Raw genomic sequence first — 57,671 nt, 5'->3', positions numbered from 1 at the left:
CAGACCCAATGCGATCGCGACCGCCAGGCCGATCCCGGCTCCTCCCAGCTGCGCCCAGCGAAGACGTCGAAAGATCGGCAAGAAGGTCGTATCGTCAGGGTAGATCAGCGCCAACGACCAGCCAGAAATGGTCGCTTCTCCAATCACCACCGTGTTGGAGTTCCCGTTTGCATCGGTAATCGAACTGCGGTCTTCCAGTTGCGATGAAGGGGACTTGAGGTTCCCGGCGATCACGTTTGCGTCGGAATCAATCAACAACAATTTCGCTTGATGAGAGACATTCGCATTTTCGATGTACTGAACCAAATGCCTTTCCAGGATGGTCAAACCGACGGCGCCAATTTGCTTTCCGGCGAAATCAAAAGTCGGTACTAACACGAGCACGATGTTTTCGCCCGATCCGCGACTTTGCAGCAGTCGCGAGATCACGGTTTCGCCTGACAAGACGCGCTCAAAATATTCGCGATCACTAACGTTAAACTGGGCGCCGTCGACTCCATAAACGTCGCCGTTCAGCTCGTCATAGTACATCCCTTCGATCTGATCTCCCAGCGACTTCCGCTGCTCGATCAGGTACGGCAAGATCTCTTGGCGGTTTCCCCCTTGAATTTCCTTAGCGGCGGCGATCGCTTCCAATCTTGCGACGTAATTTTGAAAGAACCCTTCCATGCGGGCGATTTGGAGTTGGAGCTCGGTTTGCTGGACCTGCTGAATCTCTTCCAGAACTAAGCTCCGGGTCATCATGTAATTGAGCAGCATCGTCAGCCCCACTGCGACAAGCGCAGGGACAATCCCCAGCAAAAGATATTTACGAAGCAGCGGCATGCTTACGTGCGGAAAAGAGGTTGAACGACAGGAGTTGGAATACGAGTTGCTCGGATTATCGGCTAAATGGAGACAATCGTCAAAATCTCCTCGCGGCCCTGTTTCCGCGTAATCGTACCGTCGTCTATCGACGACGACTCACTCCACCCGAAGTGGGCGAAATCCCCCATTCGGCAGAGTTCGTGCAACCCGGTGCAAGACGCTCGAAATCTCTCCCAACGATGGCGCAACGGCTTCCCTTCGCCTGGCAACGCGCCGTCGTGTGGTAGATGAGTTGGTCTGGCCGGTTATTTGTGGGGCGGTTGGGCGGTTCTCCACTTGGCGGCGAAGCTCGCCTTTGCAACGGAAAGACGTCATGCGCCAAATCTGCACATCGGTGGGCCTGTTGATTCTTCGCTTGACGTTCGGCTTATCAATGCTGCTGTTGCATGGGGTGGGGAAATATCAACGCTACGACGCATTGACCGATAATTTCTACGATCCGCTCGGCGTCGGCGTCAACAATAGCTTGAACTTAACCATTTTCATTGAAATCGTGTTTCCGATATTTCTGCTGATCGGGTTCGCGACGCGGCTCGCTTCGTTGCAACTGGTTTTCACGATGCTGGTCGCGCTGCTCTTGGTGCATCACGCCGATACTTGGAAAGAAAGCGAGCGGGCCCTTATTTATATGGGCGCTTTTGCGACCCTCCTCTTCACGGGGCCAGGCCTCTTTTCGATCGATGCGATCCTGCGGCGCAAGTTTTGGCCCACCCTGGAAGAGCGAGCCGCCGCTTGATTCATGCGCGGCGAATTTGCGTTGCATCTGGTATCTTAAGTCGCAGTCAGCCTATTCCACCTCTCCGGCGACTGGGACCCTATGTTTGACTTGTTCGTTCGTGACACGCAATCGAATCGCCGCGTACGTCGTTCCCTGGAAGTCGGCCGATCCTTTTTGATTGGCCGCAAAACGGAGCCGTTTGCGGCGCCGTGGGATGGAAAGATCTCGTCGCAACATGCCGAAGCGACCTGGGATGGACGCGTGCTTCATATCCGCCGTCTGGCGACGGCGGCCAATCCGATCTTTTTTGAAGGGCGCGTGACCGAATCGGTGAACGTCGCGCCGCGGCAATACTTCGTGATTGGGCGAACCGAATTTCATGTCGTGCCCCATGAAGTCGACGCGACGATCGACTCTCCGCGGCCGCAAGCGGAAGTCACTTTGGCGCCTGCCCGTTTGCAAGCGGCCCCTTTTCGCGTCGCCGGAGAACGGATTGACGCGATCTCAAAATTAGCGAGCGAAGTTTCGGCCGCGTCCAGTGACGAGCAGTTGGCGGCGCGCACGCTGGAAGTAGTTCTCAAAGGGATCCCGCATGCCAAAGGGGCGGCGATCTTTGAAAAGCGGGGGGATCCGATCATCACGGCGGCGATCCATCTGCGTGACGACAACGTGCCGATGACGCCCAGCGCAAAGTTGATCTTGCAGACGCTCAAGAGTCGCGAGTGCACGATTCATGTCTGGGAAAAAGGGGAAGAGCAAGCGGAAGGGATCACCGTCGATCCCCATGCCGAGTGGGCGCTGGGCGCTCCGATTGGAGCGCTTCCCGCCGTCTTGTACGTCTCGGGCGTCAGTCCGCGCTTGACCGGTCAAGCGACCGAAGTCGCGACGTTGCAAGACGACCTGAAGTTCACCCTCTTGGCGGCGGCTACCTATGGAAACTTGCTCAACGCGCGCGAATTGCAAAAACGGCAGACTTCGTTCGCCCAGTTCTTTTCGCCCAGTTTGCAGCAGTTGCTAGCGCAGGATGATTGGGAGAGTTTGCTGCAGCCGCGAATCGCTGATGTCACGGTCTTGTTTTGCGATCTGCGTGGTTTTAGTCGGCGCACCGAGCTTCAACGTGATCGTCTCTTGCAACTGTTGGACGAAGTGAGCGACGCGATCGGCATGATGACCGCAGCGATCCTGGATCACGGCGGCGTGATCGGCGACTTTCATGGGGACGCCGTGATGGGGTTTTGGGGTTGGCCGGTCGCGAAAGAGGATGACGCGGCGGCCGCGTGTCGCGCGGCGCTGCAAATTCTCGATGCGGCCGATCGTGATGGTCGCTATCGCGTGGGGATCGGAATCGCTTCGGGCAGCGCCGTCGCCGGCAAGATCGGCAGCCAGGATCAAGTGAAGGTGACGACGTTGGGCCCACCGGTGAATCTGGCCTCGCGGCTGGAGAGTCTCAGTAAGCAGTTCGCATCTCCGGTGCTGGTCGATGAAGCGACCGCTCTCGCTGCCGGTTGCGCAGACCTCCGTTTCGAACGCTTGCTGAAAGTGCAGCCGGCGGGAATGGAGCAAGCGACGACAGTTTATGCGCTTTCCTCCTCTGATTCTCCCGCCAAATTTGCCGAACTAGAGCCGGCGCTCAAAGCGTTTAATCGGGGAGATTGGACATCTTCGCTCGAAGCGTTTCGTCGCACCGGCGCAGGACACCCGCTACGGCAATTGATCGAAGCCTACATCGCCCAAATCGGCGAGTCCCCCGGCGAAGCATGGAACGGCGCGCTGCCGATCGAGCGCAAGTAACCAAGCTCGACTTGGAAACGAGAGCGTTGCGCCCATTTTGAAGTTGCGCTATGTACATGGTTGGCCGCGATAGCTCCGCTATCGGGGCGGCGCAGCCGTAAGCAGCATTGGTTCCCGGTAAGCAGCTCAGGGATTCTTCGCCATCTTAAACGGTGGAGCTGCCCCCGTAGTAAGTCCGACCGCAGGCCGATGCTTCCTACCGGCTTCGTCGGCCCAGATAGCGGAGCTATCTGGGCCAGCCCGACTCCATCTGGCTAAATAGTGCAATTTCAATACTTGCGCTGCGGGCTACGAAGAGGAAGTGAGCTTCTCCTACTGCGACTTCGCTTGCAACAAACTGGTGATAAATCCCAGCATGTCGTTGCGGTTCTGACAAAATGCGGCCAGTTTTTCGTAGTCGCCTGACGCGTTGGAGAGCTCGACCAACGTCGGGGCGATTCCCATCGTATGGACTCCTTCCGGAATCATCCGCAGCGCCGCATCCAGCGCTTCGCTCGCTTTGCCGGTGCGGGCCAACAGCGAGATGTAGGTTTCGATCGCCAACGAACCTTCGCGGCGAATGTCGCTCGCTTCCGCTTTTTCGCGAAAGTGCTTCAGCGCCTCGTCGTAGTTTTCGCCCAGCAACGCCTGAAAGAAAAGCGCGTTATGCGGGTAGGTGCTAGTGAACGGAACCGGCTGTTCATACTGCAGCTGCGGATCGAGACGTTCTCCGTAAGCAGTGAGATCAAGCGCCAACCGCAACAGTTCGGGGTCATCCAACACGCGGGCAAAGCGGACGGTCGCCGCTAGATGGCTCGCGTCAATGTGATAGCCGCCGGTGCTAAACAGCCAATCGCGCGGCGCGATCATCTCGGCCAATGTCGCTTCGGTCGGATCGGATCCCTCTTGATGCGCGATGTCCGCTTTCAGGGTCGCGCTCAGTTCGTCGTGCAAATGTTTCAGCAACTTCGCCGCGAGCGGTTGCTGTCGCGCCGGAGGGAGCCCGGCGAACTGTTGTTCGTACGTGGTGATCGCATTGCAGGTGCCGTGATGCTCTAGCAGCAAACCAAAGCCCAACTCGGGGGCGATCCCTTCGTGCAGCGCAACTTCGATCACGTCGTCGAGCGTATCTTCTTCGTCAAAGTCGGCATCGCGGATGGCGCGCAGGACCGGCTCTTTGTCTCCGACCGGTCGCAGATAGTACCAACCTTCGCGAATTCTGCCTTCGTCCAGCAGCAGCGTACCGACCTCGCGGCAGATCTCGATCAACGCATCTTCCAGCGCGTCCCGCTTTTCTTCGGACAGGTCTTCCCCGGCGTCGGCGTACAGCAGCGGCAGCCCGAGTCGTAACCGCGCAAGCATTTTGAGCGATTCGAATAGCTCGTAGTGCTTCTTCTCTTTGCGGAACTCGTCCGAAAGTCGCTGGAGCGCCGCCTCGGCGCCTTGCTGATCGAGGGCGCTCCGAATTTCATCGTAAGGGCTGGCGGACAAAGCGAGATCTCCTGAAGGCGGGCCGAATGGGAACAAAGCGGATCGTTCTATCGTATCAAGCCGGGCCGCGCGAGTGAAGAAAGCCGCAGGTTTCGATCGTAGCGATTCTAGCGACCAGAAAAACTGCGCTCGACTTGCGGGCCGCATCAGGGCGATGCTAGGCGTTATTGACAACGGCACGATTTCTCCTCTCGGCGGAGCGGCGATGGCTGGCGGAAAATACTACGACTGCGTGATAATCGGCGGCGGACACAATGGTCTGGTCACGGCCGCCTATTTGGCCAAAGCCGGCAAAAAAGTCTGCGTGCTGGAGCGTCGGCACGTTCTGGGCGGATGCAGCACCACCGAAGAGCTGTGGCCCGGCTTTAAGGTGTCGACCGCCGCCTACGTGATTAGTCTCTTTCTGCCGGAGATCATCCGCGACCTGCAACTCAAATCGCACGGTCTGGCGATCTTGCCGCGCGATCCGTCGTCGTTTACCCCCACGCCTGACGGTCAGTCGCTGCTGCTGCGTCATGACGAGTTAGCGACGCAAAAAGAAATCAGCAAATTCAGTCAACGCGACGCCGAGCGTTATCCGCAATACAACGCGCTGCTGGAGCGGGTCGCGAAAGTGATTGAACCGCTCTTGTCACGTACGGCGCCCGATCCGCTGCCGATGCCCAAAAGTTGGCGAAAAATTGGGGTCAGCAAGCGACTGCGCGACGCGAGCCGTTTGTGGGATATGTATAGCGAGCTGGGCAAGTTGGGAACCGATATGCCGGCCGCGCTGGAACTGTTGACCGGCGCCGCGCGGCCGATTGTCGAACGTTGGTTTGAAAGCGAACCGCTCCGCGCCACGTTAGCGACCGACGCGATCATCGGCGCTTTTGCGTCGATCTCGGCGCCGGGAACCGCCTACGTGCTGATGCATCATGTGATGGGAGAAGCCGGCGGCAAACGAGGCGTTTGGGGTTACGTGCGCGGCGGCATGGGCGGTCTGGCGACGGCGCTCGAAAAAGCGTGCCAACAATACCGCGTTGACATTCGCCGCGAAACGTCGGTCTCGCGCATCTTGGTCGACAAGGGGAAAGTCCACGGAGTTCAACTGGCCGGCGGAGAAACGATCGAAGCCGAATTTGTCGGTTCCAGCATCGACGCACATTGGACGTTTGAAAAATTCCTCGATCCCGATCAACTGCCGCCAGAGTTTCTAACGGCGATCCAAAATATCGACTACGCATCGGCGTCAGCCAAGATCAATCTGGCTCTCTCAGAGCCGCCAAACTTTACCGCTGTCCCTTCGACCGGCGTCGCCGAGCATCATCACGGGACGATGCACATTTCGCCCGACATCGACTATCTTGAGCTGGCCTACGACGACGCCAAGTATGGACGACCAAGCGCCAATCCGATCTTGGAAATGACGATGCCGACGTCGGTCGATGATTCGATCGCGCCCGAGGGTCAGCATATCCTGTCGATGTTTGTGCAGTACGCTCCGTACAAACTGCGCGAAGGATCGTGGGACGACATCAAAGAAAAGTTCGCTGATCGCTGCGTCGAGGTTCTGGCGCAGTACGCGCCGAATGTTCCCGGTTCGGTCTTGCATCGTCAGGTTCTCTCGCCGCTGGATCTCGAACGAACGTTTGGCATCACCGGCGGAAATATCATGCAAGGCGCGATGAACTTTAATCAGCTCTTTGTCACGCGGCCCGTCCCCGGCTGGGCCGATCATCGCACGCCGATCGCCGGGCTCTATTTGTGCGGCGCCGCCAGCCATCCCGGCGGAGGGGTCATGGGCGCCGCCGGCAAGAACGCGGCGACCGAAATGCTGCGAGATTACTAGGAGATCGGCAAGAATTCGTAGTCTGGGATGAAGCGGCGGCGTTTTTCGACAATAATACAAGCTCTCGGCGCATCCATGCGTCAACCTGAGATATCCGTGCCCCCGGAGCTTGACCCATGTTGCGACATCTTGCCTGCGCCGCCCTATTGCTGCCGCTCTGGCTGAATCTAACCTCCGCCGCTGATCCGCCGAACGTGTTGTTTATCGCCGTCGACGATTTGAATGACTGGGTCGGCTGCTTGGGAGGGCATCCGCAAACTCGTTCGCCGAACATTGATCGCCTGGCGGCGCAAGGGGTTTTGTTCGAGCGGGCTTATTGCTCGGCGCCGGCCTGCAATCCGTCGCGGGCTTCGCTGCTGACCGGCATTGCGCCGTCGACATCCGGCGTCTATCACAACAATCAGCCCTGGCGCCCAGCGATGCCGGATGCGGTGACGCTGCCGCAGTTCTATCAACAAAACGGCTATGACGTCCTTGGGTGCGGTAAGATCTTCCATGGTTCGTATCGCGAAGACAGTGGGTGGGACGAGTATCTGAAACAGACCGGCGATCCCAAACCGCAACAACTGCCGGCCAACGGCATCCCCAAGACGTCACACTTTGACTGGGGCCCGGTCGACGCCCAAGACGCCGAGATGAGCGACTATCAAATGGTCGATTGGGCGATCGATCAGCTGGGACAGAAGCACGATAAGCCCCTCTTTTTGGCCTGCGGGATCTACCGCCCTCACCTGCCCTGGTTTGTGCCGCAAGAATACTTCGAGCACTTCCCGCTCGATCAAATTCAACTGCCGCAAATCAAAGCGGACGATCTGGCCGATGTGCCGGAGGCAGGCGTCAAGATCGCCAAGCCGAACGGCGATCACAAGAAGGTGACGTCGACCGACAATTACGCGAAAGCGGTGCAAGGCTATCTGGCCAGCATTGAGTTCGCCGACGCCCAAGTCGGGCGCTTGATCGCAGCGCTCGAAGCGAGTCCCTACGCCGACAACACGATCATCGTTCTGTGGGGAGATCATGGTTGGCACTTGGGCGAGAAGCAGCACTGGCGCAAGTTTTCGCTTTGGGAAGAAGCGGATCGCGTGCCGCTATTGATCATTGCCCCCGGCATGACGAAGCCCAATCAGCATTGCGAGCGCACGGTCACGCTGTTGGATCTCTATCCGACGCTGGCCGAACTATGCGGGCTGACCGCGCCGAAAGTTGTGGAAGGCCAAAGTCTGGCGCCGCTTTTGAAAGATCCCGCCGCCGCATGGGATCGGCCGGCGATTACCACGCACGGCAAAAACAATCACGCGGTCCGCGACGAGCGCTGGCGCTACATTCGTTACGCCGATGGAAGTGAAGAGCTGTACGACCATCAAGAGGATCCGCAGGAATGGACCAACGTTGCCGAAGTGCCGAAAAACGACGCCGTGAAAAAACGTCTGGCCAAGTGGTTGCCGATGGTGAACGCGAAAGATGCCGAGAAGGAACCGGCCAAGACCGCCAAGAAGCCGAAACTGAATTCAACAAGCGGAACGGTGACGCTGAAAGGCCAGCCCTTGGCTGGCGCCACAATTACTTTCTATGGTGGCAAAGGGGGAACCCGAGCAACCGGCGTTACCGACGAAAATGGAAAGTACGAGATGTCGACGCCGGACAATCGCGACGGATCGCCGACCGGCGATTTCAGGGTGACGATCAGCAGTCCGAAACTTCCTTCCCGCTATACCAATCTCCAGCAGACATTTTTGATGGTGAAGATCGTCAAGGGAGACAACGTCTTGGACTTTAGCTTGACGTTGCCGTAGTTGTCACCACGAAGCGTCCAACTCTCCACGTAGTACGGTGACCGCTGCGCCGCGCAACTTGGCTCGATCACCATCTAACGTCACCTCCAACTCTCCACCGCGCTGCGAGCATTGAAACGCTCGCAGCGTTTGTTTTTTCCACTTCGGCGCCCAGTAGGTCACCAGCGCACAGTGGGCCGAGCCGGTCACCGGATCTTCGTCGATCCCGCAAGCCGGCGCGAAGAATCGCGAGAGGAATTCGTAGTTCTCGCCGTCGCCGCGGCAGGTGACGATCACGCCGCGTGCGCGAATTTCGGCCAAGCGGCGAAAGTCGGGGGCAACGCTGCGCAGCTCCGCTTCGCTCGCCACTTCCACCAACACATCGCGGCGATTACGGCCGGTCGCGATCGGCTTGCAGCCCAAAGCGGCGATCAAGCCCGTCGGCGGATCGCCAGCTTCGATTTCGTCGATCGGAAAGTCAAGCTCGATGCGGTCGTTAATTCGCACCGCGGTTAGCACCCCGCTGCGCGTGTTGAACTCGATCGTCGCATCGGTCGCCGCTTTGCCGGTTTCCCACAAGAAGTGAGCCGCCGCTAGTGTTGCGTGCCCGCACAGATCGACTTCGACGGCCGGAGTGAACCAGCGCAAACGAAAACGGCTTTCCTCTTGCCAGAGAAAAGCCGTTTCCGAAAGATTCATTTCGGCCGCTACTGCTTGCAGCCAGCGATCTTCGCACGATTGCTCTAGCCAACAGACCGCGGCTGGATTACCGGCGAGCGGCCGCGCCGTAAATGCGTCGATTTGATAGAGTGTCTGCGGCATAGGACGTCTCGTGAGTCTGGGCGCGGGGAACTGCTGTAGGGGAGTGACAAGTCGACTCGGTAGTGGGTTCGCCTTCCTAGCGGTCGACGAGCGATCCGATTCTAATAGAGGCACGTCATCGCATGTCGCACTTTGCCTGCTAGATTCATGAAACCAAAAATCGCCGTTACGATGGGGGATCCGGCTGGAGTTGGCCCCGAGATCGCCCTGCGTCTGCTGGCCCATCCCGAAGTCGCCGCTTACTGCACGCCAATCGTTTTTGGCGACGCGCTACTACTGCGCCGGGTCGCGACCCAACTGAACCTGCCGATGTGCGCAACGATTATCGACGCCCGGCGCGGCGCTGACTCGCTGCGTGCGCTGACCGAACCGGCGATTTATGATCTGCAAGCGATCGAAGCGGACGCCGTTACGCCGGGACAGATTTCGGCCGCGTGTGGTCAGGCCTGCTACGACTATATCTTGGCGGCGATTCGCGCCGCCGAAGCAGGCCATGTCGACGCGATCAGCACCGGACCGATCAACAAAGAGGCGCTGCGCGCCGCCGGCGTCCACTATCCAGGGCACACCGAGATCTTCGCCGACGAGACCGACTCGGCCCGCATCTGCATGATGCTGACCTCCGCAGAGATCACTTGCGGCTTTGTGACGACGCATGTCGGCTACGCCGAAGTTCCGGCGCTGCTGACGCGTGAGCGAATTGTCGAAGTTATTCAACTGAGTCATGAGGCGATGCTCCGGATTCGCGGCCGAGCGCCAAAAATGCTGGTCTGCGGGCTCAATCCCCACGCCGGCGAGCACGGATTGTTCGGCAATTCGGAAGAAGAGCGGATCATCGCTCCGGCGGTCGCGGCGGCGCAGGCCATAGGAATTGATATCGCGGGGCCGTTTCCGCCTGATACGGTTTTCTTGCGCGAGCGTCGCGCGACGACGGATTGCGTGATCTGCATGTACCACGATCAGGGACACATCCCGCTGAAGGCGCTGGCGTTTGATGTGGCGGTCAATATCACGCTGGGGTTGCCGATTATCCGCACTTCGGTCGATCACGGTACGGCGTTTGATATCGCATGGCAAGGGAAAGCCGGAGTGACCAGCTTGATCGAAGCGGTCCGTCTGGCGTCGCGACTAGCGACCGAACCGGCGGAATCGTGTTCCCCCGAATTGGGCGGATTGGCCTGATTTCGCTGGAAATCGGCACGTGGAAAGGGGCGCCGGAGGAAGCTAGAATAGCTGCGTACCCAATTCTCCGCCGTTTCAACCACACGAGTCGCATCCATGCCGCTTCGCCGAACGCTTTCGCTGTTTGTTCTGTTGGTCTTATCCATCGCTACGCTGCGAGCCGAAGAGGCGCCGCCGGTCGCCTTCTCGGAAACGCCGCTCGACACCGTCGAGATGGTCCGCACGTTCAAGAACCTGCGCATCCGTCGACCGTTGATCATCACCAACGCCGCCGACGGCAGCGGGCGCTTGTTCATCGCCGAGCAACAAGGGGTGATTCACATCATGCCCAAGGATGAAGTGGAAGGAGAAACGACCGAGGTCTTTCTCGACATCGAGAAAAATGTCCACTTCAACCCGCGTCAAAACGAAGAAGGCTTTCTCGGCTTCGCGTTTCATCCTGACTACAAATCGAACGGCAAGTTCTATGTTTACTACACGACCGAGAAAGAAAAACAACTCTCGGTGATTTCGGAGTTCTCCGTTTCGAAGGACGATCCGAACAAGGCCGATCCGGCTTCCGAAAAAGTGTTGATGACGATCAAGCAGCCGTTTTGGAATCATAACGGCGGGACGATCAAGTTTGGTCCAGACGGCTATCTGTACATTGGCCTGGGCGATGGCGGCAGCGGCGGCGATCCGACCGGAAATGGTCAAAACCTGTCGACGCTGCTCGGTTCGCTCTTGCGAATCGACGTCGATCATCAAGCCGATGGCAAGAACTATGCGATTCCGGCCGACAATCCGTTTGTCGGCGTGAAAGACGCTCAGCCGGAGATCTACGCCTACGGTTTGCGGAACATCTGGCGTTTCAGCTTTGACCATAAGACCGGCGTCCTGTGGTGCGGCGAAGTTGGCCAAGACATCTGGGAAGAGATCGACCTGATCGTCAAAGGCGGAAATTACGGTTGGAACAAACGAGAAGGTTTCCACGAGTTCAAGAACAGCGGCGTCGCAGCGAATGACAAGATGATCGAACCGATCTGGGAATACAATCACGACGTCGGCAAGTCGATCACCGGCGGCCTGGTCTATCGCGGTACGGCGGTTCCCGAGTTGGTCGGAAAATACTTGTACGCCGACTACGTGACGGGTAAAGTTTGGGCGCTGGACTACGACCTGGAGGCAAAAAAGGTGCGCGCCAATTATCGCATCGCCAACCCGTCGAATCCGCCGGTCGTCACCTTTGGCGAAGATGAGTCAGGCGACGTGATCGTCAGCGCGATCTTCGGCGAATATGGCACGCTGTATCGATTTCAATCGAAGAAGTAAGTAGCGAACTCCACAGGGAAAAGAGCTTGAAAGTCGCAATTATCGGCGCCGGAATGTCGGGCTTGATTTGTGCCCGAGAGCTCTCTTCTCAACATGACGTCCACTTGTTCGACAAGGCCCGCGGCCCGGCGGGCCGCATGTCGACGCGCCGCGTCGAAGATCTTCACTTCGATCACGGCGCCCAGTATTTCACCGCGCGCGATCCACGCTTCCAGCGACAAGTCGAAGCGTGGGTCGCTGCCGGCGTGATCGCTCCCTGGAAGGGGGCGATCGGCGTTCTTCAAAGCGGCGAAGTCTCGACGCCTGAGACCAACCCCGTCCGTTATGTCGGCGTCCCGGCGATGAATGCGCCGGCCAAGCGGCTCGCCGCTGGATTGAATGTCCAACTCTCACGGCGCGTGCAAACTGTCGCGCGATCTGGCGCTGGTTGGTCGCTGACCGACGAAAGCGGCGAAACGTTGGGTCCGTTTGACGCTTTGGTCTGCACCGTTCCCCCAGCGCAAGCGGCGGATCTGCTGTGCGACGTAGCGCCAACCTACGCGGCGCAAGTAGAGCAAGTCACGCTGAACCCCTGCTGGGCGACGCTTGTCCAATTTGAGCAGCGGTTGCCGTTGCCGTTGGATGGCGCGTTTGTGCATGATTCGCCGTTGTCGTGGATTGCCCGCAACAGCAGCAAGCCGCAGCGTGATGCTTCGCGCGATTGCTGGGTGCTGCATGCTTCGCAGTCGTGGAGCACGCAGTGTTTGGAACAATCGCCTGAGGAGATCGCGCCGCAGATGTTAGCAGCGCTCGCGGCGGCGACCGGTTTGTCGCTGCCCCGCGTCGCCTATCAAACAGCCCATCGCTGGCGTTATTCGATCCCGCCAGAGCCGCTGAGCGTCGGCTGTTTGGCGGACAGAGAAGTCCGTTTGGCGATCGGCGGCGATTGGTGTCAGCAAGCGAAAGTGGAAGGCGCCTATTTAAGCGGTCTCGCGCTGGCCGAAGCAGTCACCCAGTGGGAGACCTGACGCAGTTGTAAAGCTCTTTTCCTCTGAAGAAAGGAATGGAATGAACGATTCGTGGAGCATGATCGTTTTTCGTCTGGTGGAACTTCCTGCTCGTCTTCAGTTGCGCCGCCGGCGCGAAGGTCGCATTTCTCAGCGCCATCGCTGGCGCGACGCGAATGGACATCGTCGTTACGACCGGCATGATTCGCACGACAGTCGGCCGCTGCGTATGCTACCATTTCTAAGACGCACCCCGGCAAGTCGTACGGCGCAGTCCTCTCCTCTTCTGTAGAAACGCTGGTTCGATGAACAAACGCTCCAAGTCGAAAGCACATCCTGACAAACACGCCGCGTATGACTTCGACGCCGAGCGTGATCCGAAAGATCGTTTGAAGAAGAAGCATTACGAAAAAGCGTTGGAGAAGCTGCAGGTCGAGCTGGTCAAAGCGCAGGAATGGGTGAAGCTTCAAGGGACGCGACTGGTCGTCTTGTTTGAAGGCCGCGACGGCGCCGGCAAAGGCAGCACGATCAAACGGATCTCGGAGCGACTCAATCCGCGCGGCTGCCGGATCGTCGCGCTCAACAAGCCGTCAGACACCGAACAGACGCAGTGGTACTTTCAGCGCTACGTCGCCCACTTGCCGTCGGCCGGCGAGATCGTGTTGATGGACCGGAGCTGGTACAACCGCGCCGGCGTCGAGCGGGTCATGGGTTTCTGCACGGACGAGCAATACCATGAGTTTCTCCGCAGCGCACCGGAGTTTGAGCGGATGTTGATCCGTAGCGGCATCCATCTGTTGAAGTACTGGTTTTCGGTCAGCTACGAAGAGCAAGGACGCCGCTTCGAGAAACGGCTCAAGCAACGGGACAAACGTTGGAAGTTTAGCCCGATGGATATCGAAGCCCGCAAGCATTGGTTCGACTATTCCAAGGCGCGCGATGCGATGATGGCCGCGACCGACATTCCAGAAGCGCCGTGGTACGTCGTCTCTTCCGATGACAAACGTCGCGCCCATCTCAACTGCATCTCGCACTTGCTCAGCGTGGGAGACTACCAGGAAGTGCCGCACAAGAAAATTAAGCTGCCGGAGCGAGACGACAAAGAAACGTATGTCAATAACCTGCGGGGCGAACGCCGTTTTATTCCCGAGCCCTATTAGAAGCAGTTCTTGGGCGCGAAGAGCTGTTTTAGAACGCGCGTCTTTTCGGCCACCGCGTCGGCGATCGCCGCTTCGATCTCTTCGCGCTCGGCGTCGTCAGTCGCCGCTTCGAGACAAACCTGCAGTTCCTCGACCACCGCTTGATGGGCTTCTTCAATCGCTCGCTGGGCGTTCTCAGGGCCGGCGGAACAAAAGCCGCTAAAGTCTTCTTTCATGAGGAATGCGCCCAACCGCGGGTAAATTGTTATCGTTTGCGAGTAACCTTCATCGCTGAGAGTATCATAGCAAGGTAAGCTCGGCTCTGCTTCACAATCCCTCGTCTTGAGCTCTCGTCATGCGATCCATGCGGCTGCTTTTCTTCGTGATAATGTCCATTTGTGCTGCGCTCAAGCTATCAGCCGCCGAATTGCCATCCAGTTTGCCGGCGCCGCCCGGCCAGGCCCGACTCGTCTTCTCGGAAGATTGGCAAGCCGGCGCGATCGACCCGATGAAGTGGTACGTGCTGCGTAAGAAGTGGGGCAACGGCAATCATGGGGTTGTCCCCGAAAATGTCGCTATCGAGCAGGACCTGATCGACGGAGAGCAAAAAAACGTCCTGGTCTGCACCGCTCACGGTGATCAATACGCCGGCGACGTGATCGGCATGTGGGGGCGCAAAGATCGGGTCGGCGGCGTGATCGTCAGCAAGCCGTTCTTCGCCTCGGGGCGGATTGAGATCGTCGCTAAAGTGGGCGACGACAAGCCGCACGACGGCGGTCCCAAAAATCCGCGCGAGCCGCGCGGCGCCATCCCGGCGATGTGGACCTATGGCTATCGCTGGGTGCATGCCAGCGACGAGCCGCTCGCAGAGTTTCAGCCCGACAAGCCGATGTACAACCCGCACATGAAAGCGTACGGACTGGGCGCCAACGAGTATTGGTCGGAACTCGATTTTCCGGAGTTCGGCAAAGGGGGCGACTTCTCGCAAGCGATGTACAACACCTTCTGTCAAAATCGGCATGAGCCGCTATTGTTTGACGTGTCGCATGTTATCGATGGAAAATATCATACGTATGTCACCGAGTGGCGCACCAAACTGCAAGAGCTGCCCAGCGTGACCGACAAGATGGTCGCCGAGCAGGATGGTTTCTTCTGGATTCAGGACAAGAGCATTCCGTTTGATGACTACCTAGGAAACCCGCTCAAGCGTCTTGGCCCTGATCGCTACGCTCTCTACACCGGCGACTATGCGGTCCATTATCTCGACGGCCAGAAGATCGCCGAGAACCATCGCTTTGTTCCGGCCATGGCCGCGCAGTTGAACTTGGGCGTCTGGTTGCCCGATTGGGCGGGGCCGGCGCCTTGGAAAACTGCGGCGATCAAGTTCGCCTCGGTCAAGGTTTGGCAGTACGACGATCCCGGCGACGTCCGCGGCGTCATCGTCGACGATCTAAAAAACAACATGGATGAGCAAGGCCGCGAGATTCGCTGAGCTTTCCTACTTCAGTCCCGTCGTCGCGATCCCTTTCAAGAATGTTCGCTGCGTCAGAAAGAACAGGATCACGATCGGCAACGTGAATAACGTCGCCGCCGCCAACAGCAGATGCGTTTGATCGCTGTAGGAACTGACGAACTGTTCGAGCCCATACGCCAGCGGAAAGTTCCGCTTGTCGCTCAACAGCAGCAGCGGACCGCTAAAGTCGTTCCAAGCGGCGATAAACTGAAACAGCGCCACGGTTGCGACCGCCGGCTTCGACAGCGGCAAAATGATTCGCCAGAAGATTCCCCATTCACCCAATCCGTCTATGCGGGCCGCTTCGCTCAGATCTTCGGGAATCGTGCGAAAGAACTGCCGCAGCAAAAAGATCGAAAATGCGTCTCCCAAAAAAGTAGGCACGATCAGTGCGCCCAATGTGTTGTAGAGCCCGACTTCGCGGAGCAGCAAAAACCGCGGGATCATCGTCACGTGCCACGGCAGCAGCATCGTGCCGATCAAGACGCCGAACAGCAGATTGCGGCCGGGCCATTGAAGTTTTGAGAATGCGTACGCCGCCATCGAGCAAGAGATGACCGTCCCGATCACCGAGCCCAAGCAGATCAACAGCGTGTTTCGCAGGTACAAAAAGAACGGCATCGCCGTGACCGCATCCCCATAATTTTCCCATCGCCAGATTTGCGGCAGCAGCGCATGCGGGTTCGATTGAATTTCGGCCGGCGTTTTCAGCGACGAGAAAAAGAGGATCGCCAGCGGGCCCGCCAAGAGCACCGCCGCCAAGAGCAGCGCCGCATAGGCCAACACTTTCTCCGCCAGGTTCAGCTTCACCGGTCGTTCTCCTGGGCTGCGTCGATCTGTCGTTGAATCACGCGAGTCGCGTCTTGCAGCATCGTTCGGCAATCAGGCGCTGCGGCTCGCAACATCGCGCGTTCGGCGACGCTTTTGATCTCGTTGTTGAAAAAGGCGCCTGCCGGGACGACGGGAACCGGGTACTGATTTTCGCTGCCGGCCAAATCGACAAATTGGGCGAACATCGGCTCGGCCTGCAGAAACGTTTGAAATTCGGCCTGCTGCGCGACCTGAGCCGAGACAGGAATCCAGCCGCCGGCGACACAGGTCTTGGCCGCTTCCGCTTCATGCCCGAGCCCGCTCCAGAATTTCATAAACGCCCACGCGCCGGCGGCGTTGTTGGCGCCGCGCGGTACGACAAAATTGTTGCCGTTCACCCAACCAGCTCGCTGCAGTCCGCCGCGGGGCGGCGGCAAGGGGCAAACGCCAAACTCCGTGAGCGGTTCTCCGCGCTCTTGCTGCGCTTTCTGAAAGGCGCGGATGTCGCGCACGCGCCATTGGCCATCCATCACCACCGCGTAGCGACCGGCCAACAGCGGAAACGCTTTGCCTGGGAGCGATTGATCCCCCTGGCGAAACGCCGCGATCTCGGCCGGCCCATAACGTTGGCGATAACCGACCATCCACTCTAGCGCGGCGATCAGCTGCGGATCGTCGGCGGTGACCTGATGCGTCGCTTCGTTATAAAACTGCCCGCCAAAGACGTAGCCCCACGCCCATAGGCGGCGCGAGTCAGGCAGGTACCCGTGCCGCTCATAGCTGGCCGCGCCGGGGGGCGCAATGGTCGCTTCGATTTGATCCAGCTCGGCCAAGGTCTGCGGGGGCTTCAGACCATACTGGTCAAGCATCGTCTGGTGATAGTACAACGCGCGCACATCCAGTCCGTTGGGCAATGCGTACAAGCGGCCGTCGTAGGTCGCCAAGCGTCGTGCAGCAGGAAAGAGCCACGCGGCGGCTTGTTCTACTTCGTCCGCCGGAGCGAAAGCGTCGAGCGGCTGAATCGCGCCGCGTGCGCCCCAGTCGGCGATCACCGGATCGTCGATGTTCAGCAGATCCGGAGGATCGCCGCCGGCCACCGCTAAGAAAAATTTTAAGTCCAGATTGTTGCCGGGCATCGCCACCGCGCGCACGAAGTGTTGGTCTTGCGACGCGTTAAAGCGGCGGACGATCTCCTCGACCGTTGTGCGATCTGCGCCTCCCCAGAAATGCCAAAACAGCACCTCGTTACGATGGGGCGGAGTCGGCGGCTGCCGATTGTCGCCGCGCGACGCCGCATAGGCGACGACGGCTAACAGCAACAAGATCGCGGCGATTTGAAAGGTGCTGCGGTTCATGTTTATCCTCCGTAATAAACCCAGCGGCGCGACGTCCGAAACAGCAAGAGCGTCGCTACCAGCAAGAGGACAAACAACAACCACGCGACCGCCGATGCGTAACCCATATCCAAATGTTGAAACGCGCTTAAGAACAGCTGCAAGCTGATCATCATCGTTGATCCGGCCGGCGAGCCGCGCCCTTCGCTGACAATGTAGATCTGCGTGAAGGCCTGCACCGATTGAATCAGTCCCATCACCAGGTTGAAAAAGATGATCGGCGTCAGCATCGGCAGCGTGATATGCAAGAACCGCCGCATGGCGCCAGCGCCGTCTAACTGAGCCGCTTCGTACAGCGACTTCGGCACGTCACCCAGCGCCGCCAGATAGATCACCATAAAATTGCCGACTCCCCACAGGCTCATCAGCACCAGCGCGTCTTTCGATCCCGGCGCAAACGTACCGGTGCGCCAGAAGGTCGAAAACATGTCGCCTGACGATTGCAGCCAACCAGGCGTTCCCAGCCCGATGCTCGCCAGCCCATAGTTGACGATTCCCTCTTTGGGATCGAGCAGCCACATCCACAAAATACTGGCGGCCACCACCGGAATGACCGACGGCAGGAAGAAGAGCGTCCGAAAAATCGCTTGCCCCCTCACCGGCAGCGACAGCAGCACCGCCAGGGTGATGCCGAGCAGAATCGAGAGCGGGACGCCGACAGCGGCGTAATAGGCGGTATTGGCCAGCGCCTGGCCAAACCCGGTTCCGGTGGCGATTTCGTCCGCTAGGCGAGTGTAATTTTCGCCCCCGATCCACTGCGGCGGATTGATCAGATCGTACCGACAAAAGCTCCAGTACAAAGACGCGGCGAACGGAAACAGGTATAACAGCACCAATCCGCCCAGCCAGGGGCTAGCGAAGGCGTAACCTGCGATCCGATTTCGCGTCGAACTCACGCCGCCTCACCGTTGGCTAACAAAGGAAGTGTGCCGAACAAAAGCAGTAGTCGAACCGAGATTTCGGTTGCGGGCCCCTACTGGCAAACGATTGTACCGCCGCTGGCGGTCAGCTGGGACACGTTAGGCGGTCGATAACACGAATCCACCCTATCAATCCTGATCCAACCGCGCCAGCGATGACATTAACTCCTCTTTCGACGCCTAACTGCCAGCGAACGTTACGCATTGCGCGAGACGAAGCCGGAGTTCCGCATGTTTTCGCCGATTCGCGTCACGATGCGCTCTATGGTCTCGGCTATATGCACGCGACCGACCGCATCACGCAAATCATGTTCGCTCGGGCAGTTTCGGCCGGTCGCGCGGCGGAATTGATCGCCGACAAGGAAGAACTGCGCGAAACGGATCGTTTTTTTCGACGGATGGGGCTGCATCGCAATCATCCGCGCGAAGTCGGTCTGCTGCGGAATCATATTCGCGAGCAAGTCGCCCACTATTGCGCCGGCGTCAACGACGGCGCCAACGCGGTGGGACAGTCGTGGCCGATGTGGGCGACCGGGTTTGAGTCGGAGCCGTGGGATCCAGTCAGCGTGCTGTTGATCGGCAATTTGCTCAGCTTTGGCGGACTGGCCGTCAGCCAGTTGGAGAACGAGCGGATCGTCGTCGAACTGATCCAGTCGGGCGCCAGCGAAGCGGCGCTGCGCGAGATGTTTGCAGACCGCTTGGATCATGTTGATTTTGATTTGATTCGCCAGGTTGCGTCGATGCCGCGGATGTCGGATGAGGCGCTCGAAGTGCTGGCCGACCTTCCCCGGTTGGCCGGCAGCAACGCGTGGGCCGTCGCGCCTTCGCGAACCGCGTCGGGCGGCGCGATCCTTTGTTCGGATCCCCATCTCGAGATCAATCGCTTGCCGGCAATCTGGTACGAAGCGGTCTTGCGCTGGGACGATGACTACGTGATGGGGGCGACGCTGCCTGGTTGCCCGCTGGTCGCGGTTGGACGCACGTCGAAGCTGTCGTGGGGCGTGACCTACATGAAAGGGGACACGATCGACATCTTTGTCGAAGACTGTCGCCAGGCGCCGACCGGCCAATGGCAATATCGCCGCGGTGAAAAAAAGTGGCATGATTTTCAAATCCGTCAGGAAGAGATCGGCCGCAAAGGGGGCGAAAGCGAAACGCTGATGGTCCTCGAAAATCCGCAAGGGACGCTCGAGGCCGATCCAGCCGCCGATGGCTATCAATTCTCACTCAACTGGACAGGCACTTCGCCCGGCAGCGGCGCCGCGATTGGGGCCTGGCTCGACGTGATCGCTGCGCCCGACGTCGCGTCGGGGATGGAAGTCGCCGAGCAATGTCCGCAGCCGACGTTGTGTTGGGTATTCGCCGATATCGAAGGAAACATCGGCATGCAGGGGAACGGCCGCTTTCCGGTTCGCCGCAGCGGCGCTACCGGACTGGCGCCGTTGGCCGCCTGGGACGAGGTGAACCACTGGGATGGCTTTTTGCCGCCTGAATATCTGCCGAGCATCTACAATCCTGAATGCGGATTTGTCGCGACCGCCAACGAAGAACAGCCGGTCGTCGACGGAGTGCGCGTCACGAGTCAGACGCTGCCTGACTATCGCAAACGCCGGATCGTCGAACAGCTGAATTACGCCGACGAAGTAACCGTCGAAGAAATGCAGGCCTTGCAGTACGACTATATCAGTCTTCAGGCGCGCGACTTGTTGCCCTATTTGCTGCCGCATGTCGCCGATAAAAATGTGGTGCACCGGCTGGAAAACTGGAATCTTGACTACACGCCGGATAGTCACGAAGCGGTCCTGTTTCAGCGGCTCTATCGCAATACGCTGCTGGAAATCTTCGGTCATGCCGAGGGACTCGGGCGCCGGCGCGTGTTGTACGTCGCGACGCGGGTCGGCTTTTCGAGCATGGTGATCGCCGCCGTCGATCGAATCTTGAAAAAGGAGGATTCGCTTTGGTGGAAGGGGCGGAACAAGGGAGATCTGATTCGCGCGGCGGCCGAAAAGCTTTCGCTCGAAGCGGACAAGCCTTGGTCCGACGTCAATAATTTTTACTTTACCGATCGCTTCTTCGGCGGCATCAGCGGCGGGCGTTTGCTTGGATTTGAGAGTCGCCCTTACCCGATGCCGGGCAACTTCGCGACGATCTTCCAAGGGCACGTCCTGCAGACCGCCAAACGCTCGTCGACCTTCGCTCCCAGTTATCACTTTGTCGCCGACATGGCGACCAGCGAAGCGTGGAGCAACTTGCCCGGCGGACCGAGCGAAAGCCGCTTCTCGGCCTACTACAAAAGCGACGTCCCGCGCTGGTTTGATGGGCATTACAAACGACTGAGTTGGGAAGAGAATGTCTAATTGAGCATGATGCCCGAGCGGACCGGACCGCCGCGTTTTTTTTCTGAACGGCCAAGTGGACTGGACCGTCGCATTTTTTGGGTAGCTCGAAGCGCAAGCGAGAGAAATGCGGCCTCTATCACGAATGCCGCACGCCATCGAGCCGCTGGCGCTTCGTGCTTGCTTGGAGATTCGAACTTCGTGACTGGTTTCACAATGTGGACTGGACGGCGACGTTTTTTTTCTGAGCGACCGAGTGGACTGGATCATGACGTTTTTTCATTGTCTAGCGCGCAACTTCAAAAAGGGATGGGCGACGGAAATACGGCCTCTATTCCGAGTAAACAGCCCTTTATGGTCCCTGGCTCTTCACTCGATATTCGGGATGCGGTGTTTGTGAATCGTTTCACAATGTGGACTGGACCGCGCGTTTTTTTTCGGCGCAATGCCCGGTGGCAAATCGGATTGGACTGGACCGGACCGCTTCGTGATTTTCGCGATGCAAATTCTCCAAAATCCGCGGAGCCAGGCGAGCGGGGCGGGAACTCTAACTTCCTGCTCGCCGCACGGCAATCGACCATGATTCCGTGCGCTTTGTAAAGAGGCAATTTTGGGGCAAGTAGGGCGAGATACGCCAAGAATGAACTTTGTTGACTGCGCTTCGCCGCTAGTCGTTGCGAGAGAGAATTGCTGCAAGTGAGAGGGCAAGCGCTGCGCAGTATTTTGATCCCGTCAGCCGTTGTTGGCGTGTCGTATCCCCCAGGATCAGGCTACGATTTGACGACGAATGTGAGCTATTTGCCTTCCGCCGCTTCCAGCTTGGCCAGTTCTTCCGCGGTTGCGTCGACCGTTTCGCGGATTTGCTTTTCTTTGTGCTCGGACGTGATGAAGAATCGTAAGCGGGTCGCTTTTTCCTCAACGGCCGGATAAAGGATCGGCGCCACGTTGATGCCGCGGGCATGCAGATTGCGCGACAATTTGAGGGCCCGCATTGAGTTGCCGGTGATTACCGGTACGACCGGCGTGTTGCGGCCGAGGCCGGTGTTCAGCCCCTTTTCTTTCGCCAGTTTCAGGAAGAGAGCCGAGTTTGCGGCGCACTGGGCGACGATCTCGGGATGCGCTTCTAATCGCTCGAGCGACGCGAGCGCGGCGGCCGCATTGGCCGGCGGAATGCCGACGCTGAAGACGAAGCCTGGCGCGGTGTACTTCAGGTACTGCACCAACTGCTTGCGTCCGGCGATGTAGCCGCCGCAGCTGCCAAACGTTTTGCTGAGGGTCGCCATCAGCATGTCGACGCGATTGGGATCGACATCAAAATGTTCGCAGATGCCGCGTCCCGTTTTGCCCATCGTGCCGATCGAGTGGGCCTCGTCGACAAAGAGCATCGCTTTGTATTTTTCTTTCAGCTCGATGAACTTCGGCAGATCGGGGTAATCGCCGTCCATGCTATAGACCCCTTCGACCACGATCAGCACGCGGCGAAAGTTGCCGCGCGATTCGGCCAGCATCCGTTCGGCCGCTTCGTGGTCGTTGTGGCGGAACGAACGTCGCTGGGCGCCTGACAGGATGCACCCTTGGATCAAGCTGTTGTGCGACAGTTCGTCATGCAGGATCAGATCGCCGGGGTTCATCAGATGGCCGATCGTCGTCTCGTTGGTCGAGTGCCCCCCGACGAACACGACCGAATCTTCGACCCCCAGGAACTTGGCGATGCCGCTTTCCAACTCACCATGGATCGTTTTCTCACCGCTCACGACGCGACTGGCCGAAACGCTGGTGCCAAACTGATCGATCGCCGCTTTGGCCGCCGCGTCGACAGCGGGAGCGCCGCTGCTGCCGATGTAGTTGTAGCTAGAGAAGTTGATCATCTCACGACCGTTGATCATGGTCGTGTCTTTGGTCACGCTCTCGTGGACGTCGAAGTAAGGATTCTCGACTCCATTGCGGGCAAAGGTTTCCAGTCGCGCTTCCAACTCGCGAATCTCGGGGAACTCACGCACGTCAAAGTCACCGGGGCCGATCTCGTCGATCGAACGTTTTTGTTGGGCTTTGACTTGCGGCGCGGCGGCCTCGGTTGACCCGTCAGCGGACGCAGCGTCTCCTTCAACGCCGAGGATGGTTTGCACGGCGGTTGCGAGACTGTGGACCGTCGTCTCGGCCGAAAAACTATCGAGCGGAATCTCGATGTCCAGCTCGGTCTCCAAGCCGTTCTTCAGCTCGATCCCCATCAGCGAGTCGAGACCCATGTCGGCCAGCGGTTTGCTGCGATCCAACTGCGCGGCGGCGACGCCGAGCGTTTTGCCCACCGCTTCGGCGACAAAGTCACCGACCAGGCGAGCGCGTTTGTCCTCGTTGGCGGCGGCGAGTTGCCCTTTGAGTCCGCCTGCGACGGCGCCGGCCGCGGCGACCGCTTCGCGGCGATGCAGCGTCGCCAACTGATCGAGCAACCGTGGATGCTTGTTGCGCGAGAACTGTTTGAGGAACTTGCTCCAGTCGATCGGAAAAACGCCGACATTACTGCTCAAGCGATCGCTGACGATTTGCTCCAGCGCAAACAGACCTTCCGGCGGCGAGATGACGCCGACGCCCAGCTTGGCCCACTTCGTGTGGTCTTGATCGGCCGCCATGCCGCCGCCAGACCAAGGGCCCCAGTTGATGCTGAGTCCGGCCAGGCCCAAACCGCGGCGATACTTGGCCAGCCCATCCAAAAACGCGTTCGCCGCCGCATAGTTTGACTGGCCAGGCGAACCGATCACCGCCGCGAGCGACGAGAAGGTCAGGAACATCTCTAGCGGCAAGTCGGCCGTTGCGAGATGCAGGTTCCACGCGCCGTCGACCTTGGCCGACAGAACGGTCTCGAACCGCTCCCAGGATTGCTGCGCGAGCGTCGCGTCATCCAAGACGCCTGCGGCGTGAATCACGCCGACCAGCGGGTTTTGCTTATTCAGTTGGGCGATCGTTTGCGTAACGCTGTGACGAGCCGCGACGTCGAGCGCGACGCAGTCGATGGTTACGCCTTCGGCTCGCCAGGCGGCGATTCGGGCGGACGCCGCTTCGTTGGGCTGGCCGCTACGACTGGCTAGCGCCAACTGCCGGGCGCCGCGACTGACCAGCCAACCGGCGACTTCCAGTCCCAGCGCGCCGAGGCCGCCGGTGATCAGGTAGGTTCCGCTTTCGCGGATCAGCGACGTTTCGCCGAGCGGGCGAGCCATGTCGATCACGACCTTGCCGCGATGCTTGGCTTGCTGCATGTGCCGGAACGCTTCAACCGATTTCTCCACCGGGAAGACGTCCATCGGCAGGGGACGGAGCGCACCGGATTCGAACTGCGGCGCCAGCTCTTTCAGCATCTTCGCGATCAAGCCGGGCGCATTGCGTTCTTCCTGGCCGAGATCGAACGGGAAGTATTTTGCGCTCGGGCGAACTGCGGCGAACTCTTCCGGCGTCCAGATGCCGATCTTGCCGATTTCGACGAAGCGACCTTTCGGCGCCAAGACGTCGACGCTTTTCTGGATGAAATCTTGGTTCAAGCTGTTCAGCACCACATCCACGCCGCTCCCTTTGGTATCGGCGGAGAGCTTGTCGGCGAAGCTGGTCGTGCGCGAATCGTAGATATGCTCGACGCCGAGCGAACGGAGGAAATCCCACTTGCCGCGACTCGCGGTCGCGAAGATTTCGGCCCCGGCTGCTTGAGCGATGGCGACGGCCGCTTGTCCGACGCCGCCGGCAGCCGCATGAATCAACACGCGGTCTCCCTTTTTCAACTTGGCGAGCTTTACTAGGCCGAAGTAGGCGGTTAGATAAGCTAGCGGCAGCGTGGCGGCTTCCTCGTCGGACATGCCGTTGGGACGCGGCGCGACGTAGTTTTGATCGATCGTCAGATGGCTCGCCATGCTCGCGGTCGCCAGGGCGATGACGGTGTCGCCAGGCTTATGCGACTTGACCTTGGCGCCGACGCGGGTCACGACGCCTGAGCATTCAAAGCCGAACGTGACGTCCGCTTCGCTGAGGATGCCGATCTCTTTTTCGTACTCTTGCAGCATGCCGAGGGCACGCAGCACGTCACGGAAGTTGAGCCCGGCGGCGCTGACGGCGATTTCGACTTCGGTTTCAGCGGGGTCGGTGAGCGTGACTTCGCGAAGCGTCAGCTGATCGATCAGGCCAAACTTTTGCAGACCCAAGCGATAGGGCGAATAGGGAATCGCGAGTTGTCCGCGCTGCGCGTCGGCGGCCGAAACAAGCCGTGACGAGTAGCGTTTGTCGCCGCGCAGGACGATCTCGACCTCTTTATCGGGAACCCAGAGTTCGCCAAACAGCTTGGCTCCGTTCTCGCCGCCGTGGGGATCCAGATCGACGCGCGTGCAGGCAAGCTTGGGCGCTTCGGCCGCGATGACGCGGGCCATGCCCCACAGCGATGCGGCCAACGGTTGCGCTACGCCGTTGTCAGCGGCGACTTGCTGTGCGCCGCTAGTGACGATCGTCAGCTGCGGCGTTTGCTCGTCAAGCTTCAGCAGCGATTGGGTCAGATGAAGCGCCGCTTGCATCGTTGAGAGGTCGGCGGCGACCAGCGATTTCGAGTCGGCGGCGGCAAGTGAGTCGGCCAGAATGACCACTCCGCGGAGGGGCGCATCGGCCGATAGATTCAGTTTCGCCAGCAACTCTTCAAACTGAGCGGCGTCGCCGGGGTGCACGACGGCGGCGTCGGCCGTGACTTTCAGCTTTTTGCCAGGCGAGCAGATCACGCACCGTTGTTTGCGATCGGTTAGTTCTTTCCGTAGTGATGCGGCGAGCTCGCTGTTTGCATCTTCGGTCCAGACCAGCCAAACCGGCTGTTGCGTCTCGTCGACCGAGAGCGGCGAACCAATCCGCGGCGTTTCGCGCCAGATTACTTCGTACAGCCAGTTGTCGACATGGTGATGCAGACGTTGTTGCAAGTCTTTCCGCGAGACGCGCATCAAACGGAGGCCGCGGATCTCGGCGAGTTGTTCTCCCTCTTCGCTGGCCAAAATGACATCGGCGACCACTTGCGGCGAGCGCCCGCTCTTGCGCTCGGTGATCTGGCTGTGGCAGATCACATGGGCCGGCGAGTGGGCCGCGAACGTACGAACCGCTTCGGCGCCGATCGGTACGAATGTCGCGTCGGCGTCGACTTGATCGGCGACCAGTGCGCCCACCGTCTGCAAGCAGGCGTCGAGCAGCGCCGGATGCAACACATAGTGCGACGCTTCGCTCTTTTGCTGCGCGGCGAGCGCCACTTCGGCCAGCGCATCATCGCCGCCGGTCCCCAGCTTTTTGACGCCGCGGAAGGCGCGGCCGTAATCGAGACCGCTGGCGCGGCAGGCGGCGTAGAACGGCTCGACGTCGACTTCCCCTTCCATCTTGTAGTAAACGTCTTGCAGCTTCAGTTCAATCGGCGCGGCGTCGGTCAGGGCGAGCTTGCCTGACGCGTGCAGCTTCCAAACGGCGTTCGTTTCGCCGGAGGTTTCGCAGCTGAGAATGCGGAAGTCGCAGACGGCGTCGCCGGGCGAGATGAGCGTTTGCACGCTACGAAGCGACTCGTCGAGGACGAGCGGTTGATGGATGTTTAGCCCTTCGATCGCGACGTTGGCGGCGGCGAAATGTTCGCGGCCGGCGGCCAGCGCGATTTCGATGTAGCCGGTCGCGGGGAAGACCGGTTGTCCAAATAGTTGATGATCACGCAAGTAGGCGGGGCGCGACGCCGAAAGGGTCGACTCGTACAGCTTTTCGTCTAGCGCAGTCGGGTGCAGCACGCCCAGCAGCGGGTGTCCGCCGACGATCGGCGTGGCCGCGGTGCTTTGATAGGCTCCGCCGTCGGTCGCGGCCGACATGTTGTCCGGCGCCCAAAACCGGGTTCGCTGAAACGGATAGGTCGGCAGTTCTCGCTTGGTTCGCGCATAGCCGGCTTCAAAGCCTTGCCAGTTGATTTTGCCGCCCAACTCAAACAGTTGGGCGAGCGAACCAAGCAGGGTTTGCCACTCGTCGCGTTTGGCGCGCAGCGACGGGAGCCAGTTGAGATCTTTGTTGTCGAGCGTCGCGCGGCCTAGTCCGGTCAGGATCGGGTTGGGACCGATCTCGACAAAGACCTTGGCGCCCTTCTTGCCGAGCAGCGCCATGCCGTCGCCAAAGCGAACCGCTTCGCGCAGATGACGTCGCCAATACTGGGGCGTCATGATCTCATCACCGGCCCATGCGCCGGTCAGGTTGGCGGCCAGCGGAATCGCCGCCGGATGAAGGTCGATTTGACCAACCGTCTTTTCAAACTCGTCGAGAATCGGATCCATCAGCGGCGAATGAAACGCATGCGAGACCGTCAAGCGAGTCGCGCGAACTCCTTGCTTTTCGCAGGCGGCGATCACAGTTTCGAGAGCTGCTAATTCTCCGGAAATGACCGTTTGTTGCGGGCTGTTGTAAGCGGCGACCGAGAGCTTGTCGGCTCCAGCGGCGACCAGCGGATCGACGATCGCTGGACCTGCGGCGATCGCGACCATGCCGCCGCCGGCCGGTAGCGAGTTCATCAGCTTGCCGCGCAGCGCGATCAGCTTTAGCCCATCTTCAAGTGAAAAAACGCGAGCGGCACACGCGGCGACATATTCGCCGACGCTATGGCCGATCACCATGTCAGGCTCAACGCCCCACGACTTCCACAGCTCGAACAACGCATACTCGACCGCGAACAGCGCCGGTTGCGTGTAGGCGGTTTGGTTGACCGAATCGGCGTCGGCGCCAAACAAGATTTCTAAGAGCGGCACGTCATACGGGGCCAGAATCGCTGCGCAGCGGTCGAGCGTCGCGCGATAGATTGGCTGCGTCTCGTACAGCGTGCGGCTCATGCCGAAGTACTGCGAGCCTTGGCCGGTAAACAGGAAGGCGGTCTTCAGCTTGCGGCGTTTGGCGCCGTTCTCTTGGGTCGGCGCCGTTTGCGCGAGCTTGTGCAGTTGCTTAAGCGCCGCTTCGCGTGAATCGACGACCAGTCCGCGACGAACTTCCAGCTTCGAGCGGCCCACATTGACCGAGTACGCGAAGTCGGCGATATCAAGATCAGTCTGCTCGACCAAAAGATCTGCGTATTGCGTGGCCACTTCGGCCAGTCCGATCGCGCTGGCGGCCGACAGGGTCACCACATGCTGCGGACGCTGGAGATCGGTGAATGACTCTTTGCTAGACTGGCCAGCGTAGTCGCCGACGATCACATGGCAATTGGTTCCGCCGAAGCCAAAGGCGCTGACGCCTGCGATGCGACTTCCGGCGGGAGAATTCCAAGCGGTGGGGGAAAGCGGGATTTCGATCGGCGCGTCGGTGAGATCGATGTAGGGATTGAGCTCATGGAAGTGCAAGTGCGGCGGAATCTGCTGATGCGTCAGCGCCAAGATGCACTTCACCAATCCAGCGACGCCGGCGGCCGACTCAAGGTGGCCGATGTTGGTTTTGACCGAAGCGATCCGCAGCGGCTTGCTCGCGGGGCGATCAACGGCCAACACGCTCTTGAGCGAACGGACTTCGATCGGGTCGCCCAACGACGTACCGGTGCCGTGCGCTTCGATGTATTCCACATCATGCGGATCGAGCTGCGCATCGGCCAGCGCGGCGCGCAGCACGTCTTGTTGCGAGGGGCCGTTGGGCGCGGTGAGCCCGTTGGTCAGACCATCTTGATTGACGGCCGATCCGCGGACGACCGCTAAGACGCGATCACCGTCGCGCTCGGCGTCTTCGAGTCGTTTCAAGACGACCATGCCGCAACCTTCGCCGCGGACGTAGCCATCCGCTTTGGCGTCAAACGTTTTGCAACGTCCGTCAGGCGCCATCATCCGGGCCTGCGAAAAGGTGATTGTTCCCTCGGGCGTCAGCATCATGTTGACGCCGCCGGCCAACGCGAGATTTGACTCGCCGCTACGCAGGCTTTGACAGGCCAAGTGGACGGCGACCAGCGACGAACTGCAAGCGGTGTCAATCGCGACGCTCGGTCCGCGCAGATTGAACAAATAGCTAATCCGATTGGCGGCGATCGAGAGACTGGTGCCGGTCGCGCTGTAGGCGGTCAGCGACTCGAGCCCGCGAAACATGAGCCGCTGATAGTCGCTGTTGCTAATACCGATAAAGACGCCGGTCGCCGAATCGGCGAGCGAGTCTACCGGAATGCCGGCTTGCTCGAGCGATTCCCAAGCGACCTCTAACAGCAGGCGCTGCTGCGGATCCATTTTCTCGGCTTCGCGGCCCGAGATCCCGAAGAAGGCGGGATCGAAGTCGGCGACCTCGTCGAGAAAGCCGCCCCAACGCGTGCTGGTTTTACCCGGCGTAGCTGGCTCCGAGCTGTACAGCGCGTCAACATCCCAGCGATCGCGGGGCGTTTCGCGAATTGCGTCGACGCCGCCGGCAAGGAGTTCCCAATAGGCGGCGATATCAGCCGCGCCGGGAAATCGGCAACCGACGCCGACCACGGCGATCGGCGAGTGAGATGGATGCATCGCGGTAATCTATCTACGACGTGGCTTGTGAATGACGGCCGTGAAGACGCGTCCTGGGTGGAATCGGCAAAGCAAGCGGCGCAAGCCTTGTGGTCATTGTAGCGATAAAGCGCTAATTGACCTGCGCCGCTTCCATTGTTGGCCTAGCAAGCTGCTAGATTTGCGTTTAACGCTGGTCGGCCAGATATTCCGAGAATTCTTCGATCGTCGGATAATCGTAGACGACGGTTGGATCGATGCGGCGTCCGAGCCATTGTTCTAAATCCCCCGTCATTCCGATCGCCGATGCGGAATCGAGCGCGAACGTCTCAAATGGCGCCGTCACATCGATCGACTGTGGCGCCGTATCCAGCTCGCGGGCAAGATAGGCGACCATCCACTCTTGGATCTCTTCCGCCGTGGCAGTTGCGCCAGTGGCCGATTTGTCGCTTGTCATGTAGGTCCTCTCACGTCGTTACGTAATCGATTTATCCTACACGTTGCGCTCGAAAGCGACCACCAACCCACGCTTGGGCGGCAATGTCGGCGGGAAGCGAACCACAGACCGAAATCGCGCCGACAAAGCCCTCGGCCGGGCAAAATTCGGTGACTGATGCGGCCAATTCGTCCGGGAAATGGCCGAAATGGTTCATGATCCGACGTGACGGCGGCGCAGTCAGGTCGATCTCGAGCTTTTCCAACGGGCGGCGAATTCCGACCCCAAACGTTTTCAAATAAGCTTCTTTATGCGTCCAGTAACGGAGAAACTGGCGATCCTTCTCGGCGGCCGGCAGACGCAGCACGTCGGGACGTTCGCCGGGGGCCAAGCAACGATCGACCATCCGCGATAGGCCGCGAATCGGGCGGATCTGCTCGATGTCGACCCCGACTTCGCCGATTGTCGAGATCGCCAAGACGGCCAGGTCGCCCGAATGGGTGATGTTGAACCAGAGCGAATCTTGATGTTCGAGTTGCGGCTTTCCGAACTTTCCGTTCACCAGCGACAATTGCTTGGGGGCCATCTCCAGATAGCCGGCCACAATTTGGCGAACGGCGCCGCGGCAAACGATGTAGCGTTGGGTCTGAGCGTCCAACAGGAAGCTTTCCGCTTTCTCGCGCTCGCTAGCTGAAAGCACTTCGCGCAGCTGCGCCACTTGCGACTTGCTCGTGTGAAGCGGAATGCTCCATAGATGCAGCGCGTCGGCTGAAATGCCGGTCAATGGTGCGAGGCGCGAGCCCCGGGCTTCCGGAAGACGTATCATTTTCGCTAGGGGGTTAAGTGTCGTGATCGCACAAGTCCGACCAGCGGCAAGGAGTGGGGCGGCCGCCATGTGGAGGATTGCGCTCTTCTAGAAAAATCGGTCAAAGACGATCTCGACGGGAGGGTTATCGGCTTGCTGTGATCTGCCGCATCATTCGGAATACTCTGTATAATTCAAACGTTCCCACATAATACGCGGCGGTGCTGGTATTGTTGGTGGTTTGCGGGGTTTTTGTGGAGTTTTCGGGCAGATGGCGCGAGTTGTACTAGCTATGTCAGGGGGCGTCGATAGCAGCGTCGCCGCGCACCTCCTCCTAGAAGAGGGGCATGAGGTCATCGGCGTTTTTATGCGCCACGGCGAACAATCACCCGTTGCTAGCTGCCAAATTGATGGCCAATCGGCGCTGCCGATCCTGAATGATCGCCCCGATCACAAGCAAGGTTGCTGCAGCGCCAGCGACGCCGCTGATGCTCGTCGAGTCGCCGATAATCTCCAAATTCCCTTCTACGCGCTCAATCTCCAGCGAGAATTTGGGCAAATTATCGACTACTTCGTCGACGAGTATGTCGCGGGACGAACCCCCAATCCGTGTGTGATGTGCAACAACTGGATTAAGTTCGGCAAGCTGTTTGACTATGCGGATAGCGTCGGAGCCGAGTATGTCGCAACGGGACATTACGCCCGCTTGATCACCGATCAGACGGACGCTCTCCCTCGGTTGGTGCGCGGCGTTGATTCGGGCAAAGATCAAACTTATGTGCTGTTTGGAATCGGACGCGAATATTTGCGACGAATGTTGTTGCCGGTCGGACAGTTTGAAAAATCACGCATTCGTGAGCTCGCTGGTCAGATCGGGATGCGCGTAGCGGACAAGAAAGATAGCCAAGAGATCTGCTTTGTCACGTCGGGGAAACATGACGAGTTCATCAAGTCGCGCCGCGCCGATCTGCAAACCGCCGGCGAGATTGTCACCACCGCCGGCGAAGTGGTCGGCACGCATGACGGCATCGAGAAGTACACCATCGGCCAGCGCAAGGGATTGGGCGTCGCGCTGGGCGAACCACGATTTGTCGTGCGAATTGACGCCGAGACAAACCAAGTGGTGATCGGCGAGAAAGAGGAGCTTGGCCGTACCGAATTGACCGCGCGCGATTGCAACTGGTTGGTCGATCTGCCGGCGGGCCCGCTCCGTTGCCGCGCCCAGATTCGCTACAACAGCGATGACGCGCCGGCGACTGTAGAGCATTTGCCCGACGGTCGGATCGCCGTGACCTTTGATGAGCCGCGCCGCGGCGTCGCGCCCGGTCAGGCGGTCGTTTGCTACGACGGCGATCAGGTGCTCGGGGGCGGCTGGATCGAATAACGCCGTCCACGCGTTCAACGCATGACAATTCGGCTGGCGCATGTCGCGTGATGCGTATGCTACGGCGCTACGACTCTGCGGGCGGCTGCTCGCTTGCTTCGTCGGCCGCCGGCGCCGCCGAATAATCGTCGACTTCGGTCAACGTAAATTCGGTCGAGAAGTGCGGGCCGGCGGTGAGATAGATTTCGCCGTGCGGCTCTGGTTGTTGGGCGATGACGCCGCAGTGTCGCACAAGCTCCAGCACTGCTAAGAAGAGGCCGATGATGACGATCTTGTGAACCTGGCCTTCGAACATCGAAGTGAACGAGACGTTATCTTCGGTGACAATCCGCTGATGGATGCGTTCCATATAGACGCGGATCGGAGTGTCGTCATAGACGATGCTGGTCGGCTGTACAATTTTGTTGTCGCGCACGATGCGCGACAGCGCGCTGACCAGGTCCCACAACTCGACCTCATGGATCGGCTGTTGAGCTGGGTCAATTCGCCGCGGCGGCAGATCGTCGGAAAGGCGCGCAAAACGGCGGTTCCAGGCGCGACCTTGATCATCCAGCAGGCCGGCGGCGTCTTTAAATCGTTTGTATTCCAGCAGGCGTTCGACCAGTTGTTCGCGCGGATCTTCAATCAGTTCTTCGTCCGCGTCGACCCCAGGCAACAGCAGCTTCGATTTGATCTCGACCAGCGTGCTGGCCATCTCCAAAAAGTCGGCGGCCGCGTCGACGTCTAGATGCTGCAAGATGTCGAGATAGATGACATATTGCTCGGTGACCATCGCGATTGGGATGTCGCGGATATCGATCTCATGTTTGCGCACCAGATACAGCAGCAGGTCGAGCGGCCCGCGGTAGACGTCGATATCGACCTTGAATTTCATCTTGAATTTCTTCCTGCGGTGTCTGGTGGGAGCGCGAAATAGACGCGGAATCTTCATCAAAAACTAAAGCAGAAACCCTAGGGAGTCATCAGGGCTCTCTCTATATTCGGGTTTGCCCAACCTTTGCGGTAGCAGGACAGGGGCTGGCGGGGCTGAATTTTCGCGGGCTGGAACTTTGCGAACATTCGCCGACGGCATGCGCCCAGGCTCTCTTTTCGCCTATTTCGTCCCGCAAGGGGAGATCGATTTGGCCTCGTTTTGTCACTTAGGCGCGGTTGAGCTATGCCCATCGAAATTCGACATCGCGAAACTGGCGAGCCGCTGCATCGGTTGGCGGCGGATACGCTCCGCGGCGCGAACCTTTCTAGCAAGGCGCTGGCTTACGCTGATCTCGCCGGCGCTGATTTGCGTGGGGCGATCCTCGATATCGCCGATTTGCGTCATGCCGACCTGCGCGGCGCGCGACTGGACGAAGCCAGTTTGCAGAACGCCAGCCTGGCCGATGCGATTCTGGATGGCTGCGCCGGACAAGGCGCCGATTTTTCGAACGCACAGGCGCAACGCGCCTCGTTTGTCGAAGCGACGCTATCCGGCAGTTCGTTCCGTTACGCTGATCTGACGGCGGCCAAGCTGAACGCGGCGCTGATGTCCGACAGCGATCTTAGTATGGCGACGCTGCGCGGCGACTTCTCCTCCGCCAAGCTGAACCGCTGCGACCTGCGCTCTTCGGATCTAACCGGCGCTGGATTACGGCGGACCAGTTTGCGTAATGCACAATTGGAGGGAGCGATTCTGATGGGCGCTGATCTTACTAGTGCGAACCTTGACGGCGCTAAACTCGTGGGCGCGAAGCTTACTGGCGCGGTCATTAAAGGAACGTTACTGGAAGGAGCATCGCCGAAACTGCAGAGTCGACCCACCAAAGCGAAGGGCCCCTGGTGGAAAGTTTGGAAGTAAAGCATCCACCCGATCGCGTGCTATTAGTTTGTATCTTATGTAATACGCATCCATAAAGTTGCAATTTTTCTCTTGGGGTGTAGCTTCCAGTTTTCTAGAATCATAGGTAACTGGTCCGTTCTTTTACCCGCATGCAATTGCTTGAGAACGGCTCGCCGGCGCAACTTTGGCGCAGCCGCTTCGATATCGACCAGGGATAGAGACGCCAAGGAATGGGCGATCCAGACCATGGCGCATATAGAGATGAGCGCAATAGAGAAGTAGGCGCAGATTAGCAGGCACGATCGCGTAACGTTTTCCGCTGACCGACTGCTGGCGTGTTCATTCGCCGGTGAAGCGTCGCTGCGGGAAATCAATATCGTATTTTCAAAGCGATACTTGATTTCTCGGGCGGGGTTTGGTCTTAGGATAGCGCGGTTGTCGAATCTCTTATCTCTCATAAAAGCGGGCAACGAGCTAATTATGATTCAAATTAAACATCGGGAATCCGGCGACATTCTCCTGGAGATGGACGCCGAATGCCTTCAGGGGCAAAAACTGATTGGCAAAAACCTGAAAGGGGCGGATCTCTCGAATCGCGTGCTTCGTGATTGCGTCTTTGACAGTGATAATCTCAACGGTTGCAACTTCGCCGGCTCGGATCTCGAAGGAGCTTCGTTTATCGGCGCGTCGGCGCAAGACGCTGACTTTACCGGCGCCAATTTGCAGAAATCGCGATTCACGGACGCATTACTCTATCGATCCTTGTTTACCGGCGCCAATATGACCGGCGCCAACATGCGCTACGCCAAGATGGAAAATTGCAATCTCGCGTCGGCCCGACTTGTCGAAGCCGATTTGAGCATGTGCGATTTGCGGTGCGACCTGTCAGCGGCCAATCTGACCCGCGCGGATGTTCGCGGCGCAATCCTTAATGGTGCGAACCTCAGCGGCGCCAAGATTGATGACGCTGATTTCACCGACGCCGATATGCATGACGCCAATATGGAAGGGACGCTGATCGAACGCGCCAAAAACGCGTGTGCGAAGCACAAAAAATTCCAACCAATCGCGCGGGCGAAACGACCTTGGTGGAAAGTCTGGGCGTAGGCTCAGCCACTGAAGACATCGAACGACTCGATTGCCCGTCGTAGGGCGATCGAGTCGACTTGCGAAGATCGCCCAGCCAAACGCGGTTCGTCTTACCGGGATCTCATGCACGTTTTTTGAAGCATCATGCCGAAGTCGGCCCCCAATCGGAGGTTTGTTTCGCCATTTGGCGTTGCAAAGCTGCCGCGATCTGCCTGCTTGGCGGCAAAGCTTCTTACGGCTGCGCCGCTCTGATCGCGGCCAACCAGGAGAAATAACGCAACTTCAAGATTCGGTCTCCGAGCGACGGTCCACGCACTCTGCTCCACTTTCCGCTCTAACTCGCCTTCCCGCCGCCGCAAAGTGGGGGATTTTGGGCTGATTGGGGGCTTTTGCCGGCTGGGCGCCTGCAACAATAGCCGCAGAACGCCGGATTCAGGATTGGCAAGCGTTTGGCGCGCTGATTTCCAGGGCATGATCGTCTACACTGGGAGTTTACTTGGCCGCTGCTTCTGGTCGGGGGGCACGTTGTCGATCGAAATGCTATTTTGGTCCAGCGACAGACCGGCGCCGCTAGCAATTTGAATCGTAGAAATCATGAGTTTGCCGCAAATCGTTATCGTCGGTCGTCCCAATGTGGGCAAATCGAGCCTGTTCAATTGGCTTGCCGGCCGTCGTTTGGCGATCGTTGACAATGTGGCCGGGGTGACCCGCGACCGCATGACCTATCTGATGCAGTGGCGCGAGCGCTATTTTGAGATCGTCGATACCGGCGGGATCGGCGTCAATGATGTCGATGATCTGACTGACGAAATCGAGCAGCAGATCGCAATCGCGATCGATTCCGCCGATCTGATCTTGTTTGTCGTCGATACCCGCGAGGGGATTCTGCCGCTCGATCAAGAGGTGGCCCGCCGTCTGCGCCACGTCAACAAGCCGATCGTGCTGGTCGCCAACAAGACCGACGAGCAGCACATGGACCACGACGCCGACCAGTTTTATCAACTGGGACGCGGCAAGTTGGTGCCGGTCAGCACGCTGCAAAATCGGAACAAAGATGACCTGCTGAACGTCATCGCCGATCGACTGCCGGACGCCGAAGAAGGAGAGCAGACCGGCGAGCCCGAGATGAAAATCGCGGTCGTTGGCCGGCGGAACGTCGGCAAGAGCACCTTCGTCAACACGTTGGCTCGCGCCGAGCGAATGATCGTCAGCGAAGTCGCCGGCACGACGCGCGACAGCGTCGATATTCGCTTTGAACTCGACGGAAAGTCGTTCACCGCGATCGATACGCCTGGCTTGCGCCGCCGCGTTAGCGTCAAGACCGACGTCGACTTTTACAGCACGCATCGCGCCGAACGAAGTATTCGCCGGGCCGACGTCGTGCTGATGTTCTTCGACGCGTCGCAGCAAATCAGCAAAGTTGACAAACAACTGATCGCCTACATCGCCGAGAACTACAAGCCGGTCGTGTTTGTCGTCAACAAGTGGGATCTCTACCACGACAAGATGCCGACCGATCGCTGGGCGACCTATCTGCATGACACTTTCCGGAACATCCCCTACGCGCCGGTCGCGTTTATCACAGGGCAGACCGGCAAAAATGTGAAAGCGCTGCTGAACCACGCCCAGATGTTGTTCAAGCAATCCCTCGAGCGGATCACGACCGGCGAACTCAACCGCATCGTGCGGTTTGCGATCGAGAAGACGCCGCCGCCGCTGTACAAACTGCGCCGTCCCAAAATCTATTTCGCCACGCAGATCGGCGCTCAGCCGCCGACGATCGTCCTCAAATGCAACTCGCCTAAAGCGTTTAGCGACGGCTATCGTCGTTATCTACTGTCGATGATCCGCGATCATGTCAGCTTTAGCGAGGTGCCGATCAAGCTCTATCTGCATCGACGCCAAGAAGCCGACTTCAAAGGAGACGCCCAGTCCGGCGACACCGAAGAGCCGCAAGATTCAGACTCGGGCAATGCCGCAGTTAGCGACTTGCTGAACGAATCCAAAGACGAATAGCCGCAATATGCGGCGTTCTGCAGGGGGGCTCTGCTTACGGAGACGCCGCTGGCGAATAGACCTCGATCGGCGGCGGCAGCATCTGCTCTAGCTGGCTGACGCGCTGTTCGAGCGCCGTGAGCCGGCTTTGGGTTTCAGGACTCGTCCCGGTGCAGGTTTTCCCTCCCAGACTGAGACTCAAACATCCAGTCGTAACCACGGTCAGACCTCCCGTGAGGAACAGCAGCGCGAGGGGGCGAATACGCATCATCTGACCTGCTCGGTGAGTGAGGATCGGTGAGAATTGAGGGCGAGGGATAATCGATGGGATCGGGCGCTTGGTCAAGGTCAAGTTGCGGCGGTTTCGCGCGAGTCCGTTTCGCGCATCAAAAAAGGGGAACCTTGCGGCTCCCCTTTTTCTTAGGAAAACGTTGATTGGTCTTAGCGGCAGGTAGGGCAATTGCCGTTGCAATTTCCATTGCCGCAGCCGGCGCCGCCGCGATGGAATAGTCGGCTGCCGCCACCGCCGCCGTGGTGGTGATGCATCGAGCTGTAGGGATTCGGCTCGCGATGCTGCCAGGGTCCGCGAACGTAGTACACGCCGAACTGGTAGGTGTTGCTGGGCCAGTACGGGGTCGGGCTCAGCTGTGACACATCGCCCACCGGTCCGGGATTGACCGGCGTGAACTGATGGTTGATCGGCGTCACGCGGCTGGACGGAACGCCCCAGCTGTAGTTGGTTTGCAGCGAAGCGGTCGGCGGCACGACCAACGCCATCGGCGTGTGCCAGTTCTCATAATAATAGCCCCCGTGCCACGGATAGGTCTGCGCATTCTCAGCGGCGATCACGGCGGCGCCGTTGTAGGAGACAGGCCAGCCGGCTTGGACGCCGCCGGCGGTCGCGGCCGAAGCCGCAATGCCGACCAATGCGGCGAAAATCAGGTTACGGGTCATCGCTAGGGATCCTTGCGTAGAACTTGCGTGGTCGTCTGGCCGACTTAGAACAACGGATTCGCCGGCGAGAGCCAGTTGTGACCCCCGTACCATTTCACGGTCGTCCGATTCCAGCCGCGGCCGCCGTTGTAAGTTTGGTAGTAACGTCGCGTATGCGGGTACAAAAACTCGTGCGGCGCCAGCGGCGGATACGTGATCGACGTATGACCGACCAGCGGCGGCGTCGGGAACGGCGCGACGTACATCTCGGCGTGGACGCCGGTCTGTTGGTCAGCGACGTAGTACTGCGTAAACGGCTGTTGGGCCGACGCGGTTGATACGGCGGTCAGGCCAGCGGCCAAAACAAATCCGCAGAACAGCGCACGGATGGCGAAAGTTTGCATCGTCGTCTCCTTCGGCATGCGGCATGTCGGGCCGCCGTCGAGCAGTAATTGAGTGTTCGGTTGGGTATCGCGCGTTCGCCCCAAGTTGGCTGTCGCGCAAAGATTCGACTGCTGGAAACGTTATTCGGAACTCCGCAGGCGGCGCGTGAATGTTTCTCACCTGATTGTGCCAAATGCCCCTAGTGTGACGATACTGCCGTCTTTTCCGTAAACTCGCGGGTTGTGCCGTCGTTGCAATCGGCAAAGTTTACTACAATCGGCAGCTTGTCTTGGCTAGCGCCTTCGCCGGCCGGTAGGCAGGTGCGCTGGCCCCCTGCCCCAATTGCTTGGGGGGTTGCGACTCGGCTGCCCGTCGACGAAATTACGCCGCAGACGGAAGTTTGGAAGCTTTCGCGCCGATGTTTGTCGAAACACATTCTCTTCCCAAGCATGTCACGGATCTGACGCTGCCAGCCTGAAAGGAACGCCCGTTTTGTCGACGATTGAGGCGGAAATGACCACCCCTAGCTCTCCCAAAACCAAACGCCGAGCAACGGCCGAAACGATGGCCAAAAGCCAGCGTGAGATTTCGGTCAGCGAGTTCTTCGCCAAGAACCGCCATTTGCTCGGCTTTGATAATCCCCGCAAAGCGCTGCTGACGACCATCAAAGAAGCGGTCGATAATTCGCTGGACGCTTGCGAAGAGGCGGGGATCGTTCCCGAAATCTGGGTTCATGTCGAACAGACCGGAGTCAACCGCTACAAAGCGGGGATCCAGGACAACGGTCCAGGGATCATGAAAAAGCAGATCCCGCTGATCTTCGGCAAGCTGCTGTACGGGTCGAAATTTCATCGGCTGCGGATGAGCCGCGGTCAGCAAGGGATCGGCATCAGCGCGGCCGGCATGTATGGCCTGTTGACGACCGGCAAGCCGGTCAAGATTGTCTCGAAGGTCTCGATCCGCAAACCGGCTCACTATTACGAGCTGCGGATCAACACCAAGACCAACGATCCCGAGATCCTGGACGGCATCGATATCGACGCCGGCGAAAAAGGGCACAAGTACATCGCCGATCACGGCATCGAATGGGTCACTCACTACGATCCTAAAACGCCGGACGCAAAGCCGGCGGAACTGCGCAGCGGCACGCGCGTCACCATCGAATTGGAAGCGAAGTACCAGCGCGGCCGCGGCAGCGTCGACGAGTATCTAGAACAAACGGCGATCGCCAATCCGCATGTGACGATCCACTATCTGGATCCGGAGAACAACCTACGGCTCTACAGTCGTTCGACCCGCAAATTGCCGCCGGAACCGATTGAGATCAAGCCGCATCCCTACGGCGTAGAAGTCGGCCGCTTGATCACGATGCTGAAGGAAACGCCGGAAACGACCATCTCCGGTTTTTTGACCAACTCGTTCTCGCGCGTTTCGAACGGCATCGCCAAGCAGATTTGCGAAGGAGCGAAGATCGGCACGCGCACGCATGGCAAAAAGCTGACGCGTGATGACATTGAAAAGCTTTACCACTCGATTCAAGCGACCAAGATCAGCAATCCGTCGACCGACTGCATTGTGCCGATCGGCGAAGAGCTGCTGCTGAAGGGAATGCACCAGGTGGTGCCTGCCGAGTTCTATTGCGCTGCGACGCGGCCGCCGTCAGTCTATCGGGGAAATCCATTTTTGATCGAAGTGGCCCTCGCTTATGGCGGCGCCGTCGAAACGACCAAGATCACCAAGGAACTGCTGAAAGAACTGCTGTCGGAAAGCGACGCGCGCACCGTTCGGCAGTTTTTAATCAACACCTTCAACGGGCTGGGCGCCGACGCGGCCGACAAGATCACCAAAGCGTCGAAGATGGGCGCGCGGAAGAGCCCCGGCAAGTTGAAGCCGCGCGAGATCGACGCTTTGTTTGACGCGATGCAAAACGTCAACGTCAACGAAGGGCAGTCGATGAACGTGTTGCGCTACGCCAACCGCGTTCCGCTGCAGTTCAGTCAAGCTGGGTGCGCCATCACGCAGTCGATCACCAGCATGAACTGGCGCAGCTATGGACTGTCGCAATCCCGCGGCAACGTTCCCAGCGGCCCCGTCACGCTGATGGTCCACATGGCGAGCGTCTGGGTTCCGTTCACCAGCGAATCGAAAGAAGCGGTCGCCAGCTATCCCGAGATTCAAAAAGAACTGCGTCTGGGGCTGCAAGCGGTCGGACGCAAACTCGGCATGTTCCTCCGCAAGCGCCAATTGGTCAAACAGCAGGCCGATCGCCGCAGCATCTTCCTTCGCTATCTGGGAGAAGTCGCCACCGCGGTCAGCGAGTTGAACGGTTGCGATCGACAATCGGTCTACGACAACCTGATGGCGGTCGCCCAAAAGAAGACGGCCGAGGCCGACATGAAACTGAACTCGTCAGGCAAGCTGGTCGACGAAACCGAGGACTTTGGCGACAACGTTTTGATCGTTGAAAAGACAACCGAGGAATTGCTCAATCGACCAGGCGCCAACGGAGAACCCGATGACGACGAGCCGCTGAACGACGGCAGCGACGAAGCGTTCGACGAAATGGAAGACGAATAATCCATCGCAACGATTGAAGATGCGTTTTTTGAAATCGCAGGCGCCGATGATTCTTCGTAGCCCGCAGCGCGAGCGACGGAAAATCGCTCGGCTATTCCGATACGGTTCGAAGTAGCCAAACGCATTTCCCTCGCTTGCGCTGGCGAGCTAGGGTCCGATTGATTCGAAAAATCGCAACTTCAAGACTCGCGTAGCGAGCCACCAAGATCCAACGTTGAAGATACGGCGCACAGAGCCGTAGCACCCGAACATAACTTCCCCTCTATAGATATAGCTCCATGGCCAAGAAGAAATCTGTCAAGAAGCAAGCGGACCTGCCGTTGCGCAGCGACACTAGCGAAAAGGTCAAGCTGACGCTGCGCGACAAGAAGACGATCGGCAGCCTAACGAATCTGGCGGACACGGTCGTCGCATCCGCGCAGAAGACCAAAGATCCTCGGCTTGAAATTCCGACGCGTAGTCTCTCGAACGTTCGCTACAACAAGTCGCAGCGAATTTTGGAGATGGGCAAAAACACGACCGCGCGGCAGCTCTTCAACTTGAATCAGGCGAAGAGCTACATGCAAACGATGCTGGCCGCCGCCGGCTGCAAGCGGCTGGTCGAATCGGGCAAGACGACCAGCATCCGGGGTCTTTACTACCTGATGAAGCATACGATCGCCGGCACCAAAGAAGAAACCTTCAGCGATCAGGCCGAAAGCGATCCGATCATTGAAGACTTGGAAGTGTTGCTCGAATCGCTGCGCGAAGAGCTGCATCTGTACGCCCAACAGCGCGGCAGCATGGTCGGCAACATTATCCTGAATGATAAGGGAGACACGATCGACTGCTCGCGGATGGGCAGCGGCGGTTACGGCATTCCCTCGATTGTTGAAGCCGATGTGATCCAGTTTAGGGAATGCGGCGCCGACTTTGTTCTGCATGTCGAAAAAGATACGGTCTGGCAGCGCTTCAACGAAGATAAGTTCTGGAAGAAGCACAACTGCATTCTGACGCACGGCAGCGGACAGCCGCCGCGCGGCGTTCGGCGGCTGTTGCATCGCTTGCACAACGAGCTGAAACTGCCGATCTATTGCGTTTTTGATAACGACCCATGGGGATACTACATTTACAGCGTAATCAAGCAAGGCTCGATCAATCTGGCCTACGAGTCGAAACGGATGGCCGTGCCGGAGGCGAAGTTCCTGGGTCTGCGAGCGATCGACTACGAGCGTTGTAATCTCAACCCCAGCGTCCAGATCGCACTGAACGACACCGATCGCAAGCGGGCCAAGCAAATCGCCAAATACCCCTGGTTCGAGCAGAAAAAAACCTGGCAAAAAGAGATTCAAAAACTGTTGGACAACGGCTTCAAGTTGGAAGTCGAAGCGTTGATCAGCCAAGGGCTGAGCTACGTAACCGACGTGTACGTTCCAGAGCGTCTGGAAGATCGAACATGGCTCGATTAACATTCGAAGTAGAAGTAGCGGACCATTGGAGGCAATATGTACTTCGTGGTCCGCACAGCGGACCCTACGTTCTTCCTTAGACTTGCGTGATAGTCGCCATGGCGAGTTAGAATTCGAAGTCGTTCCATCAAATCACCATTTGCCTCTTCTTAGAGAGCCTCGACGTGAACTTTGAGAAACCGCCGGAACTGGCCGATTACTTCGCTGTGGCGGAGATTCCGGTTCAATGGGGCGACATGGATTCGTTTCAGCATGTCAACAATACGATCTACCTGCGCTGGTTCGAGTCGGCTCGCGTCGAGTATCTCTCGGCCGCCAAGCTGGACGGCGTGATGGCCGCGACCGGCACTGGACCGATCCTCTATTCGGTGACCTGCAATTTTCGTCGCCAGGTTCGCTTTCCCGATACGATGTTGATCGGCGCCAAAGCGACGCGACTGGGGGGAACAAGTATTCGCATCGGCCATGCAATTTACAGCGTCGAACAAAAGCAGATCGTCGCCGACGGCGAATCAGGCGTCGTCTACTTCGATTACAAGAAGCAGCAAGCGATGCGCATTCCGGATGAGATTCGCGCGTTGATGCAAACCTTCGAGGGGCACGAAATTTGATCGGCCGACCATGAACGAACCTCGCGCCACGGCCGACATCTACGATCTGCCTGAGTATTACGACATCATCTTCGCGGACGAATGGGAAGCGGAGTTCGACTTTCTTCGCTTCTGTTTCGACCGTTATGTCGACGGCCCGACCCAGCGTCTCTTAGAGCCGGCTTGCGGCACAGGTCGGCTGTTGGTCGAGTTGCACGGCGTCGGCTATACGGTCGCTGGAGTCGAACTGAACGAGAAGATGACCCGTTATTGCCGCGAACGCTGTCCCGGCGCCGATTTGTTGTCAGGCGACATGGCCAACTTTCGGCTCGATCAATTCGCTCATTCCGAGCCGTTTGACGCCGGCTTCAACATGATCAACAGCGTGCGGCATCTGCTGTCCGAAGAATTGGCGGTCGCCCATTTTCGCTGCATGGCCGCCGCAATACGCCCCGGCGGAATCTACATCGTCGGGCTTCACCTAACGCCGACCATTGGGCAGCCGCTGGAAGATGAAACGTGGGTCGCGACCCGCGACGACGTGACGGTCACTTGCCATCTGGAAACGTACGATCGCGACCTCGACGCGCGGATCGAACGCGCCTCGCTTGGCTACGACATCGAAAAGAACGGCCACGAAGTGCAAGTCGTCGGCGACCTTAGCTTTCGCACTTATACCGCCGCGCAGCTGCAGCAAACGCTACAAACCGCCGGCGGTTGGCGAATCGCCGCGACGTACGACTTCACGTACGATCAGGATGAACCAATCGTCGTCGGCGAAGTGAGCGAAGATGTGGTCTATGTCCTGCAGCGTCTCTAGAAGTCGCCACGTAAGGTCCGCTGTGCGGACCACGAAGCGCATGTTGCTTCCTTGATCCGCTACGAGCTGCCTACGGAATCGAAACCGGATTGCCGTCGGCTCGATTGGCCAGGTTCTGCACGACGGTCCAGTTGATCGTCTTGGGCAGAAAATGAACGGAGCCGTCGCAGAGCAAAAAGAAGCAGCCGCCGGTCGAGTGCGCGCTGCCGAAGTTGGCGTCGGAGTCGTTCCACGTGCCGGTGACGATCGGTTGACTGAACGGCGATTTTAGCATCCGTGTTGCATGATATCCCCAACGATACTGGGGGCCGTCGGTGTTTCCCCGGCTGACGCTGTCGGGGTTGTCGGCGTAGATTTCGGTTCGCTTTTCGCCGATCGCGATCGTATTGGAAAGTCCGTCGGTAATTGCGGCGAAGTTTAAACCTAGCGAGCGACTAAACACTCCTTGGAAGTTCGCTTTGACATCCGTGTTGCTTTGGCTCCCTTCTCCGCCTGCACAAAACGCATAGTCGCCGCGCGAGCAGGTCACCATGAAGTCGCCGGTTTGGCCTGCTTCCGGTCGACGCCGCGAAGGGCAGAAGTAACCGTCGACCAGATTTTTAACCGCATTGAGATTATCCGCATGGTCGACCGGTTGCTGGATGCTGAAGAGGTCGTGGATATTGCCTTGTTCCAGAAACGGCAACAGCGGAACAAACCCGCTCATCGTGTTGTAGTTGGTGCCGGCCGCGCTCGTGTAACTACCCTGAGGCAAGAGGCCGAACGTGTCGTGGAAGTTGTGCAAACCGAGGCCCAATTGTTTCAGGTTGTTCTGGCACTGACTGCGTCGGGCCGCTTCGCGAGCTTGCTGGACCGCCGGCAAGAGCAGTGCGATCAAGACGCCGATGATCGCGATGACGACCAGCAGTTCGACGAGGGTGAAACCGGTCGATTGAGATTGGCGTCGCTGGAAAGAGCTTGTAGTGCGTCGCATTTTGATCGTCTCCGCTGGATGCATGATGAGATAAGGGAAGGCTCGCGTTCACCGCACAATGAATATCAAAGTTCGATGTCGATCGTATTCGGTTCCTCTTTGACGGTTTGGCTAAGAGGAGTTGTCGATAGAGAAGAGTATTTGGTCGGAACGAGCGGCCTCGGCAATTCATAATCGGGATCGTTGATTTCCATCCCCTGTTTCACCTGCGTGGAAGAGTTGACGATCACGCGATGTTCGCCGGGGACGGCGCCATCTCCAGCTTGAGCGAGCGACAGTACGTAAGTGCCGTCCGGCTGGATTTCGCCGCGCGACGCCGGCAACGCTTCGTTCACCGGGTTAAAGATGATCGTGCCGCGCGAGAGCGGCTTTCCTTCGTAGGTCACTTTTCCCTGAACAGGAAAAAGTTGCGGGCCATGACTGCCGCCGCAGCCGAGCGATAGCGCCGCGACTAACAGAGCAAAGAGGGGACAAGCTTTCATCGGGGGGGCTTTCTGGGGTTCCGCTTGACGCGCTGGTTCGCTCCCCATCCCGCGCATGAAAGAGAAGCACATCGGCACAAGATCTCGGCCGACTCCGGACGCTTGTTCATCCTGGCAATGAAATGGCCGGTATTCAATCCGAAAATGCGTAGTAAAACTCCTTTATTTTGTCAGACGCGCAAATAGCCAGAAGTGGCATGGGGATTGGCGGCAGGTGAAAAGACCAACCTTTAGTCGCCTAGAACGGCGGTCATTTTAAAAAAAGGACCTGCCCCTTTTTTTGAGCCGCAAACGCTGCTCGCCGTTTAGTTGTCGGCGCTGTGGTTGTCGCCTGGGAAGCACAGCTCGAGCGCTTCGCGCACCTTCGACGTGATATCGGGCAAGCTGACTGGCTTGGCCAAGATGGAGAAGACCTGGGCGGCGATCGCCTGTTGGCGGATCATGTCGTCCAGATTGCCGGAGAGCAGAATGCAAGGAAGTTGTGCGGCGGTGGTGCGAATTTCGACGATCGCTTCCAGGCCGGTCTTACGCGGCATGTGATAGTCGAAAAGCGCCACATCGATCCGCATCGAGCGAACGACATCGACCGCTTCGAGCCCGTCTTTCGCCAGATGCGTTTGAAAACCGCGCGCGGCGAATACTTCGGCCAGCGCCTCGCGGAAGCCGCGATCGTCATCGGTGATCAACAAGTTAGGGGCTTGGACTATCCCCATCGTTCTATCTTCCGTCCGCGTTCGGATCAAAAAGAAGCGAAGTGAGCAGGCATCGTTGTATAAATTGATGCTCTTTGGCTATAGAGCAATTTTAATTCCTTTTTCGCGCGATGCTGGCATCTTCGCAGTAAATCTTGACCGGGTCTTGATTTAGCACGTTTTATAGTCATTTTGCGGGAGGCCGAAGTGCTGCCGAATTGACAGGCGGTTGCCTAGATTACCATCACGCGGGAAATCATGGCAATTTTGCGTAAATCATGACGGCGTGGGTACTTCAAATGCCGATTCCGTTTGCGGTATAAACAAGGACGCATCGGGCAGTGCACGTAATTCTTTCCGCTGGTCACGTACCGGTAGATGCCCGTATTGCGCTCTAAGCCCTTGCTGCTAGGACAGTTGGGGTTTGTCGCCGATCGCCGCCAAAGAGGGTTGCAGGTGAGTAATAAACCCGGTTTCTGGGCTCGTAACGAATTTTTGATTCGCCGGCTCCATTCGCTGACAGGCCTTTTGCCAGTTGGCGCCTACATGATTGTCCATCTGTTGGTGAATTCGAGCGTCGCTGTTTCGCCGGAGACGTTCCAGCGGAGCGTATTCAGCATTCACGCATTGGGGGCGTTGCTGCCGCTGGTCGAATGGACGTTCATCTTCCTGCCGATCATGTTCCATGCGTTTCTCGGTCTGGCGTTCACCTTTGGTGCGTCCCCCAATTACACCGAGTACCGTTACAACAGCAACTTCCGCTACACCATGCAGCGGGCGACCGGTCTGCTGGCCTTCGTCTTCATCGCCTGGCACGTGTTCCACATGCATGGCTGGATTCATAACGACGCTTGGCGGCATCTGATCGCCGGCTACGGCGGGATGTTCCATCCGTACAACGCGGCGACCTCGGCCGCTCATGCGATGCAGGCGTCGGTTTTGTATCCGGTCTTTTACACCGTCGGCGTGTTGGCCTGCGTGTTTCACCTGTCGAACGGCCTGTTCACGATGGGCATCACGTGGGGGATCTGGATCAGTCCGAAAGCGCAGCACGGCGCCAAGCTGGTCACCGGCGTGTTTGGCTTGGGGCTCGCGCTGGTCGGCATCACCTCGATTGTTGGTCTCTATACGCTGAAGAACTTCGCCGAGATCCGCGAAAAAGAGAACACCGCCTACGAACTGCTGGTCGAAACCGGCGACATCCCGGCCGACCCCGAAAAACGGGATCTGTCGGCCGACGAGTCGCTGGACGAAGCGCCGCCATTTGAGGGTGCGGCGGCTCCCAAGGCCGATGCGACGGAAAAACCGGCGGTCAGCGAGTAACTTCGCGCTACGATACTAGAAACAAACCACTTACTGGTCGGCCATTTGGCGGACCGACTCGATACGAGGGACATTCTGGCATGGCGAAGCAACGCGTTCTGATCGTCGGCGGCGGACTCGCCGGTTTAGCGGCCACGATGAAACTGGCCGAACTTGGCATCGCGGTCGATCTGATGAGCATCACGCCGGTCAAGCGATCGCACAGCGTTTGCGCCCAAGGCGGGATCAACAGCGTCAACGACCAGACGCGTCAACTGGGAGACAACGAGTGGAAGCACTTTGACGACACCATCTATGGCGGCGACTTTTTAAACCATCAGCCGCCGGTCAATGAGATGGCCCTGTGGGCCCCCAAAGTGATCGACCTGATGGATCGCTTGGGCGTCACCTTCAATCGCACGCCGGAAGGTTTTCTCGATCGTCGCCGCTTTGGCGGCACCCTCTACAAGCGAACGGCCTTCGCCGGAGCGACCACCGGTCAGCAATTGCTGTACGCACTCGACGAGCAAGTCCGCCGCTGGGAAGTTGAAGGGCTGGTCAAGAAGTACGAAGCTTGGGACTTTATGAGCCCCATTCTGGACGACGCCGGCGTTTGCGTCGGCGCCGTCGCGCAAGACATCGTCACGATGGAGCTGCGGAGCTTTCGGGCCGACGCCGTCGTGGTCGCGACCGGCGGTTGCGGTTTGATCTATGGTCGCTCGACCATGTCGATGACTTGCACCGGCAGCGCCGCGAGCCGCTGTCTGCAGGTGGGCGCCAAGTACGGCAACGGCGAATGTATCCAGGTTCATCCGACCGCGATCCCCGGCGCTGACAAATTGCGCCTGATGAGCGAAAGTGCGCGCGGCGAAGGGGGACGCGTGTGGGTTCCGCGGACGCCGCAAGATTCGCGCAGCCCGAAGAGCATTCCCGAAGCGGAGCGTTATTACTTCCTGGAAGAACGTTACCCGGCGTACGGCAATCTGGTGCCGCGTGACATCGCGACGCGTGAGATTTTCAACGTCTGCGTGAACGAAGGGCTGAGCGTCGAGAAAGATCGCCAGTGCGTTTATCTTGACCTGACCCATATCGACGCCGCCGAGCTGACCCGCAAACTAGGCGGCATCCTCGATATCTATCAAAAGTTCCAAGGGGTCGATCCTCGCTACACGCCGATGAAGATCTTCCCGGCGGTTCATTATTCGATGGGCGGTCTTTGGACCGACTATCAACGGACGGAAGAGGGACGACTGGAAGTTGGTTCCCCCAAGAACCAGGTCACCAACATCCCGAATCTGTACGCGGTCGGCGAAGTCGACTATCACTATCACGGCGCTAATCGCCTGGGCGCCAACTCGCTGCTCAGCTGCATTTTCTCGGGCCTCTTTCTAGCCCCAGGCTTAGAGACGCTGCTGAAGAACGTGCCGGAAGGACAAGCCGCGCACGAGCGTCCGCAGTCGCTGTACGATACGGCCTTAGCCAAGCAGGCGGACCGTCATCAGAGCCTGCTGAAGAACACCGGCGGCGAGAATCCCTACTTGATTCATCAAGAGCTGGGGAACGTGATGACGAAAGCGGCGACCGTGGTTCGCGTCAACGAACAGCTGGAGAACGCGATCGGCGTGGTCCATGACCTGGGAGAGCGGGTAAAACGCTGCTCGTTGTCGGATACGGGATCGTGGTCGAACCAAAATGTCTTGTTCACCAAGGCGTTGCAAGACATGTTCCCGATCGCCAAAGCGATCCTGAAGGGAGCGTTGCAACGTGACGAATGCCGTGGGGCTCACTACAAGCCGGCGTTTGAATTGCCGGGGCTGACCTCCGAGAATTATGAAGAACGTCACCAACAAGCGGAACAGTGGTGCGACAAGTTTCAAGAGAATGTCGATAAGTTCCTGAAGTCGACGATCGCCACGATCGACGCCGACGGTGAGCCGACGATCACGTACGAAGAAGTCGACACTTCGTTGTTGCCGCCGCGTCCCCGACTGTATGGTCTGGTTGGCGCCGACATCATTGAGAAGGTCTGGAAAGAACGAACCAGCGCGAAACAAGCGGCCGCCAAAGCAGCGAAGGCCGCGGAAGTCGCCTCGTAAGGCTTTCTGATTTTCGTCCAAGAATTACTACGAACAACCGTTGTACCAGTCGCCGCACTGCGGCGCTTTTAACGATTCGCAGGAGTCGCCAGTAAGCCATGATCGCTCACTCTGAAGAGACGCCGAGCCGTCCCAAGCCGCAGTCGTTTACCGTCAAAGTGCTTCGGAAAAACGGCCCCGGCCAGCCGAGCTACTGGGCCTATTTCACGATTCCCTACGAACCGGAATTGAACGTCATCAGCGTGCTGCAAAAGATCGCCGCGCGCGGCCAGGAAGATGGCGGCAAAAAATGCGCGCCGGTCTGCTGGGACTGCAATTGCTTGGAAGAAGTTTGCGGCGCTTGCACGATGGTGATCAACGGCAAAGTGCGACAAAGCTGCTCGGCGTTGATTGACGTCTTGCTAGACGAGCATGGCTCGACGCTCGAACTGCGTCCCATGACCAAATTTCCGGTTGTGCGCGACTTAATGGTCGATCGCAGCCGAATGTTCCAAGCGTTGAAGAAGGTCAAAGCCTGGGTGCCGGTCGACGGCTACTACGACCTGGGACCTGGTCCGAAACAATCGATGGCCGCCCAGGAAGCCGCTTACCCGCTGTCGGAATGCATGACCTGCGGCTGCTGTCTGGAAGCTTGCCCGCAGTACTCGAAGATCGAGCTCGACCAGCAGTCCGGCGAATCGACCGAAGCGTTCCAAGAACGCAAAGCAGAAACGTTCGACGCCAACTTTGTCGGCCCGCACGCAATCAGCCAGGTCGTGCTCTTCAACATGAACCCGACCGGCGAGATGAACAAGCGCGAACGAATGGACGCGATCACGGATGAGGGCGGAATCCAAGTCTGCGGCAACGCCCAAAATTGCGTCGCCGTCTGCCCGAAGCATATCCCGCTGACCCGCAGCATCGCCAAAATTGGCCGCGACGCAACCTTCCATACGCTGAAGAAGTGGTTCGACTGGTCGTAGCACGCGATCTGCGTTTTAGGTCTTGCCTGGTGGATGGAGCAACCAAGAGTCAGGTCGGTTGGCCATGAGATTATCTCAGGCGATGGCCCAGCCGTTCAACTTATCTCTTCGGATGTTGATTTCATGCTTGGCAGCAGCACCGACGCTCCCAATACGGCCATCGTGACGATGACCAGCCCAATGCACGAGTAATAGTTGGTCTCAAGCGGAAATTCTCTCCCCATAGTGGCCGCCGCAAGCTTGAAGCATACCAGTCCGGCGACGCCGGATATGGCGACGACTTTCCAGATCGAGTCGCGCGACCAGCCGGGGTCACAGACGAAGACCTTCGACAATGGTGGGATCGGCGCCGCGAAGCTGAATGCGATCATGAAGACCGGCCAAGCGTCATACGGCATCGGGCGCACTACGGCGATGATCGCGGCGATAAATGCGCAACTCGCCAGGATCAGCAGACCAACAACGGCGCCAGAGAGTTGCCGCTGAAGCGGCGCCACCAGATGCCGTCCTTCTCGATCATAGGTCAACAGCCAAATCGCCAGCGATTCGAGCGAAAAGGTCAGAAAAACGAGCGGGAAGAAAAACAGTAGCGGCAGTTCCAAAAAGTAAGTCGGCTTCGGCGGCTCAGCAATCGCATATCGTACTAGTCCATAGAGCACGATCACTGCGAACATCGCATACCAGCGCAGCGCGTAACTCGATAAGGTCAGCAAGCGAAAGCCGACTGCTTTGGCGTACCACGGAAAGCGTTCTTTCAGGCATTGCATCAGTCCGTCTCGCGCCCAGCCGAGATGGGGGTCAAGTCGCAATGCTTCGCGAAACTCGGTCGCCGCGGCGGCGTACTCGCGACGCTGCAGCAGCGAGTAGCCGTGCCCGGCGTGCGCAATTGCATTTTCAGGCGCCAGCTGCAGCGCCATCCGCACCGTGTCATGAGCAGTGGGGAAGTCGCTCATCGCGATTTGCGACAGCATTTTTTGGATGATGCAGCGCACTTCCTCGGGCGAAATCGCCAATCCTCGTTCCGCCGCAGTAACGGCCGATTGAAGTTTTCCTTGCAGACGCAAAATGCGCGAATGTTGTGCGTAGTACGGTGCGAATGTGGGATCGATCGAGAGGGTTCGCTCGATCGCTATTTCTGCTTCGGGATATCGCCCTCGTTCCGATAGATACAACGCGTGGATTTGGTGAATGTAGGCGCTGTCTGGCGAAAGCCCCAACGCATGGTGAATATGCGTTTCTCCTTCTTCCAGCTTACCGCATTTGGTCAGGCACCAGCCAAGTGAAGCCAGCGCTGCGGCATGTTCTGGAGATTTGGCCAGCACGGCGCGAAACGCGTCGACCGCCTGGGCGAAGCGGTTCTGCCTCATCAGCAAATCAGCGCGCTTCATTAACTCGTTATTCATTGCGTTGGGGTCGCCCTATTTGCGGACTCGCGCCTTGGTCAAATAATGCGCCGCGGCCGGCACGCTCACGATGAGTCCGCCCAGGATGTACGCTAACGGACGCAGCGACGCTAATCGCGCGTCATACAAGCCCGGCGAGACGAAATTGGCTGCCGTCGTTCCGGCCGCCAGGATCAGGCCGCATACGGCAGTCGCCGTCGATAGCGTCGCCATCGCTCGCCGCGGCCAACCAGGCTTACAGCGGAAGACTTGTGAGAGGGCCGGAATCTGACCGCCGATCGCCAGTGCGAGCAGCCGCGCAGGCAACGATTGCGCCTGAGAAACGAGCATCGCCAGCGCAGCGACCAAGAGGCCTGCGATCGCGTAACTGGTCCAGAGTCGCCCACGCGACAGGAGATGCTTACCCTCGCGATCCATCCCCAACTCCAGGTCCGAGAGGGGAAGTCCGGCGAATGTAAAAATGATTCCCGCGAACAATAGAAACGAAAAGAGCGAAGCGCGAATGTCGAGACTCGACTCATTCTCCGCCAAATGCAGCAAGTACCAGCAGACGCCGAAGGCGACGCCGGTAAAGAGCCAGCAATAGGTCTTTAATGAGACTTCAATCATCGCCGGCATCGCCAAAAATCGAACGAAAATGGTGGAGTTGAGCCGCAAGCAGTGAATCAATCCGATTCGCGCCGCTTCCTGGGTTGGATCCAAACGGAGCGATTCGCGAAACGCCTCCGCCGCTTTGGCCAGTTGTTGTTGATTTATCCGGGCGAGTCCCTGCGCCATGTGGGCTCCGCTTTCATCGGGACAGTTTTGCATGACTGCGTCGACGGCACTTCGTGGATCGATTCCGTTTTCACTACGCAGCAAAAGCATGGCTCGCCATTGTAAGCAGTGCTCGTTGACCGGATCGATGCTCAGCCCGTGCTCGGCCGCTTGGATTGCCGCACTCCATTGCTGCCGCTGCCCTAAGATCTTCGCGAGCAGTGCGTAGTAATCCGCATTCTCCGGCGCCAACGCGATCGCATTGCGAATCGCCGTTTCGGCTTCGATCAAATGCACGCGATTGTTGAGATAGACGGCGTGATAGTGATGGACAAACGCCTCGTCCGGCGCCAAGTGCAGCGCTTGGCGAATATGGGCTTCCGCGTCGGCGAACTTTTCTAGCGCCGTCAGGCAACCGCCGATGCCGGCATGAGCGATTGCATTATCTGGATCCGTAGCCAGAACGGCTTGATATGCCGCTATCGCCAGATCATACCGCTTCTGCTGCATCAGCAGACCAGCGCGAGTCAATTGTGCTTCGCTCATCGTCGCACGCGAACGGTACCGAGATAATTGACGGCGAATTGCGACAACAAACCGCCGACGCATAACAAGTAAAATGGTCTGGTGATCGCATTAAAGGTGACTACCATGGCGTCGTACGGCAAGTTGAGTGCGATGATGGTCGCTGTGATGCAGATAAAGCTGCCGATCCCCAGAACCGACGCCATGGCGATGGTCGCATTGCGCGGCCAACCTTCGCTGCACGAATAGATTCTCGAAAGCGTCGGCAGCAAAATTCCGCACGACCCGGCGATCAACAAGCTCGGCAGCCATGCGACGCTGGCTTCCAATTTCATGGCTCCGATTGGGTAGAGTGCGAGCCCGGTCAGCACCCCCAGCAGACAAACGCCGATCATGTTCGAGGTTCGGATCTGCTCTTTCGACAGCGCTAGTCGTCCGAACCGATTGAGTCGCAACATCAAATCCAGCAGCGGGCTCGCGATCCAGGTCATAATGGCGAAAGCAACGTACAACGCCAGCAGCGGATTGGCGTACCGCGCCCACGCGGGATTGTTTTCGGAGAGATTCCAGATCACCCGATAACCGACGTATCCGCCGATCATAATCATCCATTGCGTACGGCCTGAGAGACGATTCATCCACAGGAAATACTTCAGCAGCCAAGCGTAGAGCGTATTACGAGATTTCAGCCCTTCGATCAATCCAATGCGAGCCATCTCTAGTTCTGGTTCCAGTCGCAGCGCCTCCCCGAAATGTTGAATCGCTTCCTCTCGCTTTCCTTCTTGCAGCAGCGACCAGCCCAGATTGGCGTGCGAATAGGCGTTGTCCGGATCGCGCTGCATGGCGGCCCGCAGCGATGCGTTCGCGTCGCTGGTTTGGCCTTGTTGCCGCTGCGCGAGGGCCCGTAGGTTCAGACATTCGACATCTTCGGCGTCCAGCATCAGGCCGATCTCGGCCATTTCTTGGACATCGCTCCAGCGCTGGAGCATCACGAATCCGCGCGCAAGTGATGCGTAGTACGTCGGAGCGCCCGGTTCGATCTCAATCGCGCGCTGAGCGGCGGCCAGCCCTTCTTCGGGGCGATTTCGTTCGTACAACAGGTTGGCGTGAATGTAGTGAATAAACGCCGAGTCCGGCGCAAGCTGCAACGCCTGATTGATGTGCGCCGTCGCCTGGTCGAACTTTTCGTCTTGCCCCAAGCACGCGGCCAACAGTGCGTGGGCGAGAGGGTTGTTCGGCTGATGCGCCAGCGCGGATTCTAACGATTCGGCGGCCTTGTCAAATCGTTCTTGCCGCATCAACAAACGAGCATGTTCAATCTGCGCTTCGATCATCAGCGTCGCTTCGGATGGAAAAGGAAGTGGAGAGATGACGGGGCCTCGGCTTACAGCTTCATGTACTTCAAAATATCGTCGTAGACGCCTCCTTGGTTAGAAAAGATCGCATAGTTCTTCGCCGTGGCGAACCATTCTTTGGTCGACGGATTCACGCGCTTCGCCGCCGCTTGCAGGTCGTCGGTCGTCAGCGGCAGCGGAACGCCGGTCCGCATCGCTTCGGTCAGTTTCGCTTCCACGGCCAAGTCGACGACCGCTTTTAAGTCGGCGCCCGAAAAGCCGTCGGTTGACTTGGCGATCTTCGCCGCGTCGATCCCTTTTTGAGGCTTGTCGCGAAGTTGAACTTGCAGCACGTCTGCGCGCGCCGGAGCGTCGGGCGGCGGCACAAAGATCAAGCGATCAAACCGGCCAGGTCGACGAAACGCCGGATCGAGGTGCCAGGGAGCGTTGGTCGCCGCGAGGATGACGACTCCTTCGTTGTTCGAGTCGACCCCGTCGAGCTCGGCCAAAAATTGATTGATAATCTGCCGCGCGGCGCCGCTGACCATATCGCTGCGCCGTGCGCCTAGCGCATCGACTTCATCAAAAAAGAGGACGCAGGGAGCGTTGCCGCGAGCCTGCTCGAAGATCGCGTGCAGATTGCGTTCGCTCTGGCCGATCCACATATCTAAGACGTCATTGATGCCGATCGAGAGAAAGGAGGCGTTGATCTCGCCGGCCGTCGCGCGGGCCAGGTAAGTTTTGCCGCAGCCCGGCGGACCATACATCAAAATGCCGCCCCCCACTTTTTTGCCATAGGCGGCGAACATCTCGGCTTGTTCCAGCGGGTAGATCGCCTTCATGCGAATGTCTTCTTTAACAGCTGACATGCCGCCCACATCGGCGAATTTGATTTTCGGTCGCTCCGGCGCATCGACATCAACCGGCTCGGGGGCGGCGTCGGCCATTTCGCGCAGGCGTCCTTCGCTGACGTCCGAATCTTGCCAGGCGGCGCCGACGCCCAATTGGGCCGACAGTTCGGCGTCTTCCACATCGGGGTCGGTTTCGATCGCTTCTTTGTAATGTGCGACAGCGCTGCGAACTTCCCCTTCGGCCAACAGCAATCGCGCCAGCACGACTCGCGCTTCGGCCGACGCTTCGCCGCGTTGGGCTATTTCTTCCAAGATTACCAGCGCCTGGCTCGACTTGGCCGTACGAACGAAGAGCCGAGCGAGGGCCAGTTTGATCTCCGCATTTTGCGGTTCGTAGGTCAGCGCCTCTTTTAATTCGGCTTCGACTTCGGCGGTGCGTCCCAATTCGGCCAAGGTTTGCGCCAGATGAAGACGCAGCGGGATATTGTGGGGCGAGACTTCCAGCGCGGCTCGCAGCGCGGCGACGGCATCGTTTGACATTCGGACCATACTCCAGCGGGAGGAAAGGAGGGCTTCAATATACGGCATCTAGCCGTACGTTTTAACTCTTTCTCCCTCGATGATTGACATGTCGGAAGGTTGCGATATATTTATATTAATGGAGCTGGCGGAAGACGATCGCCGCCGCCGATTTCGCTCCGCCGAATGTAATCGCACGCGTGAAGGAGGATTCGCCATGTCCGACGTGAAGACCATTTCGCCGCAACAGTTGGCCGAGCGGGAAAAGTCGGGCCAGCCGATCGAACTGATCGATGTCCGCACGCCAGCTGAGTTTCGCGAGGTCCACGCTTCGTCGGCTCGCAATACGCCGCTCGAGTCGCTCGACGCCGCCAACGTGGTGAAGACGCGTCAACAGTCCGCCGATCAGCCGCTGTACGTAATCTGTCGCAGCGGCAAGCGAGCCGATCAAGCTTGCCAGAAGTTTGTCGCCGCCGGCTTCACCAACGTCGTCAACGTTGAAGGGGGAACCGTTGCGTGGGAAGCGGCTAATCTGCCGGTGGTCCGCGGGAAGAAGGCGATGGCGCTCGAACGTCAGGTACGCATCGCCGCCGGATCGCTCGTGCTGCTGGGCGCCGTGTTGGGACTCGCGGTGCATCCGTACTTCATCGGCATCTCGGCGTTTGTTGGCGCCGGCCTGATCTTCGCAGGCGTGACCGACACCTGCGGCATGGCGATGATTTTGGCGCGGATGCCATGGAACCAGGTGAAAGACGAAACGTCAGCCAGTTGCCGCGTCGCCTAGGGTCCGCTGGGCGGACCAGAAACCAGGTTCGATTCAGATTTGCGCAACGCCGGGTAACTCCCCCCTCATCTGCACAGCAGACTCAACAAAAAAAGGGGCTCGCCTTCGAAAGACGAGCCCCTTTGAGTTTTACTACTGCTAAAAATCGTCTGCTTAGATCTGCGGATCTTCTTCAAACGATTCGAGCTTGGTCGGGAAGAATAGTTCGCGAACGGCGATTAACAGGCGTTGTTCGATCGGCGAGTGACCGGCGTTGATTCCTTTTTGAACCAGCGTGGCCAACAGCGCCTGACCTTCGGGCCAGCGAACGCTCATCACTTTGCTGCAATCTTCCAGCAGCTGATAGATGCGAGCCCGGGTGACGCCCAGCATGCGAGCTTGCATGCGAACGCTTTGCGGCTTGCCTCCCAGGCCGAGACGTCCGACGGCGAGGTCAAAGACGGTGTCGCCGGCGTCTAGTTTGATTTGCTTCAGCAGCGCGTCGGCGATGTAAGCGCGGACGTCATCTTCCGAAGGCTGATTGTCGTCGACCAGTTTGTCGAGCACGAAGCGTTCGACGGCCGGCACGAAGTTCGGCTGCAGTTTCAGAGCGAACTGCGTCTGCGGTTGGACGTTCTCAAGCATCTGGTGGATGCGGAAGAAGACTTCCAAAACGACGCGAACTCGCTTTTCGCCGTGCGTTTTGAGACGACGGATCTCGGCGACGGTGTAGTCAAGATAGAAGCTGAGCGGCGTGTTCCAGATGACGGTCGGCACTTCGGCGAGCGACGAGGCCAAACGGCCGAGCTTCTCGTGCTGCAAGTTGTGCAGGCGAACCGAATCGCGCCACTTGGCCCACAGCAGTTCGGAGACGAGCGTATGGTCAAACTGACCATCCGGCGAACAAGGCATCCCCAGGATCTCGTCCCCCTGAGTCGCGGGAGCTTGCTCTTGGGCGCCGTACGGCGTTGAATGGGGTTCTTCCTTCGTGGCGCGATGCAGAAGGCGAACGAGCGAACTGATTTTCTTCTGGCCGATGCCAGGAGTCGCCGAGAGCTCTTCAAACGGGGTCGCTAGCAGGTCGCCTAGCGAACGGCCGAGAAAGGCCAGCGGCAGTCGGCGATCGTTTGGCAGCGCCCAATAAGCGAGCGGCTTTTCCAGACGATCCGAAAATTTGTTTTCATCCAGCAGCGCTCGCTTCACTTCGTCGAAGCTGCTGATTAATTGGTAATCTTCCGCCGATGCGACCTTGGTCACTCGCATCATGATGATCTGCTCCTCTTAATTCACGTTTCTGTTCCGAGTCGCACTTTTGCTCAAGGGTACGTCGATATTGAGACTCGATGAACCGTTTTCAAAAAGTACAGCGTCTACTGCTTTGTCAGCAAAGTATTATTTAATCTTTGCTAATCAGAGAA

Annotated in this window: 44 protein-coding genes (1 of these 44 running past the window's edge); 22 read left to right on the top strand and 22 right to left on the bottom strand. The window is 58.6% G+C overall.

Annotated elements, in window-relative coordinates:
- Window positions 1-825, bottom strand: the beginning of a protein-coding gene (locus DSM3645_RS27420) for a PAS domain S-box protein (RefSeq protein ID WP_002649940.1). The gene continues 2,442 nt to the left of window position 1, outside the view; the window shows 825 of its 3,267 coding nt (coding positions 1-825); the start codon lies at window positions 823-825; the stop codon falls past the left edge of the window.
- 355 nt (window positions 826-1,180) lie between these two features.
- Between DSM3645_RS27420 and DSM3645_RS00220 the strand changes: the two genes are divergently transcribed.
- The gene (locus tag DSM3645_RS00220; protein ID WP_002649938.1) at window positions 1,181-1,603 is read left to right on the top strand and encodes a DoxX family protein; all 423 of its coding nucleotides are present in this window, start codon (window positions 1,181-1,183) and stop codon (window positions 1,601-1,603) included.
- Between the two features lie 81 nt (window positions 1,604-1,684).
- On the top strand, window positions 1,685-3,376 hold the full coding sequence (locus DSM3645_RS00215; protein WP_002649937.1) for an adenylate/guanylate cyclase domain-containing protein: 1,692 nt from the start codon (window positions 1,685-1,687) through the stop codon (window positions 3,374-3,376).
- Window positions 3,377-3,688: 312 nt separating this feature from the next.
- On the opposite strand, the gene DSM3645_RS00210 is transcribed toward DSM3645_RS00215, so the two are convergent.
- Entirely contained in the window at window positions 3,689-4,846 is a 1,158-nt protein-coding gene (locus tag DSM3645_RS00210) for a hypothetical protein (RefSeq protein WP_040351422.1), read from the bottom strand.
- Between the two features lie 154 nt (window positions 4,847-5,000).
- Between DSM3645_RS00210 and DSM3645_RS00205 the strand changes: the two genes are divergently transcribed.
- Window positions 5,001-6,674 (top strand): phytoene desaturase family protein, encoded by a 1,674-nt coding sequence (locus DSM3645_RS00205; protein ID WP_002649935.1) that lies wholly within the window; start codon window positions 5,001-5,003, stop codon window positions 6,672-6,674.
- Between the two features lie 116 nt (window positions 6,675-6,790).
- A complete protein-coding gene (locus DSM3645_RS00200) occupies window positions 6,791-8,467 on the top strand; it encodes a sulfatase-like hydrolase/transferase (RefSeq protein WP_002649934.1) in 1,677 nt (558 codons plus the stop codon).
- Between the two features lie 3 nt (window positions 8,468-8,470).
- On the opposite strand, the gene DSM3645_RS00195 is transcribed toward DSM3645_RS00200, so the two are convergent.
- On the bottom strand, window positions 8,471-9,268 hold the full coding sequence (locus DSM3645_RS00195; RefSeq protein ID WP_002649933.1) for a PhzF family phenazine biosynthesis protein: 798 nt from the start codon (window positions 9,266-9,268) through the stop codon (window positions 8,471-8,473).
- A gap of 147 nt (window positions 9,269-9,415) precedes the next feature.
- Between DSM3645_RS00195 and pdxA the strand changes: the two genes are divergently transcribed.
- The 4 genes from pdxA to ppk2 all read left to right on the top strand — a co-directional run bounded on the left by pdxA (window position 9,416) and on the right by ppk2 (window position 13,907).
- On the top strand, window positions 9,416-10,450 hold the full coding sequence (gene pdxA, locus DSM3645_RS00190; RefSeq protein WP_002649932.1) for a 4-hydroxythreonine-4-phosphate dehydrogenase PdxA: 1,035 nt from the start codon (window positions 9,416-9,418) through the stop codon (window positions 10,448-10,450).
- A gap of 96 nt (window positions 10,451-10,546) precedes the next feature.
- Window positions 10,547-11,761 (top strand): PQQ-dependent sugar dehydrogenase, encoded by a 1,215-nt coding sequence (locus tag DSM3645_RS00185; RefSeq protein WP_002649931.1) that lies wholly within the window; start codon window positions 10,547-10,549, stop codon window positions 11,759-11,761.
- Between the two features lie 26 nt (window positions 11,762-11,787).
- Window positions 11,788-12,768 carry an NAD(P)/FAD-dependent oxidoreductase gene (locus DSM3645_RS00180; protein ID WP_002649930.1) on the top strand — a complete coding sequence of 327 codons (981 nt, stop codon included), beginning with the start codon at window positions 11,788-11,790 and terminating at the stop codon, window positions 12,766-12,768.
- A 284-nt stretch (window positions 12,769-13,052) separates the two neighbouring features.
- Window positions 13,053-13,907, top strand: a complete 855-nt coding sequence (ppk2, locus tag DSM3645_RS00175; protein WP_002649929.1) for a polyphosphate kinase 2 — start codon at window positions 13,053-13,055, stop codon at window positions 13,905-13,907.
- On the opposite strand, the gene DSM3645_RS00170 is transcribed toward ppk2, so the two are convergent.
- Window positions 13,904-14,122 (bottom strand): hypothetical protein, encoded by a 219-nt coding sequence (locus DSM3645_RS00170; RefSeq protein WP_002649928.1) that lies wholly within the window; start codon window positions 14,120-14,122, stop codon window positions 13,904-13,906. The two genes, ppk2 and DSM3645_RS00170, sit on opposite strands and share 4 nt — an antisense overlap.
- Before the next feature lie 152 nt (window positions 14,123-14,274).
- On the opposite strand from DSM3645_RS00170, the gene DSM3645_RS00165 reads away from it, so the two are divergent.
- Window positions 14,275-15,378, top strand: coding sequence for a glycoside hydrolase family 16 protein (locus DSM3645_RS00165; RefSeq protein WP_002649927.1), 1,104 nt, complete (start codon window positions 14,275-14,277; stop codon window positions 15,376-15,378).
- Between the two features lie 6 nt (window positions 15,379-15,384).
- Here DSM3645_RS00165 and DSM3645_RS00160 read toward each other — a convergent pair whose 3' ends face one another.
- From DSM3645_RS00160 to DSM3645_RS00150, 3 genes are read right to left on the bottom strand one after another with little or no spacing between them, the layout of a single operon-like run.
- Window positions 15,385-16,209: a carbohydrate ABC transporter permease gene (locus DSM3645_RS00160; RefSeq protein WP_002649926.1), complete on the bottom strand. Its 825-nt coding sequence runs from the start codon at window positions 16,207-16,209 to the stop codon at window positions 15,385-15,387.
- Window positions 16,206-17,564: an extracellular solute-binding protein gene (locus DSM3645_RS00155; protein ID WP_002649925.1), complete on the bottom strand. Its 1,359-nt coding sequence runs from the start codon at window positions 17,562-17,564 to the stop codon at window positions 16,206-16,208. Before DSM3645_RS00155 ends, DSM3645_RS00160 begins: the two co-directional genes overlap by 4 nt.
- 2 nt (window positions 17,565-17,566) lie before the next feature.
- On the bottom strand, window positions 17,567-18,499 hold the full coding sequence (locus DSM3645_RS00150; RefSeq protein ID WP_002649924.1) for a carbohydrate ABC transporter permease: 933 nt from the start codon (window positions 18,497-18,499) through the stop codon (window positions 17,567-17,569).
- Window positions 18,500-18,678: 179 nt separating this feature from the next.
- Here DSM3645_RS00150 and DSM3645_RS00145 point away from each other — a divergent pair, with 179 nt between their 5' ends.
- On the top strand, window positions 18,679-20,880 hold the full coding sequence (locus DSM3645_RS00145) for a penicillin acylase family protein (RefSeq protein WP_040351420.1): 2,202 nt from the start codon (window positions 18,679-18,681) through the stop codon (window positions 20,878-20,880).
- A 773-nt stretch (window positions 20,881-21,653) separates the two neighbouring features.
- On the opposite strand, the gene DSM3645_RS00140 is transcribed toward DSM3645_RS00145, so the two are convergent.
- The 3 genes from DSM3645_RS00140 to DSM3645_RS00130 all read right to left on the bottom strand — a co-directional run bounded on the left by DSM3645_RS00140 (window position 21,654) and on the right by DSM3645_RS00130 (window position 30,583).
- A complete protein-coding gene (locus tag DSM3645_RS00140) occupies window positions 21,654-29,342 on the bottom strand; it encodes a type I polyketide synthase (RefSeq protein WP_002649920.1) in 7,689 nt (2,562 codons plus the stop codon).
- Between the two features lie 166 nt (window positions 29,343-29,508).
- A complete protein-coding gene (locus tag DSM3645_RS00135) occupies window positions 29,509-29,778 on the bottom strand; it encodes an acyl carrier protein (RefSeq protein ID WP_002649919.1) in 270 nt (89 codons plus the stop codon).
- Between the two features lie 31 nt (window positions 29,779-29,809).
- Window positions 29,810-30,583 carry a 4'-phosphopantetheinyl transferase family protein gene (locus DSM3645_RS00130; RefSeq protein WP_237564725.1) on the bottom strand — a complete coding sequence of 258 codons (774 nt, stop codon included), beginning with the start codon at window positions 30,581-30,583 and terminating at the stop codon, window positions 29,810-29,812.
- Between the two features lie 250 nt (window positions 30,584-30,833).
- Here DSM3645_RS00130 and mnmA point away from each other — a divergent pair, with 250 nt between their 5' ends.
- The gene (mnmA, locus tag DSM3645_RS00125) at window positions 30,834-31,946 is read left to right on the top strand and encodes a tRNA 2-thiouridine(34) synthase MnmA (RefSeq protein WP_040351419.1); all 1,113 of its coding nucleotides are present in this window, start codon (window positions 30,834-30,836) and stop codon (window positions 31,944-31,946) included.
- Window positions 31,947-32,013: 67 nt separating this feature from the next.
- Here mnmA and DSM3645_RS00120 read toward each other — a convergent pair whose 3' ends face one another.
- On the bottom strand, window positions 32,014-32,820 hold the full coding sequence (locus DSM3645_RS00120; RefSeq protein WP_002649916.1) for a segregation and condensation protein A: 807 nt from the start codon (window positions 32,818-32,820) through the stop codon (window positions 32,014-32,016).
- 282 nt (window positions 32,821-33,102) lie between these two features.
- Here DSM3645_RS00120 and DSM3645_RS00115 point away from each other — a divergent pair, with 282 nt between their 5' ends.
- The 3 genes from DSM3645_RS00115 to der all read left to right on the top strand — a co-directional run bounded on the left by DSM3645_RS00115 (window position 33,103) and on the right by der (window position 36,864).
- The gene (locus DSM3645_RS00115) at window positions 33,103-33,777 is read left to right on the top strand and encodes a pentapeptide repeat-containing protein (protein WP_002649915.1); all 675 of its coding nucleotides are present in this window, start codon (window positions 33,103-33,105) and stop codon (window positions 33,775-33,777) included.
- Window positions 33,778-34,239: 462 nt separating this feature from the next.
- On the top strand, window positions 34,240-34,866 hold the full coding sequence (locus tag DSM3645_RS00105; RefSeq protein ID WP_002649913.1) for a pentapeptide repeat-containing protein: 627 nt from the start codon (window positions 34,240-34,242) through the stop codon (window positions 34,864-34,866).
- 576 nt (window positions 34,867-35,442) lie between these two features.
- Window positions 35,443-36,864: a ribosome biogenesis GTPase Der gene (gene der / locus DSM3645_RS00100; RefSeq protein ID WP_002649910.1), complete on the top strand. Its 1,422-nt coding sequence runs from the start codon at window positions 35,443-35,445 to the stop codon at window positions 36,862-36,864.
- Window positions 36,865-36,898: 34 nt separating this feature from the next.
- Here the strand turns inward: der and DSM3645_RS00095 are convergent, their stop codons facing one another.
- The 3 genes from DSM3645_RS00095 to DSM3645_RS27415 form a co-directional block, all read right to left on the bottom strand.
- Window positions 36,899-37,111: a hypothetical protein gene (locus DSM3645_RS00095; RefSeq protein ID WP_237564724.1), complete on the bottom strand. Its 213-nt coding sequence runs from the start codon at window positions 37,109-37,111 to the stop codon at window positions 36,899-36,901.
- Between the two features lie 173 nt (window positions 37,112-37,284).
- A complete protein-coding gene (locus DSM3645_RS00090) occupies window positions 37,285-37,797 on the bottom strand; it encodes a hypothetical protein (protein WP_002649908.1) in 513 nt (170 codons plus the stop codon).
- 44 nt (window positions 37,798-37,841) lie between these two features.
- Window positions 37,842-38,180: a hypothetical protein gene (locus tag DSM3645_RS27415; protein ID WP_050769266.1), complete on the bottom strand. Its 339-nt coding sequence runs from the start codon at window positions 38,178-38,180 to the stop codon at window positions 37,842-37,844.
- 472 nt (window positions 38,181-38,652) lie between these two features.
- On the opposite strand from DSM3645_RS27415, the gene DSM3645_RS27410 reads away from it, so the two are divergent.
- From DSM3645_RS27410 to DSM3645_RS00065, 4 genes are all read left to right on the top strand, one after another.
- The gene (locus DSM3645_RS27410) at window positions 38,653-40,737 is read left to right on the top strand and encodes a DNA topoisomerase VI subunit B (protein WP_237564723.1); all 2,085 of its coding nucleotides are present in this window, start codon (window positions 38,653-38,655) and stop codon (window positions 40,735-40,737) included.
- A gap of 278 nt (window positions 40,738-41,015) precedes the next feature.
- Window positions 41,016-42,185, top strand: coding sequence for a DNA topoisomerase IV subunit A (locus tag DSM3645_RS00075; RefSeq protein ID WP_002649905.1), 1,170 nt, complete (start codon window positions 41,016-41,018; stop codon window positions 42,183-42,185).
- Window positions 42,186-42,349: 164 nt separating this feature from the next.
- The gene (locus DSM3645_RS00070; protein ID WP_002649904.1) at window positions 42,350-42,796 is read left to right on the top strand and encodes an acyl-CoA thioesterase; all 447 of its coding nucleotides are present in this window, start codon (window positions 42,350-42,352) and stop codon (window positions 42,794-42,796) included.
- Window positions 42,797-42,806: 10 nt separating this feature from the next.
- A complete protein-coding gene (locus tag DSM3645_RS00065; RefSeq protein WP_002649903.1) occupies window positions 42,807-43,595 on the top strand; it encodes a class I SAM-dependent methyltransferase in 789 nt (262 codons plus the stop codon).
- A gap of 70 nt (window positions 43,596-43,665) precedes the next feature.
- Here DSM3645_RS00065 and DSM3645_RS00060 read toward each other — a convergent pair whose 3' ends face one another.
- The 3 genes from DSM3645_RS00060 to DSM3645_RS27405 form a co-directional block, all read right to left on the bottom strand.
- Window positions 43,666-44,568 (bottom strand): DUF1559 domain-containing protein, encoded by a 903-nt coding sequence (locus tag DSM3645_RS00060; protein WP_161603270.1) that lies wholly within the window; start codon window positions 44,566-44,568, stop codon window positions 43,666-43,668.
- 65 nt (window positions 44,569-44,633) lie between these two features.
- Window positions 44,634-45,050: a hypothetical protein gene (locus DSM3645_RS00055; RefSeq protein ID WP_131282048.1), complete on the bottom strand. Its 417-nt coding sequence runs from the start codon at window positions 45,048-45,050 to the stop codon at window positions 44,634-44,636.
- Between the two features lie 305 nt (window positions 45,051-45,355).
- A complete protein-coding gene (locus tag DSM3645_RS27405; RefSeq protein WP_002649900.1) occupies window positions 45,356-45,763 on the bottom strand; it encodes a response regulator in 408 nt (135 codons plus the stop codon).
- A 435-nt stretch (window positions 45,764-46,198) separates the two neighbouring features.
- Here DSM3645_RS27405 and DSM3645_RS00045 point away from each other — a divergent pair, with 435 nt between their 5' ends.
- The 3 genes from DSM3645_RS00045 (at window position 46,199) to sdhB (ending at window position 50,102) form a co-directional block, all read left to right on the top strand.
- Entirely contained in the window at window positions 46,199-47,065 is an 867-nt protein-coding gene (locus DSM3645_RS00045; protein WP_131282045.1) for a succinate dehydrogenase cytochrome b558 subunit, read from the top strand.
- Between the two features lie 80 nt (window positions 47,066-47,145).
- Window positions 47,146-49,140, top strand: a complete 1,995-nt coding sequence (gene sdhA, locus DSM3645_RS00040) for a succinate dehydrogenase flavoprotein subunit (RefSeq protein ID WP_002649898.1) — start codon at window positions 47,146-47,148, stop codon at window positions 49,138-49,140.
- A 98-nt stretch (window positions 49,141-49,238) separates the two neighbouring features.
- Entirely contained in the window at window positions 49,239-50,102 is an 864-nt protein-coding gene (gene sdhB / locus DSM3645_RS00035; protein WP_002649897.1) for a succinate dehydrogenase iron-sulfur subunit, read from the top strand.
- A 95-nt stretch (window positions 50,103-50,197) separates the two neighbouring features.
- Here the strand turns inward: sdhB and DSM3645_RS00030 are convergent, their stop codons facing one another.
- The 4 genes from DSM3645_RS00030 to DSM3645_RS00015 are packed head-to-tail and all read right to left on the bottom strand — an operon-like array spanning window position 50,198 to window position 55,511.
- Entirely contained in the window at window positions 50,198-51,505 is a 1,308-nt protein-coding gene (locus DSM3645_RS00030; RefSeq protein WP_002649896.1) for a tetratricopeptide repeat protein, read from the bottom strand.
- A gap of 15 nt (window positions 51,506-51,520) precedes the next feature.
- Complete coding sequence (locus tag DSM3645_RS00025) at window positions 51,521-52,807, bottom strand: tetratricopeptide repeat protein (protein WP_002649895.1); 1,287 nt, start codon at window positions 52,805-52,807, stop codon at window positions 51,521-51,523.
- The gene (locus DSM3645_RS00020; protein WP_002649894.1) at window positions 52,804-54,120 is read right to left on the bottom strand and encodes a tetratricopeptide repeat protein; all 1,317 of its coding nucleotides are present in this window, start codon (window positions 54,118-54,120) and stop codon (window positions 52,804-52,806) included. Before DSM3645_RS00020 ends, DSM3645_RS00025 begins: the two co-directional genes overlap by 4 nt.
- A gap of 50 nt (window positions 54,121-54,170) precedes the next feature.
- On the bottom strand, window positions 54,171-55,511 hold the full coding sequence (locus DSM3645_RS00015; protein WP_002649893.1) for an ATP-binding protein: 1,341 nt from the start codon (window positions 55,509-55,511) through the stop codon (window positions 54,171-54,173).
- Window positions 55,512-55,716: 205 nt separating this feature from the next.
- On the opposite strand from DSM3645_RS00015, the gene DSM3645_RS00010 reads away from it, so the two are divergent.
- The gene (locus DSM3645_RS00010; RefSeq protein WP_202594910.1) at window positions 55,717-56,274 is read left to right on the top strand and encodes a rhodanese-like domain-containing protein; all 558 of its coding nucleotides are present in this window, start codon (window positions 55,717-55,719) and stop codon (window positions 56,272-56,274) included.
- Window positions 56,275-56,427: 153 nt separating this feature from the next.
- Here DSM3645_RS00010 and DSM3645_RS00005 read toward each other — a convergent pair whose 3' ends face one another.
- Window positions 56,428-57,519, bottom strand: a complete 1,092-nt coding sequence (locus DSM3645_RS00005) for a hypothetical protein (RefSeq protein WP_002649891.1) — start codon at window positions 57,517-57,519, stop codon at window positions 56,428-56,430.
- Between the last annotated feature and the right edge of the window lie 152 nt (window positions 57,520-57,671).

This window comes from Blastopirellula marina DSM 3645, assembly GCF_000153105.1.
In the GTDB taxonomy this organism is placed as follows: domain Bacteria; phylum Planctomycetota; class Planctomycetia; order Pirellulales; family Pirellulaceae; genus Blastopirellula; species Blastopirellula marina.
The sequence above is the reverse complement of the archived record's forward strand: the minus strand, read 5'-3'. Positions and strand labels throughout refer to the sequence as shown.

Excerpts from the sequence above, each read along its gene's own strand:
- DSM3645_RS00140 (WP_002649920.1), bottom strand. The coding sequence starts at position 29,342 with ATGCATCCATCTCACTCGCCGATCGCCGTGGTCGGCGTCGGTTGCCGA.
- DSM3645_RS00020 (WP_002649894.1), bottom strand. The coding sequence starts at position 54,120 with ATGATCGAAGCGCAGATTGAACATGCTCGTTTGTTGATGCGGCAAGAA.
- DSM3645_RS00185 (WP_002649931.1), top strand. The coding sequence starts at position 10,547 with ATGCCGCTTCGCCGAACGCTTTCGCTGTTTGTTCTGTTGGTCTTATCC.
- ppk2 (WP_002649929.1), top strand. The coding sequence starts at position 13,053 with ATGAACAAACGCTCCAAGTCGAAAGCACATCCTGACAAACACGCCGCG.
- DSM3645_RS00130 (WP_237564725.1), bottom strand. The coding sequence starts at position 30,583 with ATGATACGTCTTCCGGAAGCCCGGGGCTCGCGCCTCGCACCATTGACC.
- DSM3645_RS00170 (WP_002649928.1), bottom strand. The coding sequence starts at position 14,122 with ATGAAAGAAGACTTTAGCGGCTTTTGTTCCGCCGGCCCTGAGAACGCC.
- DSM3645_RS00090 (WP_002649908.1), bottom strand. The coding sequence starts at position 37,797 with ATGACCCGTAACCTGATTTTCGCCGCATTGGTCGGCATTGCGGCTTCG.
- DSM3645_RS00135 (WP_002649919.1), bottom strand. The coding sequence starts at position 29,778 with ATGACAAGCGACAAATCGGCCACTGGCGCAACTGCCACGGCGGAAGAG.
- DSM3645_RS00115 (WP_002649915.1), top strand. The coding sequence starts at position 33,103 with ATGCCCATCGAAATTCGACATCGCGAAACTGGCGAGCCGCTGCATCGG.
- DSM3645_RS00075 (WP_002649905.1), top strand. The coding sequence starts at position 41,016 with ATGGCCAAGAAGAAATCTGTCAAGAAGCAAGCGGACCTGCCGTTGCGC.
- DSM3645_RS00055 (WP_131282048.1), bottom strand. The coding sequence starts at position 45,050 with ATGAAAGCTTGTCCCCTCTTTGCTCTGTTAGTCGCGGCGCTATCGCTC.
- DSM3645_RS00205 (WP_002649935.1), top strand. The coding sequence starts at position 5,001 with ATGCTAGGCGTTATTGACAACGGCACGATTTCTCCTCTCGGCGGAGCG.
- DSM3645_RS00165 (WP_002649927.1), top strand. The coding sequence starts at position 14,275 with ATGTCCATTTGTGCTGCGCTCAAGCTATCAGCCGCCGAATTGCCATCC.
- DSM3645_RS00025 (WP_002649895.1), bottom strand. The coding sequence starts at position 52,807 with ATGAGCGAAGCACAATTGACTCGCGCTGGTCTGCTGATGCAGCAGAAG.
- DSM3645_RS27415 (WP_050769266.1), bottom strand. The coding sequence starts at position 38,180 with ATGCAAACTTTCGCCATCCGTGCGCTGTTCTGCGGATTTGTTTTGGCC.
- DSM3645_RS00030 (WP_002649896.1), bottom strand. The coding sequence starts at position 51,505 with ATGAATAACGAGTTAATGAAGCGCGCTGATTTGCTGATGAGGCAGAAC.
- DSM3645_RS27405 (WP_002649900.1), bottom strand. The coding sequence starts at position 45,763 with ATGGGGATAGTCCAAGCCCCTAACTTGTTGATCACCGATGACGATCGC.
- DSM3645_RS00220 (WP_002649938.1), top strand. The coding sequence starts at position 1,181 with ATGCGCCAAATCTGCACATCGGTGGGCCTGTTGATTCTTCGCTTGACG.
- DSM3645_RS00005 (WP_002649891.1), bottom strand. The coding sequence starts at position 57,519 with ATGATGCGAGTGACCAAGGTCGCATCGGCGGAAGATTACCAATTAATC.
- DSM3645_RS00155 (WP_002649925.1), bottom strand. The coding sequence starts at position 17,564 with ATGAACCGCAGCACCTTTCAAATCGCCGCGATCTTGTTGCTGTTAGCC.
- pdxA (WP_002649932.1), top strand. The coding sequence starts at position 9,416 with ATGAAACCAAAAATCGCCGTTACGATGGGGGATCCGGCTGGAGTTGGC.
- DSM3645_RS00200 (WP_002649934.1), top strand. The coding sequence starts at position 6,791 with ATGTTGCGACATCTTGCCTGCGCCGCCCTATTGCTGCCGCTCTGGCTG.
- DSM3645_RS00065 (WP_002649903.1), top strand. The coding sequence starts at position 42,807 with ATGAACGAACCTCGCGCCACGGCCGACATCTACGATCTGCCTGAGTAT.
- DSM3645_RS00015 (WP_002649893.1), bottom strand. The coding sequence starts at position 55,511 with ATGTCAAACGATGCCGTCGCCGCGCTGCGAGCCGCGCTGGAAGTCTCG.
- DSM3645_RS00195 (WP_002649933.1), bottom strand. The coding sequence starts at position 9,268 with ATGCCGCAGACACTCTATCAAATCGACGCATTTACGGCGCGGCCGCTC.
- DSM3645_RS00105 (WP_002649913.1), top strand. The coding sequence starts at position 34,240 with ATGATTCAAATTAAACATCGGGAATCCGGCGACATTCTCCTGGAGATG.
- DSM3645_RS00145 (WP_040351420.1), top strand. The coding sequence starts at position 18,679 with ATGACATTAACTCCTCTTTCGACGCCTAACTGCCAGCGAACGTTACGC.
- sdhA (WP_002649898.1), top strand. The coding sequence starts at position 47,146 with ATGGCGAAGCAACGCGTTCTGATCGTCGGCGGCGGACTCGCCGGTTTA.
- sdhB (WP_002649897.1), top strand. The coding sequence starts at position 49,239 with ATGATCGCTCACTCTGAAGAGACGCCGAGCCGTCCCAAGCCGCAGTCG.
- der (WP_002649910.1), top strand. The coding sequence starts at position 35,443 with ATGAGTTTGCCGCAAATCGTTATCGTCGGTCGTCCCAATGTGGGCAAA.
- DSM3645_RS00215 (WP_002649937.1), top strand. The coding sequence starts at position 1,685 with ATGTTTGACTTGTTCGTTCGTGACACGCAATCGAATCGCCGCGTACGT.
- DSM3645_RS00095 (WP_237564724.1), bottom strand. The coding sequence starts at position 37,111 with ATGCGTATTCGCCCCCTCGCGCTGCTGTTCCTCACGGGAGGTCTGACC.
- DSM3645_RS00120 (WP_002649916.1), bottom strand. The coding sequence starts at position 32,820 with ATGAAATTCAAGGTCGATATCGACGTCTACCGCGGGCCGCTCGACCTG.
- DSM3645_RS00060 (WP_161603270.1), bottom strand. The coding sequence starts at position 44,568 with ATGCGACGCACTACAAGCTCTTTCCAGCGACGCCAATCTCAATCGACC.
- mnmA (WP_040351419.1), top strand. The coding sequence starts at position 30,834 with ATGGCGCGAGTTGTACTAGCTATGTCAGGGGGCGTCGATAGCAGCGTC.